Here is a 57,671-nt window from a genome sequence, read left to right as displayed (position 1 = left end):
CAGCGCCTGCGTCCGTCGCTGTCGGAAGGCTCGCACGTGACCTGCCCGCGCTGCTCGGGCACCGGCCACATCCGCGATACCGAATCGTCCGCCCTGCAGGTGCTGCGCATCATCCAGGAAGAGGCGATGAAGGAGAACTCGGCCACCATCCACGTCCAGGTGCCGGTCGACGTCGCCGCCTTCCTGCTGAACGAAAAGCGCGGCGAGATCCTGAAGATCGAGAACCGCCACCGCATCACCGTGATCCTGGTGCCGAACAAGCACCTGGAGACCCCGCACTACAAGCTCGAGCGCATCAAGCACGACGACCCGCGCCTGGAAGACGCCGCCGCCAGCTACACGCTGGCCGAGACGGCCGAGACCGACATGGCGTTCTCCAAGCGCCAGAAGGAAGAAGCCAAGCCGCGCCAGGAAGCCGTCGTCAAGACCATCACCCCGGCCCAGCCGGCCCCGATGGTCGACCGCAGCGAAGCGGCCAAGCCGCAAGCCGCCGCACCGGCGGCCGCGCCGGCCCCGGCCGCCCTGCCGCCGGCCGAGGAAGGTTTCTTCGCCAAGCTGCGCAACTTCTTCTTCGGCCGCCCGTCCGTCGCTCCGGCGCCGGCACCGGCCACGGCGCCGGCCGCACCGGCACCCGCCGAGCGCGGCGAGCGCAACGGCCGTGGCCAGCGTCCGCGTAACGGCCGCAATGCCGCCGGCGGCGCCAACGGGGGCGGCAACTCAGGCGGCAAAAACCGCGCCGAACGCGAGGACCGCGACCAGCTCGCCAAGGGCGTGACGACGGAGGACGGCGCCAAGCCGGCCGACCTCGACGCCAAGCCGGCGCGCCAGCCGCGCGAGAAGCGTCCGCCGCGCGAAGCCCGCGAGCCGCGCGAGCAGGCCGTCGAGGGCGCCGCACCGGCCGCCCGCGCGGAACGTGGCGAGCGCGCCGATCGTGCCGAGCGCCCGGAACGGGCCGAACGTCCGGAACGCGCACCGCGCCAGCCGCGCGAGCGCGGCGAACGCGCCGAGCGCACCGAACGCGCCCAGGTCGTGGAAGCCAAGGCCGAGGAACTGGACATCGTCCAGGCCACCTCCGCGACCACGATCACCGTGGCCGCCACCGGTCCGAATGGCGAGCAGGAAATCATCCGCGAGCAAATCGTGAAGTCGGTGACGGCGATCGGCGTGCCGGGCGAAGAGCTGGACGACGCCCAGGGCGACGAACCGCGCCGCCGCCGCCGTCGTGGCGGCCGCAACCGTAACCGCCGCGACCGCGACCAGGTCGAGGGCATGGAGCAGGACGGCATCGAGGGTGAAACGACCCCGGTGTTCAACCCGGTTGCCGACGAGGAAGCCGCCAAGGTGCAGGCCGAAGCCAAGGCCGCCCGCGCCAAGGCGGAAGGCAAGCCGGCCAAGGCTGCCGCCGACAAGGGTCCGTGGCCGTTCCCGACCGCCGCCTCGGTGAAGGCCGCCGCCGTCAAGGCCGCGGCCGAGCAAGCGGCCGCGGAACAGGCTGCCGCCGAGCAGGCCGCTGCTGCCAAGGCCAAGGCCGAGCAGGCCGCCAAGCCGGCTGCGGTTGCCACCCCGGCCGCCACCCCGGCACCGGCCGCCGCCAAGGGCCCGTGGCCGTTCCCGACGTCGCAATCGGTCGCCGCGGCGGTAGCGCATGCCAGCGCCGCCCAGGCGCCGGCCGAGGCTGCGCCGGTCGCTGAAACGGCCCTGGCTGTCGAAGCCGCACCGGTTGCCGAAGCCGCGCCGGTTGCAGCCCCGGCACCTGTCGCCAAGCCGGTCGAGACCGCTGCCCCCGCCCCGGTGGCCGCATCCGCCCCGGCGCCGGCCCCCGCCGCCGCGCCGGCCGACATGAGCGAAGTGCTGGCCGCCGCCGGCCTGCAACTGGCATCGACCGACCCGGAAAAGCTGCGCGCCGCCCAGGAAGCCGCCGCCGCCCAGGCGGAAGCGCCGGCCCGTCCGCGCCGCACCCGCAAGCCGGCCCCGCCGCCGGTGGACGAACCGCTGATCCAGGTGGATACGCGCCAGTAATCATGCGTTGACGACGCATCGATGCAAAAAGGGGAAGCCGCGGCTTCCCCTTTTTTATGGCACGTGCCGACCAGCTCAGGCGATACCGTCGAACACCAGCGAGCGGTGCGCCCCGATGCCGGCCAGCGCGCCGTCGCCGATGGCCAGCGACAGGCTCGCCATCATGCGCGCCGCATCGCCGCAGGCAAACACGCCCGGCACCGTCGTCATCTTGACCTCGTCGGTCTGGATGACGGGACCCATCGGTCCCTCGGACGTGGCGCAGCCTAGCTTGGCCACGAGCGGATCCTGTTCGATGCGGGTGGCCACGAACAGGCCGTCGAGCGCGACCGTGCGGCCGTCGCGCAGCCGCACCGAGGCCTTGTCACCGAACACTTCCGTCACCGCCGCCGCCTCCACCGTAACATTGCGCGCGGCCAGCTGCTCACGTTGCTGGCCAGTCAGGTCCAACATGCCATTCGTGAACAGTACCGTGCTGGACGCCCATTCCGGGACCAGCAAGGCATGGTGCAGCGACAATTCCCCCGCCGCCAGCACGCCCAAGCGCCCGCGTCCGAATTCGTAGCCGTGGCAGTAGGGGCAGGAGGCGACCGTATCGCCCCAGCGCTCGGCCAGGCCGGGGACGTCGGGCAAGCGATCGCTCACACCGGTGGCCAGGATCAGGCGCCACGCCTGCACGACGGCACCGTCGTCCAGGCGCACGGCGAAGCCGTCCCCCTCGCGCTCGGCCGCCGCGACCCGACCCTCGCGCCAGCTCAGGTCCGGGTAGTTGCTTAGTTGTGCTTTCGCATCGGCATGGATCGCATCCGGGCTGCGGCCGTCCTGGCCCAGCAGGCCGTGCGATGCTTTCGCGAAGCGGTTGCGGCGCCGGCCGGCGTCGACGACGAGCACCTTGCGGCGCGCGCGCACGAGTTGCAGGGCGGCGGCCATGCCGGCGTAGCTGCCGCCGGCGACGATGACATCGAACATGGTTTTCTCCTTGTAAAAGGACGAACGCCGCCCGCCGGCAGGCAGGCACCGGCCGGAAAACGCGTCGTCGGAATGCCGGCGCTGGCGCCGGCGTGTCAGTGCGGATTAGCCGGACACAGCGGCCGCTCCCGCAGACGGCGATGGAAATCGGCGCTCAGCCGGGCCAGCGTCACCTCGCCCAGGCGCGCCAGCAGCAGCGCCTCGGCGGCCCGGAACGCGTCGTCCATGGCGGCATTGACGGCTTCCTCCACCAGGCAGCCGGGCGCCTCGGTACGGTTGCCCAGCGCCAGGATCGTCGGGGCGCCCAGCGCCTCGTAGATGTCGCGCAGCGTCACGCGCGCCAGGTCGCACGACAATTGCCAGCCGCCGCCGTGGCCTTTTTCCGACTGCACCAGGCCCTGCTCGCGCAGGCCGGCCAGGATGCGGCGGATGACGACGGGATTGGTCTGCATCATGGCGGCCAGCGTGTCCGAGGTCATCGGGCCGGGGCTTTCCGCCATGTGCAGGAGGACGTGCAGGACGCCCGATAGTTTGCTGTCTCGTTTCATGTAACTTATCGTATTACATGAATCCGCCGAAAGCAAGCAGGCTGACAGGCGGCAATGCTGCGACTGTCCCTGGCCCCGCTTGGCATACTGGCCGCTTACCCAACGAGAATGGATGCGACGATGAATGGAAGGAAGAAGATCAGCCTCGGCCTGCAGGGCGGCGGCTCCTACGGGGCGTTCGCCTGGGGTGTGCTCGACCGCCTGCTGGAAGACGGCCGCCTGGACATCGCGGCCATCGGCGCTGCGAGCGCCGGCGCCATCAATGCGGTAGCGCTGGCCGACGGTTACGCGCTCGGCGGCGGCCTGGACGGCGCGCGGCGCAGCCTCGACACGTTCTGGACCACGCTGGGCCGCACCGCCCTGATGAGCCCCATGCGCCCGACGCCGCTCGATGCCTTGAAGGGAAACGGCAGCATCGAGAGCTCGCCCGGCTACCTGATGCTGCAACTGGCCAGCGCCACGCTGTCCCCGGGCGTGCTCAATCCCCTGAACATCAATCCGCTGGAAACGCTGCTGGCGAGCCTGGTCGATTTCGAGCGCGTGCGCGCCTGCGAACTGGACCTGTTCGTCTCCGCAACCAACCTGCGCACGGGCCGCGGCCGTATTTTCCGCCGCCAGGAGCTGACCGTGCGCCACGTCATGGCCTCGGCCTGCCTGCCGCAGGTGTTCGCTCCCGTGACGATCGACGGGGACGCCTACTGGGACGGCAGCTTCGTCGGCAATCCGCCGCTGCCTCCGCTGGTCGATGAAGTGACGGCACGCGACCTGCTGCTGATCATGAACAATCCGATCGCGCGCAGCGACCTGCCGCTCAGCATGGCCGACGTGCACAACCGCGTCAACGAGATCGCCTTCAATATCGCCCTCGTGCGCGAGGTCAGCGCGATCCAGCACATGGCCGCGGCCGTCGACGAGGAAACGGGAGCGCGCGTGCACATGGGCGGCGTGCGCCTGCACGCGATCAGCGCCATGGCGGTGCTGCGCGACCTGAGCATTTCGAGCAAGTTCAACGTGGACATGGGTTTCATCCTGCACCTGAAGGCGCTGGGACGGGACGCGGCCGAACGCTGGCTGCGCGAGGACATCGACGGCGTCGGCACCGCCTCCACCTTCGATCCGACCCATGTCTATGCACCGGAAATTTTGTAAGCCGGCCAAGGTCGCCCCCTCCATGGCGTGTTTGCGCGACAGAATCATCGCTACGCGGCGGCGGGAAGGGGCCGATCCCTGCGCCGAGTGCGCCCTTCTGCTATCGTAGCGGGATGTCCGAGAAAATCATCATGCTGGCCGATGCCCGTGCCCCGGCAATGGCCATTCCACCCACCCTCGAAGCGCCGAACGGCCTGCTCGCCGACGCGCTCGGGCGGCCGCTGCACGACCTGCGCATTTCCGTCACCGACCGGTGCAACTTCCGCTGCGTCTATTGCATGCCGAAGGAAGTGTTCGACAAGAATTACGCCTACCTGCCCCATTCCTCGCTCTTGAGCTTCGAGGAAATCACGCGGGTCGCCGCGCTGTTCGTCGCCCACGGCGTGGAAAAGATCCGCCTGACGGGCGGCGAGCCGCTGCTGCGCAAGGACCTGGAACGCCTCGTGGCCCAGCTGCGCGCGCTGGACACGCCGTCCGGCCGCCCGCTCGACCTGACCCTGACCACCAACGGCTCGCTGCTGGCGCGCAAGGCGCGCACGCTCAAGGACGCGGGCCTGGACCGCGTCACCGTCTCGCTCGACGCGATCGACGACACCGTGTTCCGGCGCATGAACGACGTCGACTTTTCCGTGGCCGACGTCCTGGACGGCATCGAGGCCGCCCATGCCGCGGGCCTGGGCCCGATCAAGGTCAACATGGTCGTCAAGGGCGGCATGAACGACGACCAGATCCTGCCGATGGCGCGCCACTTCAAGGGCTCGCCCTACATCCTGCGCTTCATCGAATACATGGACGTGGGCGCCTCGAACGGCTGGAACATGGACGAGGTGGTGCCGTCCGGCGAAGTGGTGCGGCGCATCTCGGCCGAGATGCCGCTGGAAGCCATCGACCCCAACTATACGGGCGAGACCGCGTCGCGCTGGCGCTACGTGGACGGCGGCGGCGAGGTCGGCATGATCTCCAGCGTTACCCAGGCGTTCTGCCAGGACTGCTCGCGCATCCGCCTGTCGACCGAGGGCAAGCTGTACACCTGCCTGTTCGCCACCCGCGGCCACGACCTGCGCGCCCTGCTGCGCGAGGGCCGCAGCGAAGCGGAGCTGTCGTCCGCCATCGCCCACATGTGGCGCGCGCGCGCCGACCGCTATTCCGAGACCCGCACCATCAATACCGAGGGGCTGGTCGCGGGACGCGAGGCGCGCAAGATCGAGATGTCCTATATTGGTGGATAAATAAGCGGCGGATAATAAGCGCTGGATAACAAGCAGCGGATAACAAGATGAACAAAGAATCGATCGGCGGCCTGGTCCTCGCGGGCGGCCGCGGCACGCGCATGGGCAACGTCGACAAGGGCCTGCAGGCGTTCGGCGGCTCCACCATGGCCGCGCAGGTGCTGGCGCGCCTGGCGCCGCAGGTGGCGCGCGCCGCCATCAATGCCAACCGCAACCTCGACGCCTACGCGGCGCTGGGCGTGCCGGTGTGGCCCGACGACACGCCGGGCTTCGCCGGCCCGCTGGCCGGCCTGCAGGCGGGCCTGCGCCGCTGCGGCACCGACTACCTGCTCACCGCCCCGTGCGACTCGCCCTTCCTGCCCCTCGACCTGGCCGCGCGCCTGGCCGCCGGCCTGGAAGCGGCGGGCGCCGACCTCGCCGTCGCCGTCACGCAAGAAGACGGCCAGCGCCAGGTGCACCCCGTGTTCGCGCTGATGAAGACGTCGCTGGAACCCGTGCTGAGCGCCTACCTGGACGGCGGCGGGCGGCGCATGGACGGCTGGTACCCACAGGTCAAGGTGGCCGAAGTCGTGTTCGAGGATGCCGCCGCCTTCCGCAACATCAATACCCGCGACGAACTGGACCGGCTCGACCCCGCGCGTCCGCCGACGCTGGCCGAGGTAGCCGGCTGCCTGTCCAGCTACGACCCCGATGCCCTGCCCGTGCGCGATGCCCAGCGCATCATCCGCGACTTCGTCACGCCGGTGCGCGCCGTCGAACACGTCGCGCTGCGCGCCGCGCTGGGCCGCGTGCTGGCCGAGGACGTCATCTCGCCGATCGACGTGCCGGCCCACGACAACTCGGCCATGGACGGCTACGCGCTGCGCGGCGCCGACCTGCTGGCGGACGCGCCCACCCGGCTGCGCGTGGTCGGCACCACCTATGCCGGCCGCGCCTTCGACGGCGTGCCGCAGGCGGGCGAATGCGTGCGCATCATGACGGGCGGCGTGATGCCGCAGGGCTGCGACAGCGTCGTGCCACAGGAATTCGCGACCGCCGAGGGCGACCGGATCGTGCTGGCCCCCGGCACGATCCGCGCCGGCGACAACCGCCGCCTGGCCGGCGAAGACCTCAAGCGCGGCAGCGCCGCGCTGGCGCGCGGTCGCATCGTGCGCCCGGCCGACCTGGGCCTGCTGGCCTCCCTCGGCGTGGCCGAGGTGCCGGTGCGGCGGCGCCTGCGCGTCGCCTTCTTCTCCACCGGCGACGAACTGCGCTCGATCGGCCAGCCGCTGGGCGAAGGCTGCGTCTACGACAGCAACCGCTACACCATCCACGGCATGCTGCGGCGCCTGGGCTGCGACCTGATCGACATGGGCGTCGTGCGCGACGACCCGCAGGCGCTGGAACAGGCCTTGCGCGACGCCTGCGAGAACGCCGACGCCATCATCACCTCGGGCGGCGTCTCGGTCGGCGCGGCCGACTACACGCGCGACATCATGGCGCGCCTGGGCGACGTCACGTTCTGGAAGATCGGCATGCGCCCGGGCCGCCCGCTGGCCTTCGGCCGCATCGGCTCGAACGGCCGCAGCGCCTTCCTGTTCGGCCTGCCCGGCAACCCGGTCGCCGTGATGGTCTCGTTCTACTTCTTCGCCCGCGACGCGCTGCTGCGCATGATGGGCGCCGAGGCCCCGCTGGTCCCGGTGAAAGCCCGCTCGACGGCCACGATTCGCAAGAAGCCCGGCCGCACCGAATACCAGCGCGGCATCCTCGCGCACGGCGCCGACGGCATGCCCGAAGTGCGCATCACGGGCGCGCAGGGGTCGGGCATCTTGCGGTCGATGTCGGAGGCGAATTGCATGGTGGTGCTGCATGACGAGCAGGGCAACGTGCAGGCCGGCGATCTCGTCGACGTCATCCTGTTCGACGGTCTTTTGTAGGGTGGACGGCTCGGCCGTCCACGCGTTCAACTACCATTTGACCCGCCACATCACCCCGTTATGGGACATCGCCATACTGCGCCGATGTCCCGCTTCCGCCGCGCCGAAACCGGCACCACCTTCTTCTTCACCGTCGTCGCCTACCGGCGCCGTCCGATCCTCTGCGACACGTTGATCCGCACCGCTCTGCGCGAAGCCATCCAGGCTGTTCGCCGAACGCACCCATTCTCGATCGACGGCTGGGTCCTGCTGCCCGATCACTTGCACTGCATCTGGACACTGCCTCCCGACGACATCGACTTCTCGCGACGCTGGTCGCAGATCAAGCACTGCGTCTCTCACGCATGCGGCCAGCGGTACCGCATTCGTGCCAGCGACGCGGCGACCGCGCGGGGCGAGTCGACCATCTGGCAGCGCCGCTTCTGGGAGCATCGCATCCGCGATGAGGTAGACATGCAGCGGCATATGGATTACATCCATTTCAATCCGGTCAAGCACGGGCATGCCGAGAACGCGGCAACCTGGCCGTATTCGACGTTCGGTAGATATGTGCGCAACGGTATGCATGCGCAGGATTGGGGCGGGTCGGCGGGGATCGAAAAACTGGATGTCGAGTGAAGGTGTGATAGAGGCGCGATCGTTCGCACGATGGTTGAACGCGTGGACGGCGGAGCCGTCCACCCTACGCTGGATCGTCGTTCCCTAACATTAACTGCGCCGCCTCGCTCGGCAAGGCCTCCACCGACTTCAGCTTGCGCGCCATCTGGCGGCTGCGCACCTCGGCGCTTTCGATGTTCTTGGCGGCCCGCTCCAGCGTCAGCTTGGTCTGGGCCAGCACGTCGCCGAACTTGCCGAACTCCGTCTTCACGGCGCCCAGCACCTGCCACACTTCCGACGAGCGCTTTTCCAGCGCCAGCGTGCGGAAGCCCATCTGCAGGCTGTTGAGCAGCGCGGCCAGCGTGGACGGGCCGGCGATCGTCACGCGCAGGGTGCGCTGCAGATCGTCGGCCAGGCCGGGGCGGCGCATGACCTCCGCGTACAGGCCCTCGGTCGGCAGGAACAGGATGGCGAAATCGGTCGTGGCCGGCGGCGCCAGGTATTTGTCGCAGATCGTCTTGGCTTCGCCGCGCACTGCGCGTTCCAGCTCGGCGCCGGCGCGCGCCACGCCGTCGGCGTCGCCCCCCTCGGCCGCTTCCAGCAGGCGCTCGTACTGCTCCTTCGGGAACTTGGCGTCGATCGGCAGCCACAAGGGCGGGCCGCCGTCGACGACGCCGGGCAGCTTGATCGCGAATTCGACGCGCGCGTTCGAGCCGCGCACGGTCTCGACGTTCTTGGCGTACTGGTCGACCGTGAGCACCTGCTCGAGCAGCATCTCCAGCTGCACCTCGCCCCAGGTGCCGCGCGTCTTCACGTTGACCAGCACGCGCTTCAGGTCGCCCACGCCCACGGCCAGCTGCTGCATCTCGCCCAGGCCCTGGTGCACCTTCTCGAGGCGGTCGGAGACCTGGCGGAACGATTCGCTCAAGCGCGTCTCCAGCGTCGCGTGCAGCTTCTCGTCGACGGTCTGGCGCATCTCCTCGAGGCGCTTGGCATTGTCGTTCTGCAGGTCGCGGATCTTGTGCTCGAGCGTGGCGCGCACTTCCAGCATGCGCTGGGCATTCGACTCGGTGAGGTTGGCCAGCGCGCCGTTCAGCGTATCGGAAAAGCGCTTCAGCGCGCGCGCCTGCTCCTCGCGCCCGCCTTGCGACGCGAGCTGGATCTGCTGGCGCATGTTCTCCAGCTGCTGGGCGACGGCGGCCTGGTTCTGCGCGAGGTGGGCGGCCAGTTCCTGGCGCGTGGACTGGGCGCTGGACTGCAGCTCCATGCGCAGCTCGCGCTCCAGGCGTTCGAAGGCATGGCGTTCGTCGCCGCGCTCAGCGCCTGCGCGGGCGTGCGTGAGCAGCACGAACTGCAGCGCGAGCACGGCCAGCAGCGCGAGGGCCAGCACGATGAATTCAAGCGTCGGCATGCTGATGCTCAGTGCGGCCTGTTGCGCATCCAGTCCGCCGTCTGGAAGAAGGCGTTCATCAGGCGCAGGCGCAGCTCGTAGTCGTAGCCCATGTCTTCCAGCGCCATCGCCATGCAGCGCAGCCACTGGTCGCGCTCGGAGGTGCCGATCGCGAACGGCAGGTGGCGCGCGCGCAGCATCGGGTGGCCGTAGCGTTCGATGAACAGGTTCGGGCCGCCCATCCAGCCGGACAGGAACATGAACAGCTTGTCGCGCGAGCCGTCGTTCGGCACCGGGTGCATCGCGTGGATGCCGGCGAAGTCGCCTTCCAGCTGCATCAGGTCGTAGAAGCGGTCGACCAGTTCGCGCAGGCGGGCTTCGCCGCCGATGAGTTCATACATCGTGCGGGAGTCGTGTTGCTCTTCCTGCACGTCGGTATCTTGGGTAGCTTGGGGTTCGGACATCCGTCCATGATAACGCACGGCGCGGGCGGTAGGGTGGGCGGCTTCGCCGTCCACGCGTCCACATCCGCATGAACCGGGGCGAGCGGGTCGTTCACGCAACGGTCGAACGCGTGGACGGCAGAGCCGTCCACCCTACCCGTCATACAGCCATTGCAATCACGTGGCTTCGCGCAAGGTCTGCAACGGCGGCTGGCGCAGCACGTTGCGCAATCCCAGCCAGCCGCCCACCAGCGCGCACGCGGCGCCCGCCACGAGGCCCGCGATCCATACCTGCGGCTCGACGTGCCAGGGGAACTTGAACTGGTACTCGGCCAGCGCCCAGCCCAGCGCCGCCGCGCCCGTCGCCGCCAGCAGGCCGGACAGGCCGCCGACCAGCGCGAATTCGATGCGCTGGGCTTGCGCCAATTGGCTGCGGGTGGCGCCCAGCGCGCGCAGCAGGCCCGCCTCGCGCGTGCGTTCGGCCTGGGATCCCATCAAGGCCGCGTACAGCACCAGCACGCCCGAGGCGAGCGTGAACAGGAACAGGAATTCGACGGCGACGACGACCTGGTCGAGCACGTCCTGCAGCTGGCGGATGATGCCGCTGACGTCGATCACGGTCAGGTTCGGGAACGCGCGCGTCAGGCTGTTGGCCAGGCCGATGCCGCGCGCCGGCAGGTGGAACGCCGTCATGTAGGTGGTGGGCGCGTCGCGCATGGCCGCCGGGTTGATGATGACGAAGAAGTTGGCGCGCATCGAGCCCCATTCGAGCTTGCGCAGGCTCGTGATCCTGGCCTCGACGATCTGGCCGCCCATGTCGAAGCGCATGGTGTCGCCCAGTTTCAGGCGCAGCGTGTTCGCCAGGCCCTGCTCGACGGAGGCTTCGGCCACGCCGGGCGCGTCGCGGTACCAGGTCCCGCCCGAGATCTCGTTACCGGCCGGCAGAGCGGCCGTGCTGGACAGGTTGAATTCGCGCTCGGCGAGGCCGCGCGCGCGGTCTTCCGTATAGGTGTCCTTGGTCACGGCCTCGCCGTTCACGGCGACCAGGCGCCCGCGGATCATCGGATACAGCACGGGATCGGCCACGCCGGCGGCGCGGATCTGCTTCGCCACGCCCTCGCGCTGGTCCGGCTGGATGTTGATGATGAAGCGGTTCGGCGCATCGGCCGGCGTGGCCACTCGCCACGCCGCCATCAGGTCGCCGCGCACGACGGTCAGCACCAGCAAGGCCATGAGGCCCAGCGACAGCGACACGATCTGCACGACGGTGGCGCCGGGACGGCGCTGCAGCGAGGTGATGGCGAAGCGCCAGGCCTGGTGCTTGAACAGGGTGCGCAGGCGCTTCAGGCCCAGCAGCGCCAGCCAGCCGACCAGGGCGAACACGGCGAAGCCGCCGAGGAAGCCGCCGGCCGTCAGCAGCGCCAGGCGCACGTCGCCGGCCTGCCACAGCAGCAGCCCGACGAAGACGGCCGTGCCCAGGCCGTAGGTGGCCAGCGCGGCGGGACGCGGGGCCGCCTGCTCGCGCCGGATGACGCGGTTGTGCGGCACGTTGCGCAGCTGCAGGACGGGCGCCAGCGCGAAACCGACCAGCAGCAGCATGCCGGTGCCGATGCCCTGCAGGGCCGGCAGCGGCGACACCGGCGGCAGTTCGGCCGGGATCAGGTTCTTCACCGCCTCCAGCAGCACGAAGTGGGCGCCGAAGCCGACCAGCACGCCCAGCACGCTGCCGGCCAGGCCCACGATGGCGAATTCGACGAGGAACAGGATGCCGACCTCGTTCTGCGTCATGCCCAGGCAGCGCAGCATGGCGACGGCGTCGAGGTGGCGCTGCATGAAGCGGCGCGCCGCCATCGCCACGGCGACAGCCGCCAGCATCGCCGACAACAGGCTCACGAGCGACAGGAAACGCTCGGCGCGGTCGATCGTGTTGCGCATTTCGGGCCGGCCGTTTTCCAGCGTTTCGATGCGCACGCCCTTGACGTTGTCGGCGGCGATGCGCGCGCGCAACCACGCTTCGTAGTCCTGCACGGGGCGCGGGTCGTTGGCCGAGGGCCCCGCCACCTGCATGCGGTAGGTCACGCGCGCATAGTTGTCGACCAGGCCGGTCGCCTTCAGGTCGGCCAGGTTCAGCATCACGCGCGGCGCGAAATTGGAGAACGAGGCGCCGCGGTCCGGCTCCGTCGCGATCAGGCGCGCGATCCTGAAGGTCTTGTCGCCCAGTCCGATGGTGCTGCCGACCTTCACCTTCAGGGGCGGCAGCAGGTTGACGTCGACCCAGACGGTGCCCGGCGCCGGCACGCCGTCGGCGAGGTCGCCCAGCGCTTCGCTGGCATCCTCGGGGCTCGTCGTCGTGCGCAGCTGGCCGCGCAGCGGGTAGCCGTTCGAGACGGCCTTCACCGACGCCAGCAGGGCCTGGGAATCGTCGCCCTGCCCGGCCTGCGCCATGCTGGGGAAGGCGACGGTATCGGCCAGCACCAGGCCGCGCCGCGCGGCTTCCTGGCGCCAGGGCGCGGGCAGCGGCTGGTCGGCATTGACCAGCAGGTCGGCGCCCAGCAGCTGGCGCGCATCGCGCGTCAATCCGCTGCGCATGCGGTCGACGAAGAAGCCGACGGCCGACAATGCCGCCACGGCCACCACCAGCGCCACCAGCAGGAAGCGCAGTTCGCCGGCGCGCCAGTCGCGCGCGGTCATTCGCAGGGATTGGATCAGCATCGCGGTGCGGCCTTTACCTTAATGATGGTTAGTGGTGCTGCTCGAAGAAGGCGTCGACGTCGGCCAGGAAGGCGCGCTTCTGCTCGGGCTCCAGGAAGGCGGCCTCGAAGCTGTTGCGCGCAAGCAGGCGGGCGTGGCCCGCGTCGAGCGGCAGCGCGTCGAAGGCGGCCAGGTAGTTGTCGTTGACGTAGCCGCCGAAGTAGGCGGGATCGTCCGAGTTGACGGTGACGGCCAGGCCGGCGTCGAGCAGGCGGCGCAGGTTGTGGCTGCCCATCACGTCGAACACGCGCAGCTTGATGTTCGACAGCGGGCACACGGTCAAGGCCATGCGCTCGCGCGCCAGGCGTTCGACCAGCGCGGGCGAATCCAGGCTGCGCACGCCGTGGTCGATGCGCTCGACGTCCAGCACGTCCAGCGCGCTCTCGATATAGGCCGGCGGCCCCTCTTCGCCCGCGTGCGCGACCAGGTGCAGGCCGAGCTGGCGGGCGCGCTCGAACACGCGCGCGAATTTTTCCGGCGGGTGGCCGACCTCGGACGAATCGAGGCCCACGCCGATGAACTTGTCGCGGAAGGGCAGCGATTCTTCCAGCGTGGCGATGGCTTCTTCCTCGGACAGGTGGCGCAGGAAGCACATGATCAGCGTGGCGCTGATCGGGCCCTCCTGGCAGGCGCGCCAGATGCCGTCGATGACCGTCTTGAACGGGACGCCGCGCGCCGTGTGGGTCTGCGGGTCGAAGAAGATTTCGGCATGGCGCACGTTGTCGGCCGCCGCGCGGGCAAGGTAGGCGGCCGTCATGTCGTAGAAATCCTGTTCGGTCAACAGGACGCTTGCGCCGGCATAATAAATATCCAGGAACGATTGCAGATCGGTGAAAGCGTACGCTTGGCGCAACGCTTCTACCGAGGGATACGGTAGAGATACTCGATTTCTTTGCGCAAGCTCAAAAATCAGCTCGGGCTCGAGGGAGCCTTCGATATGAATGTGCAATTCTGCCTTGGGCATCGCCTGCAACAGTTGGCGCAGCTGTTCGTTCAGCATGTTTTCTCCACGATGGACCGTGTGGTCTGGTTCACAAGGCAGCAGTGTAGCGCATGCGCGGATGCGACCGATCCCGCCCCGCCATTCCCGGCCCTGCCGCGACACGGCATGGATACGCGTGCGCCACTGCCCGGCAAGTTCGTGCACTATCTATTTGACTTTTGATAAATATGAATGCCTCCACGGGGCCAGAAGCCGCGCCTGGAGTACCACGCCTGACCCTGCCGATCGGTATGGCCAACGGCGCAAAAACGTACTGCCGAAATAGTTATTTTCTTATTCGTTTCAGAGACTTAGCAGTTTGCCACACAGGTGCGCTCCGCTGTTTTGACTTCGAGAACTAATAGGCACATAATAAATTTCATAAGCGTAATTAGACGCTCTCAGCGGGCGCTATCAAACCGGTCCATACCGGATGAGAACAAGAACATCGCCCTTCGTTTTGTGTCAGACCAAGATGGGGATTTCCCCGCACTCTGACCTCCAGACTCAAACGGCGACCCCGACAAGAACAGCGGAGCCTTCGCGGGCACATCCGCCAATACAGGGGCTTGGACGGCCAACCTCCGCGGCCGTCGGACAGTGATCAGTTGTTAGCTCATTAGAGGACATTCACATGACCATATTTGATAATTACGCAGCCCGCTACGAGCGTACCCGGGAAGAGGAATACTCGCTGTCGGAGTTTCTTCAGCTCTGCAAGAAAGATCCCCTGACTTACGCCAGCGCTCCAGAGCGCATGCTGGCCGCCATCGGCGAACCCACCCTGGTCGACACCCGCCTCGACCCGCGCCTGTCGCGCATCTTCGCCAACAAGGTCATCAAGACGTATCCCGCCTTCCGCGAGTTCTACGGCATGGAGGAAGCGATCGAGCAGGTCGTTTCCTATTTCCGCCACGCCGCGCAGGGCCTGGAAGAACGCAAGCAGATCCTGTACCTGCTGGGCCCGGTGGGCGGCGGCAAGTCGTCGATCGCCGAAAAGCTCAAGTCCCTGATGGAACAGGTCCCGTTCTACGCGATCAAGGGCTCGCCGGTGAACGAATCGCCGCTGGGCCTGTTCAGCGAGGACGAGGACGGCGCCATCCTCGAGGAAGACTACGGCATCCCGCGCCGCTACCTGCGCGCGATCCCCAGCCCGTGGGCCGTCAAGCGCCTGCACGAGTTCGGCGGCGACATCAACAAGTTCCGCGTGGTCAAGCGCTACCCGTCGATCCTGCGCCAGATCGCCATTGCCAAGACCGAGCCGGGCGACGAGAACAACCAGGACATCTCCTCCCTCGTGGGCAAGGTGGACATCCGCAAGCTCGAGGATTACTCGCAGGACGATCCGGACGCCTACAGCTATTCCGGCGGCCTGTGCCTGGCCAACCAGGGCCTGATGGAATTCGTCGAGATGTTCAAGGCGCCCATCAAGGTGCTGCACCCGCTGCTGACGGCCACGCAGGAAGGCAACTACAAGGGCACCGAGGGCTTCGGCGCGATTCCCTTCGAAGGCATCGTGCTGGCGCACTCGAACGAATCCGAGTGGAAGACCTTCCGCAACAACCGCAACAACGAGGCCTTCCTCGACCGTATCTATATCGTCAAGGTGCCGTATTGCCTGCGCGTGTCGGACGAGGTCAAGATCTACGACAAGCTGCTGCGCAACTCCTCGCTCGACAAGGCGCCCTGCGCCCCGGGCACGCTGCGCATGATGTCGCAGTTCGCCATCCTGTCGCGCCTGAAGGATCCGGAAAACTCCAGCATCTATTCGAAGATGCTGGTCTACGACGGCGAAAACCTGAAGGACACCGATCCCAAGGCCAAGTCGCTGCACGAGTACGTCGACTATGCCGGCGTGGACGAAGGCATGAACGGGCTGTCGACGCGCTTCGCCTTCAAGATCCTGTCGAAGGTCTTCAACTTCGACAATACCGAGGTGGCGGCCAACCCCGTGCACCTGCTGTACGTGCTCGAACAGCAGATCGAGCGCGAGCAGTTCCCGGCCGAGACCGAGCAGCGCTACCTCTCCTATATCAAGGAGCACCTGGCGCAGCGCTATGTCGACTTCATCGGCAAGGAAATCCAGACGGCCTACCTGGAAAGCTATTCGGAATACGGCCAGAACATCTTCGACCGCTACGTGACCTTTGCCGACTTCTGGATCCAGGACCAGGAATTCCGCGATCCGGACACGGGCGAAAGCTTCGACCGCGAATCGCTGAACGCCGAGCTGGAGAAGATCGAGAAGCCGGCCGGCATCTCGAATCCGAAGGATTTCCGCAACGAGATCGTCAACTTCGCACTGCGGGCCCGCGCCACCAACGGCGGCAAGAACCCGGCCTGGACCAGCTATGAAAAGTTCCGCACCGTGATCGAGAAGAAAATGTTCTCGAATACGGAGGAACTGTTGCCGGTCATTTCCTTCAATGCGAAGGCGAGCACCGAAGACGCCACCAAGCACGCCGACTTCGTCGCGCGCATGGTCGAGAAGGGGTACACCCCCAAACAAGTGCGTCTCTTGTGCGAGTGGTATCTCCGAGTCAGGAAGTCCTCGTAAGGAAGTTTGTATGCCCCGAGTTGGCTTTCCAGGGGCGTGAGAAACCGTAGCGAGCGGAAGCGCAAGTGGCCGAGAAGCGCAGCCGTACTTACGGTACGGCGAGCATCGCAGGCCACTTGCGCAACGCGCAGTAGGTTTATCACGCCCCCATCCAAAGCGGGGTAAGATAGGGCACCGGGAAAGAACATCCGGCCCGCCGCGAATTTCAGCAGGAGGCCTGTTTTGACTTACCTCATCGACCGTCGCTTGCAGGGCAAGAACAAGTCTGCGGTCAACCGCGAACGCTTCTTGCGACGCTACAAGACGCAAATCAAGGATGCGGTGGGTCGCGCGATCAAGGGTCGCTCGATCACCGATATCGAAAATGGCGAAAAGGTTTCGATTCCCGTCAAGGACGTGAACGAACCGCACTTCGGGCACGCCCATGGCGGTGTCTGGGAAACCGTCAACCCCGGCAATACCGAATACCAGAAAGGCGACCAGTTCAGCCGTCCGCGCGGTGGAGGCGGCGGCGCCGGCCGCGGCAAGGCGGGCAACAGCGATCAGACCACCGAAGACGATTTCATCTTCGAGCTCAGCCGCGAAGAATTCATGAACTACTTCTTCGAGGACCTCGAGCTGCCCAACCTCGTCAAGACGCAGCTCACCCAGGTCGTCGAATACAAGAACCAGCGCGCCGGCTACAACATCTCCGGCACGCCGTCGAACATCCACGTGCTGCGCTCGCTGCGCGGCGCGCTGGGACGGCGCATCGCCGTCGGGGGCACGTCGCGCAAGAACCTCTCCGCCCTCGAACACGAATTGCGCGACCTGCGCGAGGAAGGCGTGCCCGACGACGATCCGCGCGTCGTCGAACTCAAGCACAAGATCCACCACCTGCACACGCGGCTGCTGGCGATCCCGTTCATCGACCCGATCGACCTGCGCTACAGCAACCGGATCAAGATCCCCAAGCCGTCGACAGCGGCCGTGATGTTCTGCATCATGGACGTGTCCGGCTCGATGGACGAGAGCCGCAAGGACACGGCCAAGCGCTTCTTCATCCTGCTGTACCTGTTCCTGAAGCGCATGTACGAGAAGATCGACGTCGTCTTCATCCGCCACCACACGGCGGCGGCCGAGGTCGACGAAAACGAGTTCTTCCACTCGCGCGAATCGGGCGGCACCGTCGTCTCCTCGGCCCTGCACCTGCTGGGCAAGGTGATCGCCGAACGCTACAGCAACGGCGACTGGAACAGCTACGTCGCGCAAGCCTCGGACGGCGACAACTGGGACAACGACTCGCTGCTGTGCAAGCAGCTCCTGACCAGCACGATCATGCCCAAGGTGCAGTACTACACCTATGTCGAGATCACCGACGGCCCGCCCCAGAATTTGTGGGAGCAATATGCCGAGGTGGCGGCCACGCACCAGAATTTCGCGATGCAGAAGATCGTGACGCCGGCCGACATCTACCCGGTGTTCCGCGAGCTGTTCAAGAAGCAGCCCAAATAGACAGCACAAGCAACCACGCGAGGCCCGCTCATGCCACGAGATCCCAAGAACCCGCGCGCCCTGCCCGACCAGTCCGAATGGACCTTCGACCTGATCGAACAGGCGCACGACGAAATCGGCCGGGTTGCCAAGAAATTCGGCCTGGATACCTACCCGAACCAGCTCGAGATCATCACCGCCGAACAGATGATGGATGCCTATGCATCGGTCGGCATGCCGGTCTCGTACAGCCATTGGTCGTTCGGCAAGCATTTCCTGTCGACGGAAAAAAGCTACCGCCGCGGCCAGATGGGGCTGGCGTACGAGATCGTCATCAATTCGAATCCCTGCATCGCCTACCTGATGGAGGAAAACAGCCTGACGATGCAGGCATTGGTGATCGCCCACGCCGCCTACGGCCACAATTCCTTCTTCAAGGGGAATTACCTGTTCCGCACCTGGACCGATGCCGACGCCATCGTCGACTACATGGTCTTTGCCAAGAACTATATAGCCGAATGCGAGCAGCGGCACGGCATCGACGCCGTCGAGGAAGTGCTCGATTCCTGCCATGCGCTGCAGAACTACGGCGTCGACCGCTACAAGCGGCCGGCCAAGCTGTCCGTGGTGCAGGAGGCGGCGCGCCAGAAGGAACGCGAAGAGTACATCCAGACCCAGGTCAACGAGCTGTGGCGCACCTTGCCGCGGCGCGAGGAACAGGTACGCGACCAGGCGCCGATGCGCTTTCCGCCCGAGCCCGAGGAAAACCTGCTGTACTTCATCGAGAAGTACGCGCCGCTGCTGGAACCCTGGCAGCGCGAACTGGTGCGGATCACGCGCAAGATCTCCCAGTATTTCTACCCGCAGCGCCAGACCCAGGTCATGAACGAAGGCTGGGCCACGTTCTGGCACTACACGATTCTGCAGGAACTATATAAAGAGGGCATCGTCGGCGACGGCTTCATGCTCGAGTTCCTGCAAAGCCATACGAACGTCGTGTACCAGCCGGCCGCCACCAGTCCTTATTACAATGGCATCAACCCTTACGCCCTGGGTTTCGCCATGATGACCGACATCAAGCGCATCTGCGAGGACCCGACCGACGAAGACCGTGCCTGGTTCCCGGACATTGCCGGCAGCGACTGGCTCAAGACGCTCGACTTCGCGATGCGCAATTTCAAGGACGAGAGCTTCATCGCCCAGTACCTGTCGCCCAAGCTGATCCGCGATTTCCACTTCTTCGCCGTGCTGGACGACGACCGCAGCGACAAGCTGACGATCTCGGCCATCCACGACGAAGCGGGTTACCGCTACGTGCGCCAACAGCTGGCCGAGCAGTACAACCTGGGCAACCGCGAGCCCAATATCCAGGTCTGGCAAGTCAATACCCGCGACGACCGCGCGCTGACCCTGCGCCATACGCAGTTCCAGCGCCGGCCGCTGAACCAGCAGGCCCACGAGGTGCTCAAGCACGTGGCCCGGCTGTGGGGCTTCGACGTGCGCCTGGAGACGGTCGACCCGTCCGGCCGCGTCGTCAGCAGCCTCGAGTGCCGCCGCGAAAAACGCGCGCGCTATTGATCCTTTCGGCCTGCGCCGTCCGGCGCAGGCACTTTCCCGCCCTCTCCCAGTCCAACGACTGACCAGCTCGATGTAGTCGAACTACCATCGTCGTGCCGGGCAGCCAACGGGATGGCCGATCCCTGTGCAAGAAAGTCCTGTACCCGCTTTTCTTGTATAGGCATGTTCAATAGTACGCACAGGGCAATGAAACTTGGATATAGTTAGCATAAAGGCACCTTGCCGAACAAACGTTATTTGCCAGAAGATAAAACCAGCAGCGAAAATATGGCAAATCTACGGCTTCCCCTTATGTTCCACACATCATGAAAGGAAGAGACCCGACACCTTCAAGCACAGCTTTTCGACGGCCCCAGGCCGCCCGTCCCCACACCGTCCTGATGACCCGCTTTACTTGTTTTTACAGGCAGTTAGGGGCTCATTGGAGGTATAAAAATGTATGTGCAAAAAAGAATTCGTAGGTATAATTCTTCGATGTCCCGGATGCGGCCCTGAGGTTTCTGTCGTATTTAGTGGGTTTAGTAGCAACAAAAAGAGATGGTATTGGAGAAATATGGCATGAATTTTTCGCATGAGAAGAAACCCGGGAAGAATTTAACAGGCATAGCCATCGTCGTCGTGTTGCACGTTCTGGTTGCGTGGGCCATCGTCAATGGCCTGGGCACCCGGATCGTCAGCAAGGTGACTGAAGCTGTGGAGACCAAGCTGATCGAAGAAGTGAAACCGCCGCCGCCGCCGGAAACGCCGCCGCCGCCGCCGCCGCCGGAAATGAAGGCCCCGCCGCCTCCATTCATCCCGCCGGTCGAGGTGCAAGTGCAGCAGCCGCCGCCGCCGCAAAACACGATCGCCGCTGCAACCAATACGCCGCCGCCGCAACGCGACCTGGCACCGCCGGCACCGCCGGCACCGCCGGCTCCCGCAGCCAAGGCGCCGCCGGGACCGAGCCGCACCGATGCAGTGGCCGACTTCAATACCTGCTCGCGCCCGGAATATCCGAAGTCGTCGCTGCGTAACGAAGAAACGGGTACCACTACCCTTCAGTTCCTGATCGCTGTCGATGGCGCCGTGAAGGAATCGAAGCTGCAGAAGTCGAGTGGCTTCCGTGATTTGGACCGAGCCGCCCAATCGGCTCTGAGCAAATGCCGATTCAAGCCGGCCACCGAGAATGGTCAGCCGAAAGAGGCGTGGACAGCGGTGCAGTACGTCTGGACGCTGGAATAAACCGAGACGGAAGATCGTCTCACTCTGTGATTTTCGTTGCTAATTAGTTCAGCGAACTGTCTATTTTATAATTTTGGAGGAAGCATGTTTAAGAATACCCGTTTGTCCGCTATGCTGGCGGCAGTCCTGTTCTCGGTAACGGCGGCATCGGCGCTGGTCTCGGCTCCGGCCTTCGCCCAGGACCAGGCTGCTGCTCCGGCGGCAAGCGCACCGGCCGACGCCGCTGCACCGGCTCCGGCCGCAGACGCTGCAGCCGCTGCTCCGGCTGACGGCGCCGCCCCGGCAGCTCCGGCCGCCGCCGGCGCGAAGGAAGAAGTCCACAACCCGTACGGCATCGGCGCCATGTGGGCCGAAGGCGACTTCGTCAACAAGGGCACCATCATCATCCTGTCGCTGATGTCGATGGGTTCGTGGTACATCATCATCACCAAGCTGCTGGACCAGTCGAAAGTCATGCGCCAGTCGAAGGAAGCGACCCAGAAGTTCTGGAAAGCACCGTCGATCGCTGCAGGTTCGGCACAACTGAAGGACGGCTCGCCGTTCCGCTTCATCGCCGAAACCGGCACCAAGGCAACCCAGCACCACGACGGCGCCCTGCTCGAGCAGATCGACCTGTCGACCTGGGTGACCATGCAGATCCAGCGTTCGGTTGAGAAAGTTCAATCGCGCCTGCAGGATGGCCTGTCGTTCCTGGCAACCGTCGGTTCGACCTCGCCGTTCATCGGTCTGTTCGGTACCGTCTGGGGCATCTACAACGCACTGACCGCCATCGGCATGTCGGGTAACGCCTCGATCGACAAGGTCGCAGGTCCGGTGGGTGAAGCGCTGATCATGACCGCCTTCGGTCTGTTCGTCGCAGTTCCGGCAGTTCTGGGTTACAACTGGCTGGTTCGCCGCAACAAGGCAGCAATGGAAGACATCCGTTCGTTCAGCGCCGACGTGCACTCGGTCCTGATCTCGGGCGCCATGTCGACCTCGGAAGCTGCTCGCGCTGCTGCGGGCGCCAAGAAAGTGGGCTAAATTATGGCAATGAGTGTCGGCTCCGATTCCGGAGATGAAGATGCCGTGATGTCAGAGATCAACACGACGCCGCTCGTCGACATCATGTTGGTTCTCCTGATCATCTTTCTGATCACCAGCCCGGTGGTCCTGCAGCTGAAGAAGGTGGCGCTCCCGGCCGAAACGAACCAGGTTACCAAGACCAAGCCGGAAGACATCAACATCACTGTGACCTCGGAAGGCGAGATGTACTGGAACCAGACCCATATTGCGAACACGGATGAACTGTTCAAGTTCTTCGCCGAGCAGTCGGTCAAGGTGCCACAACCGGCAGTGAAAGTTCGTGGCGACCAGACTACCCGCTACGAAGCGATCGGCCGGGTGATCTACACGGCACAGCGTGCTGGGGTGCAGAAGGTCGGTTTCGTGATCGAACCGCCGGACAAGGGCTGATCGCCCTTCCGGGCCCATCCCTTCGGTAGCGCCGGGTTCGCCCGGCGCTACCGCGCTCCCCCAACATTTGAAAAGGAAACACCATGGGTATGAACGTAGGTTCAGGCTCCGCCAAGGGAGCCGATCCGGAACCGATGATGGAAATGAACATGACACCGCTGATCGACGTCCTGCTCGTTCTCATCATTATGATGATCATCACGATTCCGAAGCAAAACCACTCGGTCAATCTGAACATGCCGGTTGGCACCCCGCCGCCGCAGACGGAGAAGCCGCAAGTGGTGACGATCGACGTGGACTTCGACGGCACCATCCTCTGGGATGGCGAAACGATCCCGGATCGTCCGACCCTGGAAGCCAAGATGAACAGCATCGCCGCGATGCCCAACCAGCCGGAAGTGCACCTGCGCCCCAACAAGCTGGTCGAGTACAAGGTAGTAGCTGGCGTCATGGCGACGGCACAGCGTCTGGGCGTTACCAAGATCGGTATGGTCGGTAACGAACAGTTCCAGTAAGTCGCTTTGGCTATAATGCACACGGCAGGGTTTCCCTGCCGTGTCTATTTTTAAGAGAGATATTCGCTAATGTCCAAGTTCCGCCTCGCACACCTCGGCCTCGCACTGGCCGCACTCGGATTCACCGCTGCCGCCCCTGTCGTGGGCCTGGCCCCGGCATACGCGGCTGAAACCCTCCGCGCCGAAGTCGGCAAACCGCTGCAGCAAGCCCAGCAACAGATGAAAGCGGGCAAGAACAAGGAAGCCCTGGCAACGCTGCGTTCGCTCGACAAGGTCAGCGGAAAGACCCCCAACGAAACCTACCTGATCGAGCGCACCCGTGCCGGTGCCGCCTCGGCAGCGGGGGACTACGATACCGCGGCCAAGTCCTTCGAGTACCTGATCGACTCGGGCAAGCTGTCGGCCGCGGAAAAGAGCCAGTTCTCGGAAGGCCTGATCGGCATCTACATGCGTGCCGGCGACCTGAACAAGGCCAATGCCGCCATCCAGCGCCAGCTCAAGGAACGCAACGATCCGAAGCTGCGCGCCTACCTGATGCAGAACTACTACAAGCAGGGCAACGTCGCCGCGCTTGAAGCCGAACTGCGCAACGCCGAGAAGAGCGGCCGCCTGTCGGAAGACGAGCTCGGCATGCTGGCCAATATCCAGCTCAAGAAGGGCGACAAGGTCGGCTACGTCGGCACCATCGAGAAGCTGGCCGCCAACTATCCGAAGGCCCAGTACTGGACCGACCTGCTGAACCGCGTGCAGGGCAAGCCGGGCTTCGCCGGCCGCCTGCAGACCGACGTCTACCGCCTGAAGCTGGCCAACAACCTGCTCAAGAAGCCGAGCGAGTACATGGAAATGGCCCAGCTGGTGCTCCAGGCCAAGGCCCCGGCCGAAGCCGTCAAGGTCATCGACAAGGGCTACAAGGCGGGCGCGCTGGGTACCGGCCCCGAAGCCGAACGCCACAAGCGCCTGAAGGACCTGGCCGACAAGTCGCTGAGCGAGCAGACCACCAACGCCGCCGCCACCGAAGCCGAGCTGACCAAGCTGGGCGACAACGATGCCCTGGTGTCCCTGGGTTATGCGCTGGTACAGGCAGGCCAGACCGACAAGGGCCTGAAAATGATGGAAAATGCCATCAAGTCGGGCAAGCTGAAGTATCCGGAAGATGCCAAGCTGCACCTGGGCGAGGCCTATGCCGCCGCCGGCAAGAAGCAGCAAGCCATCAACACGTTCAAGACCGTGGGCGGCAAGGATGGCGCAGCCGACCTGGCCCGCTACTTCATCATGGCGATCAACAAGCCGGCAGCGTAATCGCACCAGCTTCAGCGTCACTCCGTCGTCCCTGCGCAGGCAGGGACCCAATGTTGCTGGCGTTTCTACGGCGCATGCACGACTTGGGTCCCCGCCTCCGCGGGGACGACATTTTTGTGGCCCGGACGTTTCCGCGCTGCCACACTTCTTGCATTTCCAGCATGTGGATATGCAATATCCCACTTGCCGTATAATCTGGTATTTCGCCAGAAGCACGAACATCGAATGAAGGTATTCCGCGGACTTCCCAACGACCGGGCGCGCGCGCCATGCGCACTCACGATCGGCAACTTCGACGGTGTCCATCGCGGACACCAGGCGCTGTTGGCCAACGTGACGGCGGCCGCACGCCGGCTCGGGCTGGAATCCGCCGTGATGACGTTCGAACCGCATCCGCGCGAGTATTTCGCCCGCCGCAGCGGCGACTTGTCGAAGGCGCCGGCGCGCATCGCCAACCTGCGCGACAAGCTCGAATCGCTGGACAATGCCGGCGTCGACCGCGTCATCGTCGAACACTTCAACGAACATTTTGCAGCGATGTCGCCGCAGGATTTCACGGAGCGCGTGCTGGTGGAAGGCCTGCACGTCAAATGGCTGATGGTGGGCGAGGACTTCTGCTATGGCGCCCGCCGGGCCGGCAACGTCGCCCTGCTGGCCGAAGCGGGCAAGCGCCACGGCTTCGAAGTGCACAGCTTGAGCACCGTGCTGCACGACGCGACCCGCATCTCGTCCTCGGCCGTGCGCGCCGCCCTGGCCGCCGCCGACTTCGACGCCACCCGCGCACTGCTGGGCCACCCGTATGCCATGTCCGGCCACGTGATCCACGGCGCCAAGCTGGGCCGCACGCTCGGTTTCCCCACGCTCAACCTGCGCGTGGCGCACCGCCCTGCCCTCGCCGGTATCTTCGTCGTGCAGGTGCACGGCCTGGCCGACGGGCCGCTGCCGGCCGTCGCCAGCCTGGGCGTGCGCCCGACCGTCGAGGACGCGGGCCGCATGCTGCTCGAAGTGCACATCTTCGACTGGAGCCAGTCCTGCTACGGCAAGCTGGTCCGCGTCGAATTCCTGGCCAAGCTGCGCGACGAGGAAAAATACGTCGACCTGCCCACGCTCACGGCCGCGATCGAGCAGGATGCGCGCCAGGCGCGCGCCTGGTTCGCCCGGCGCGACGGCGCCACCACCGCCACCGACCGAATTTGAACGTGGCCATCCCGGCCGCCCTATCGTGCGCGGCCGCCTATCCCGTCAAGAACAACAGCAGTCCACCTTAGAAGAACCATTATGTCCGATACGAAACCAGGCAAGCAGGGCAAGCAAGGCGCCCAGAAACCCGACAGCAAATACCCGGTCAACATGACCGACACCCCGTTCCCGATGCGCGGCGACCTCGCCAAGCGCGAACCGGGCTGGGTCAAGCAATGGCAGGACAAGAAGATCTACGAACGCGTGCGCAAGGCCGCCGCCGGGCGGCCGAAATTCATCCTGCACGACGGTCCGCCGTACGCCAACGGCGACATCCACCTGGGCCACGCCGTCAACAAGATCCTGAAGGACATGGTCGTCAAATCGCGCACAATGGCCGGCTTCGACGCCCCTTACGTGCCGGGCTGGGATTGCCACGGCATGCCGATCGAGATCCAGATCGAAAAGCAGTTCGGCAAGAACCTGCCGACCGCCGAAGTTCTGCAGAAAGCGCGCGCCTATGCGCTCGAGCAGATCGACCGCCAGCGCGCCGGCTTCATCCGCCTGGGCGTGCTGGGCGAATGGGACAACCCCTACATGACCATGGCCTACGGTAACGAAGCCGACGAGCTGCGCGCCCTCGGCACGCTGCTGGAAAAAGGTTACGTCTACCGCGGCCTGAAGCCCGTGAACTGGTGCTTCGACTGCGGTTCGGCGCTGGCCGAGGCGGAAGTGGAATACCAGGACAAGCGCGATCCGGCGATCGACGTCGGCTTCCCGTTCGCCGAACCGGACAAGCTGGCGCAGGCCTTCGGCCTGGCGCAGTTGCCGGACGGCGACGGCTTCATCGTGATCTGGACCACGACCCCGTGGACGATCCCGTCGAACCAGGCGCTGAACGTGCACCCGGAAGTGACCTACGCCCTCGTCAAGACCGAGAAGGACGGCAAGCCGCTGCTGCTGCTCGTCGCCAAGGACCTGGCCGAGAGCGTCCTGCAGCGCTACAAGCTGGAAGGCGGCGTCGTCGCCGAGACCGTCGGCGCGAAGCTGGAAGGCATCCGCTTCAAGCATCCGCTGCACCGGGCCGACGCCTTCTACGACCGCACCTCCCCCGTGTACACGGCCGACTACGTGACGACCGACAGCGGCACCGGCGTCGTCCACTCGGCCCCCGCCTACGGCCTGGAAGACTTCCAGTCGTGCAAGGCGCACGGCATGAAGGACGAGGACATCCTGAAGCCCGTGATGGGCGACGGCCGTTTCGCCTCGACGCTGCCCCTGTTCGGCGGCATGACGATCTGGGAAGCGAGCAAGCCGATCTGCGCCGCGCTGACCGACGCGGGCGCCCTGTTCGAGCTGAAGATGTTCGACCACAGCTATATGCACTGCTGGCGCCACAAGACCCCGATCGTCTACCGCGCCACCAGCCAGTGGTTCGCCGGCATGGACGTCACCCCGAAGGATGGCGGCGCCACGCTGCGCGAGACGGCGCTGGCCGGCATCGAACAGACCCGGTTCTTCCCGGACTGGGGCCAGGCGCGCCTGCACGGCATGATCGCCAATCGTCCGGACTGGACCCTGTCGCGCCAGCGCCAGTGGGGCGTGCCGATGGCCTTCTTCATCCACAAGGAGACGGGCGAGCTGCACCCGCGCACCCCGGAACTGCTGGAGCAGGTGGCCAAGCTGATCGAGGCGAACGGCATCGATGCGTGGCACAAGCTGGACGCGCGCGAGCTGCTGGGCGACGACGCCGACATCTATGAAAAGAACCGCGACACGCTGGACGTGTGGTTCGATTCCGGCACCACGCACCAGACCGTGCTGCGCGGCTCGCACAAGGAGCAGCTGGCGTTCCCGGCCGACCTGTACCTGGAAGGCTCGGACCAGCACCGCGGCTGGTTCCACTCCTCGCTGCTGACCTCCTCGATGCTGAACGGCCGCCCGCCGTATAAAGCGCTGCTGACGCACGGCTTCACCGTCGACGAGAACGGCAAGAAGATGTCGAAGTCGCTGGGCAACACGCTGGCGCCGCAGAAGATCTCGGACACGCTGGGCGCCGACATCCTGCGCCTGTGGGTGGCATCGACCGACTATACCGGCGAGCTGTCGATCGGCGAGGAGATCCTGAAACGCGTGACGGAGTCGTACCGCCGCATCCGCAACACGCTGCGCTTCCTGCTGGCGAACACCTCGGACTTCGATCCGGCCGTCAACGCCGTGCCGGTCGACGGGCTGTTCGAGATCGACCGCTATGCGCTGGCCGAGACGGCGCGCCTGCAGGCCGACGTGGCCGCGCACTTCGAGCGCTACGAGTTCCACCCGGTGGTGGCGCGCCTGCAGAACTTCTGCTCGGAAGACCTGGGCGGCTTCTACCTGGACATCCTGAAGGACCGCCTGTACACGACGGGCGTCGATTCCGTCGCGCGCCGCTCGGCCCAGACCGCGCTGTGGCACATCGCGCACAGCCTGCTGCGCGTGATGGCGCCGATCCTGTCCTTCACCGCCGAGGAAGCCTGGGCCGTGTTCGCCGGCGAGAAGGCGTTCGCCGCCAGCGACGAGACCATCTTCACGCAGACGCTGTGGGCGTTCCCCGAGATCGCCGACGGCGCCGCCCTGCTGGACAAGTATGCGCTGCTGCGCGCCGTGCGCGCCGACGTCACCAAGCAGCTCGAGGAAGTGCGCGCCTCCGGCGCGATCGGTTCCTCGCTGCAGGCCGAGCTGGCGCTGAAGGCGGCCGGCGCCAAGTACGACGCGCTGGCGAGCCTGGACGACGACCTGAAGTTCGTGTTCATCACCTCGGCCGCCAGCGTCGAGCAGGTGGCGGATGCGGAACAGGAAACCGTGGCGGTGACGCCGTCGGAAGCCGCCAAGTGCGAGCGCTGCTGGCACTACCGCCGCGACGTCGGCCATGACCACGCCCATCCGGGCCTGTGCGGCCGTTGCACGAGCAACCTGTTCGGCAGCGGGGAACCGCGCCGCTTCGCGTAAGCGCATACCAGGCCGGCCCGTGCGGATGCATTCCGGCGGGCCGTTTCTTTCATCATCCTCATCGCCATGGCCACCAAAAAGAAACCGACGTTCTCCGCCGTCTCATCGCGCCCCAGCCTGACGCCGTGGATCGGCATCGCCTTCATCGTGATCCTGCTGGACCAGATCAGCAAGCTCACCATCGTCCGCACCTTCGTGCTGGGCGAGGAAAAGACCATCACGGGCTTCTTCAACCTCGTGCTCGCCTACAACCGCGGCGCCGCCTTCAGCTTCCTGTCGAACCAGGGCGGCTGGCAGCGCTACTTCTTCACCGCCATCGCCATCGCGGCGGTCGTCTTCATCCTCTACCTGCTGCGCAAGCACGCGGGCCAGCGCATGTTCTGCTGGGCCCTGGCCCTGATCATGGGCGGCGCCCTGGGCAACCTGATCGACCGCCTGGCCTATGGCCACGTGATCGACTTCCTGGATTTCCACCTGTCCGGCGTCGGCCACTTCCCGGCCTTCAATATCGCCGACAGCGCCATCACCATCGGCGCGATTTTGTTCATCGTCGACGAACTGCGGCGGGTAAACAAACACTGAGCAAACACCGAGCAAACACCGAGCAAGCACTGAGCAAACACCGAACACTCGAATCGAGCAAGGAGGGAATCATGACCATGGACCTGAAGGGCAAGAAGATCGTCCTGGGCCTGTCCGGCGGCGTCGCCTGCTACAAGGCCGCGGAACTGTGCCGCGCCCTCGTCAAGGAAGGCGCGAGCGTGCAGGTCGTGATGACCGAGGCGGCCACCCACTTCATCGGCACCGTGACCATGCAGGCGCTGTCCGGCCGCAACGTCTACACGGACCAGTGGGATGGCCGCATTCCCAACAACATGGCCCACATCGACCTGACGCGCGATGCCGACGCCATCCTGGTCGCGCCCTGCTCCGCCGACTTCCTGTTCAAGCTGGCGCACGGCGCCACCGACGACCTGCTGTCCACGCTGTGCCTGGCCCGGCCGAACCACGTGCCGCTGCTGGTGGCGCCGGCGATGAACGTCGAGATGTGGGACAAGCCGGCCACCCAGCGCAACGTGGCGCAGTTGCGCGAGGATGGCATCTGGATCCTCGGCCCGGCCGCCGGCTCGCAAGCCTGCGGCGAGACGGGCATGGGCCGCATGCTCGAGCCGCACGAGGTGATGGAAGAGCTGATCGCCTCGTTCCAGCCGAAGCTGCTGGCGGGCAAGCGCGTGCTGATCACCGCCGGTCCGACCTACGAGGCCATCGATCCCGTGCGCGGCATCACCAACCGCTCGTCGGGCAAGATGGGCTATGCGGTGGCGCGCGCCGCGCGCGAAGCGGGCGCCGAGGTCACGCTGGTATCCGGCCCGACCGCACTCGACACGCCCCACGGCGTGCGCCGCATCGACGTCACCAGCGCCCAGCAGATGCTCGACGCCGTGATGGCCGCCGTGCCGGGCCAGCACGTGTTCATCGGCGTGGCCGCCGTGGCCGACTGGCGCGTCGAGAACGCGAGCGAGCACAAGATCAAGAAGGACGGCAGCGGCCATGCGCCGCAACTGTCGTTCGCCCAGAACCCGGACATCCTGGCCACCGTCGCCGGCACCACCTCGCTGAACGGCTGGCCGTATTGCGTCGGCTTTGCCGCGGAGTCGGACAACCTGATCGAATACGGCGCCGTCAAGCGCGAGAAAAAAGGCATTCCTCTCCTCGTCGGCAATATCGGCCCGCAGACGTTCGGGCAGGACGAGAATGCCATCGTGCTGTTCGACGAAAGCGGCCATACCGTGCTGCCGCAGGCGCCGAAACTGGAACTGGCACGCCAGCTCGTCTCCGAGATCGCCAAGCGCCTGGAGCAGCGCTCGCTGCTGGCCTAGCGCCGGCCTGGACGCGGATCTGGACGCGGATTTGGGCACGGATTTGGCACATGGATCGGCGCGGCAGCGCATTGTCGTCGGCACATGCCCGCCCTTCTAATGCCGCGCTGACTTAATCCAGTGCACTTGTCTCTGTACAAGGAAATGCAGGTAGACCGGTATTTTCCACAGCAGGTACCCGATGCCGAGGCACAAATCCCACAAGCTGACCTGCTGGCGTCCGAATTTCCACCAGCTGAGCAACAGCGTGCCCGCCATGATGCCCAGCAGCCCGGAGGCGGCGATGAACGGCAGCGCCGCTTCCTGCCACAGATACAATAATGCCGCCACGGCCCACACCGTCCCGAGGGCCAGCAGGAACAGCGTCAGCGGCGGCACCATCAGGTCCAGTGCCAGTGCTGCCAGCGCAAGATTGCGCATGCGAATGCCGCGCCACAGGGCCGACGGGGCAATCCTGAGCATCATCGCAAGATGGCCGTGTTCCCAGCGATAGCGCTGCGACTTGAGTCCTTCCCGCGATCCGGGGAAATAACTGGTCACCAGCGCATCGGGACAGAATTTGGCGGCGGCGCCGCGCTCGGCCAGCTCGATCCCCAGCATCATGTCCTCGACCAGGTGGCCGTGCGCGAGCGCGGCGGTACTGATCAGTCCCCAGGGGAACGCCATCCCCGTTCCCATGAGCTGGCAGGGCAATCCGAGCCGGCGCAACCCGAGCGGCCGCACGCGATTCTTGACGGCCCAGGCGAAGCTGGCGATCCGCGCCATGATCCCGGCCCCCAGGGGCGCATACATCATGTCGAGCGCCTGCGCCGGGCAACCTGTCGCGTTGGCCTGGCGCGCCAGCAGTTCGATGCTGCCCTCGGCCACATGGCAATCCGCGTCGATCACGATCACCACCTGGGGCGGACGGGAGCTCAGGAAGCGGATGCCGTGATCGAGCGCGTATCCCTTGCCCTGTTTATGCGCGTCGTTCCGGACGCACACGAGCGCCCCGCACGCCGTGGCGACCGCTGCCGTGGCATCCGTGCAATTGTCGGCGACGACCAGCAGCCGGTCGCCGTCCGCAAGCTGGGACTGGATCGACACGAGCGTATCCCTGATGCCCTCGGCTTCGTCGTGGGCGGGCACTAGCACGGCAATCGACGGCCGCGCCGTGCGGCTGTGCTTCTTCCTCGTTTCCTTGACGACGGCGGCCGTCGCCTGGACAAACAGCAGGCCCGTCATCGCTGCCATCGGCAAGAGCACCGCGAGCAGCACGGCTTCCAGGATCAGGTCCATGGTTCACCTTCCGATCGCGTGCGCACGCTCGCCCACGACCTGGAGAAAATGCCCCACCAATTTCCTGGTCTCGCTGGCGATGTCGTGGCGTTCGAGGACGGCCCGCCGGGCGGCGTCCCCCATCCTTTCGATGTCGGCGGGCGAGGCGCTCAGGCAGCTTTCCATGGCCGCCGCCAGCGCTTCCGTGGAGCCGGACGGCACCAGCCACCCGTTGACCCCCGTGGCCACCAGTTCGGGGATGCCGGCGATATACGTCGCCAGCACGGGACGGCGCAGCGCCATGGCCTCCATGATCGCCACCGGCAAGCCTTCGGCCAGGCTCGGCAATACCAATGCCGTCGCGTTCAGCAGCTCGTCGCGAATCGCTGCGCTGTCGAGCCACCCCGTTATCGTGACATGGTCGCGCAGGCCGCGCGCCGCGATCTCGCGCTCTATCTCGGCCCGCAGTTCGCCGTCGCCAGCCAGTACCAGCCGGAAGCTCACGCCGCGGCGAACGAGCATCTCGGCGGCGCGGATCAACAACAGCTGCCCCTTCTGTTCGCACAGGCGTCCGACGCACACGAGGCGTCTTTCGGCCGGCCGCAGCGGCGGCACATGCGCATGGAAAGCGGGCTCCAATCCGCAATGCACGACCTTCACCTTGTTCCAGTCGCCGGGGTCGATCCAACGATACAGCTGTCCGCGGCCGAACGAACTGACCGCCACCACGAAGGCGCTGCGCCTGACCTTCGTGACCAGCCCGATCGATCCGGCCTTGTCGAACTCCTCGGGACCGTGTGCGGTAAAACTGTAGGTCCGTCCGCTCAGGCAACATGCAAGCATGGCGACTTCCGCCGAATTCGTTCCGAAATGGGCATGCACATGATGCACGTCCCGCCGCTTCAGGACCTCTGCGACGGCGCAGGCTTCCAACAGATAGAAGCAATGCACGGCAAAGGCCCGGCTGGAGTGGCGCGCCATCTTCGCGACCAGCGCCGCGGCCCGCAGCATCCGTAACGGACTGGACAGGAAGGCCGCGAGACAGCGGACGCACAAGCGGAACAGGCCCAGTTTCTGGATGTAGAACGTCCTCTCCGATTCCCGCCGGTCCGCGTCGTCGACGATGGCCCCGGCCCACCCCAGCAAGGCAATGCGCACCACCTCCACCCCGGACCGTTCGAGCTCCAGGATTTCCCTTCGAATGAAGCTGTGACTAACGGCAGGATATTGATTTACAAGATAAGCAATACGCATCGACGCCATGTCCTTGTTCATCATGCCTCTCGGAAAGGAAAATGTTTTTGCAACATCTACTGCTGGACAGCTTTATGAAGATAAAGAGTGGCATAGGTCTATATCTTGTCTGACCTCAAATAATTTTTTTTCATGATGTCATCATTTTTTTCTTTTCATTATTCTTAATTTCTAATATTTATTAAAAATGTACATCATTGTTTCCGTGTTGCTTAATATTGTGAACAGGAAATTTCCCATATAGGTTCGATATTCCTATAGTCAATATTTATGCATATCGGATGGAAATAGTTAATTCCAATCAAATGAGCCCGAACTTTTTCTTTACGGCAGGACTCTTAGGTACTCCTTTTCATAAAGCAGTTTCCTTACGGAGTCCTCAGTGCTCAATCTCAATCACGGTTTTTCCCACGCAAGGCTCGCGGCCGTTTCTTGCTCTGCCGCGCTAGCTACCCTCCTCACGGCTTGTGGCGGTGGCGGCGATGCAGCCGATCCCGCACAAGCGGCCTCGATCCAGACCCAGCTGGCTGCCACGGTCACATCGTCGGCAACCGCCTCCTGGACCCAATGCGCCGTCGAAGACGGCCGGTGCAACCTCTCCGGCACCAACCAGGTGCGATATGGCCTGAATACGAAGTGGACGACCAAAACCGTCACGGGTCCGGTCGCCTGCAACAACGCCACCTTCGGCGACCCCTATCCGGGCGTCGACAAGGTCTGCCAATACATGCCGGCAACCACTACGCCGACTCCGGCGCCGACCACGACCACCTGGACGCGTTGCGCTACCGAAGGCGGTACCTGCACGGTGTCCGGCACGCGTGAGGTGCGCTACGGCCTGAACGGCAGGTACGCCACCAAGTCCGTCACCGGCTCCGTCGCCTGCACGAACGCCGTATTCGGCGATCCCTACCCGGGTGTCGACAAGGTGTGCGAATCCTCCTCCACGAGCACTTCGCCGACCCCTACCCCGACTCCGACGCCGACGCCGACCCCGACGCCTACGCCGACTCCGGCACCAGGTGCGTTGCCGACGGATTCGATCTTCTCGTCGAGCAGCTTCTGGTACAAACCGATCCCGTCGTCCGTCACGCTGCATGCGAATTCGGCCAACTACGTCAAGGAATTCCTGCGTCAGAAAGCCGCCTACTACGGCACGGTCACCATCAATACCTACTCGTACGCGAGCCCGTTGTACGTGGCGCCGGCGGGTACCGCGACCAAGACCGTCAAGGTCTGGGACTGCCAGGGCAAGGGCTATCTCGACGCCAACCTGGCATCCCAATGGACTGCCGTTCCCATTCCCGCCAATGCGCAGGCATCGACCGGTACCGACGGTGAAATGACCATTTACCAACCGTCGACGAACACCATGTGGGAATTCTGGCAAGCCAAGAATTCCGGTGGCCAGTGGCAAGCCTGCTGGGGTGGTCGACTGCAGAACACTGCGTCCAGCAGCGGTATCTGGCCGAGCCCGTACGGCACCACTGCAACCGGCCTGCCTTTCGTCGGTGGCCAGGTGACTGCCGAAGAACTGAAACGCGGCGAGATCCGACACGTCATCGGCATCGCGCTGGTCGATCTCGAACGATCGAGCGTCGTTTCGTGGCCAGCCAACCGTTCCGACGGCTACAACCCGAACAACGCCGCCAATCGCATCCCGGAAGGTACGCGTTTCCGCCTCGACCCGTCCGTGAACGTCGACTCCCTCAATATGTCTGCTGCCGGCAAGACCATCGCGAAAGCGGCACAGAAATACGGCTTCGTCGTATGGGATAAAGCTGGCGCCATTTCGATCCGTGCCCAGAACGCAGTCTCGTACACCGCTCAGGGTCAAGGCGACCCCTACCCGAGCCTGTACGGTGGCCGCGCCGAGTACTCGGTGCTGGACGGCTTCCCGTGGGATCGCCTGCAGTTCCTGCCGAAAGATTACGGCAGGCCGTAAGCGCCGGATCGTCGAATGGCGAGCCTGACTCGCCTTCCTCGCACACCCTTGCAAGCCATGGCTTGCAAGGGTGTTTCGTTTTATCTCCCACCCTTCGGGGCACCATTGCTGCCACTCGCGACGGTTTTCGAGGTGCCTTTCTTCGTGCCAGTATCTCCGGCAACACCCCATGGCGTCTTGACCGTCGCTTCTCAAGCCAGCAAGTACTCCACGCAGTTCGCCCTGAATACCTTTCTCATGTGTGAAGAAACCCCTTCGAATTTCAGTGTATGCCCTGTCTTGACCTGATGGCCGTATAACAGCAGGCAAAGCCCGAGAAATGCGGAATCAACGTAAGCGACATCATGGAAGCGCACAACGATGTCGCACGGCACAGCGACAGCTTCGGAGATCGCCTGTCTGACAGGAGCGAGATTGCCCTGGTTTCTCGGCCCGTCGAGGTCGATGCAGCACGTTCCGTCGCCGCTGCGAACAGAGACAGTCGCATTGCGAAACAAATGGCTTTGCGGCCGCGCCAACCGGTACACACAGCAGGGTATCGCGCGTGCGACCAATAATTTCGCCAAGGTCAGGCCATCGTCAAAGTAACGTCGCCACAGAGACGGTTCTTCCTTGATCCTCCACGCCCATTCGAAGCCTGCTTCCTGCACCCAGCGGGGTGCCCGCCTTATCGTCCCTGCAGCAAAGTTCACCACGGCGCCCAGATTGCTGATGACGGGCGCCTTTATCTTGTGCTGGTTATGCTGCAGCCAGGCCTGCCCCTTCTTCGCGGCCAGCGCAACGATCAGGAAGTCCGGTGCGCAACGGTTGATCTCGTCGATCATGTCCGACCGGCTCATTTCCTCTATCGACCCGAAGCCAGGGTAGGAAGACCCGACACAGTTGACGCCGCCGTTGCGGGCATTGACGAAGGCCGCAGCCAGGCCGCTTGCACCTTGTCCTCCTCCGAAGAAGTACACGGACATGCGCGTGGACGTTTCTGCGACGAGCCGCTCGAACAACGTTGATCCGGCAACTCTTTTGATATCGCTCACGCCAATCAATTTTCCCAACCAGACGAGCGGCACGCCGTCCGTCAAGGACAGGTCGCTGCACAGGACAGAATTGCGGAAATGGCTGTCGCGGTAACTGGCGACCAGATAATTCAGATTCGGCGTCGATAAAAAGCAACGGGTACGTCGCGCCGACGCCTCTCTTAATTCGAATAATGCCCGCTCTATGGGAATCACATCGATCGGAAGTCCAAAAACACAATGCACATCGCGATAAAAGTCCGTTCTGGGAAGGGACGAGCACTCAACGCCCTTCTTTTCGACCGGCGCGTCGTCGCTTTCATCCCGCATGCCTATTGCCAACTCGACCTCAGCCACTGTCATTCCTTTCCTTTAAAACGACAACGCTTTGCAAGCGCTATCGCTTCTCAGATCAAAAAAGGGAATCAGTAATTGGTGCACGCACTCACGCCAAAAGTCACCTCAATTCATTCCGCGCAGAAATATGAATATGCGTTGAATAAATGATAGAGAACTGCTGAGTAGCGTTTTATGTGGCAGATCAAGCAAGGAAGGGAACCGGATTCATGTTTGATTCAATACAAATCGAGAAAGAAGAGGAGATTCTCAAGCGAGGAGAACTATGCGTAAGATTGCAGGCATTGGATGCGATGCAGCATCCTAAAATAAAATTTCTTGGCGCTAATTTCCAATACAGAACCATTCTTTAAATAAATTTATCAAAGAAAATACATTTGAATCCCCATCGATCAGGACGTGGAAAAAATCTCTGGAGGCAATTCGGTCACCCATGAGCAGAATTCGGTAGATGATTAGGCACACCTTTGACATTCGTCTGCAAGAAGTGCCCCCGCAGATTCGCAAAAACGCTTAACAGGGAATATCACATGTCTGACTCGATGGATAAGAGCCCGGCCACGCTGGAGCTGGCATTACGCGTGGGCGATATCGTTCTATTGTGGCTGTCCGGCCATTTGGCTTATTACGCGCGCTTTCGCGAGGAAATAACGCAGACACTGTCTCCCTATGCCATCGCCTTGTATCTCGGCTGTCTGCTCGCCTATCTGATTCTGCCCAGCATGGGGATCTACAATGCCTGGCGCGGTCGCCGGCCGGCGGCAATCTTCGCGCGGCTGGGGCTGGCCTGGGGATTGGTCCTTTCCATCGGCGTGCTGGCCAGCTTTGCCTTCCACATTGCCCCGCAATTATCGCGACTGTGGCTGGCGTACTGGTATGTGTCCGGACTCGGATTGCTCGCCATTTCGCGGTTCGTTGCATTCAACATCATCCGGATGCTGAAAAACCGGGGACTGTATTGCAAACCCGTCGTCATCGTCGGATATGGACCGACCGGGAGGGAATTGCATCGACGTGCCCTGGAAAACGACTGGTATGGCTACGAGGTAAAGGCCGTCTATCTCGATCCGAACCAGGCCGCCTCGCCGATCCACCACGCCCGGCTGCAAGTCCTTCCCAGCCTCGAATCGATCGGCGATTATGTGGTCGCCAACCGTATCGCAGAGGTATGGCTGACCCTGCCCCTTACCGATTCGGCACACCTGCTGAAACTGCGCAATCTGCTCCGCAACACCCTGGTGGACGTGCGTCTCGTGCCCGACGTCGACAACGTCGAGATTCTCAGCAGCGATATCGTGAGATTCTTCGGTTTTCCGACAATCGATCTGAACCGCCCGCAGATCGCCGGGTCGCACGCCCTGCTCAAGGACTTGTTCGATCGGATCTTTTCCGCCATTGCGCTAGCCGGCCTCTCCCCCCTGTTGCTGGCAATTGCCTTGGCGGTGAAGTTGACGTCGCCCGGCCCGGTCCTTTTCCGGCAACGCCGGCTTGGCCTGAACGGAAGAATATTCTATCTGTACAAATTCCGGAGCATGCGCCATGAAACCGTGGAGAACGTCAGCCAGGCGACATCCAACGATCCGCGCATTACTCCCGTAGGCAGGTTTTTACGGCGCACCAGCCTGGATGAATTACCGCAGTTTTTCAATGTGCTGCTTGGCGACATGTCCATTGTCGGCCCTCGCCCGCACGCTCTCCAGCATAACGAGATCTATATGCGCAAGCTGGAGCTTTACATGCTGCGTCACCGCGTAAAACCCGGCATTACAGGATGGGCGCAAATCAATGGCTATCGCGGAGAAACCGATACCGACGACAAGATGGCCATGCGCGTCCAGTACGACATTCACTACATAAAAAACTGGTCGTTCTGGCTCGACGTGAAAATCATTCTGCTGACCGGCATCAAGGGCTGGTCGGGAGCGAATGCATACTGAGCCTGCCGAATTCCCGCGGCCCCAAAGAGAATTCCCGGTGGAATATCGCCTTCAGGAGCGCCGTATAGACCGTATTCGCTACAACGGCGAAATGCAATATATCTGCTCCACAGGAGAACATGATGTACAAGAGAACGCTTTTCACGCTGGTTGCCGTTTTCTCCAACTGGATATTCGCTGCAAATATCGCTTCGGCTGCCGCATTGCTGCAGGCCACAGGGGCAAATCCCGCTGCGGCGGCCACAAGCAATCCCATTGCCATTGAAAATGCCAAGCCGGGTACGTCGTCCTGGAAACTGAATAATCCGGCGCTGCAGCACCAGATCGAGGGATACGTCTCCGCGACCAGCTTCAATCGCGGAGAAACCGTTTCCGTCCATGTGAATACCGCTGCGTCCACATTCAACCTCGAAGTCTTCAGGATGGGATATTACGGCGGCGCAGGCGCGCGGCAGGTTTACTCGGCGGCGAATCTGAAAGGCGGCGCGCAGAAAATGCCGTGTCTGAACCCGGATGGCGTCATCGAATGCGATTGGGCCGTCAGCCATGCGTTTACGGTACCGGCGACCACCGATCCCACGCAGTGGAACTATTGGACGAGCGGCGTCTACCTGGCCAGGATTACGACCAACGATTCCGCCAGGAATGACAGCTACATGATCTTCGTCGTACGCGACGACGCCCGCAGTGCTTCCTTCGTGGCCCAATTACCGATTACCACGTACCAGGCCTATAACTATTGGGGCGGGAAGTCCTTGTATACCGGCTGTGTCAACCACACTGCTACCTGGGCCTGTCCGAACGGACAGCCGAACGCGACGGCCGTTTCCTTCAGCCGTCCGTACACGCCGAGTTCGAACCCGGCCGCGGCATATGGCGCCGGCGCCGGCGAATTCCTGACCAATGTGCAGACCGTGCAGGAGGGCTATCCGATCAGTAGTGCGGCTTTCGACTACAACATGGTGCGCTGGCTCGAAAGACAAGGGCTGGACGTCAAATACATTACCAACCTGGATCTGCATCGCGACCAGAATGTCATGCACGGTGCCAAGGCCTTTGTGTCATTCGGGCACGATGAATACTACTCGAGCTCGATGTGGAACAATCTCGTGGCCGCCCGGGATTCCGGCATCAACCTGGCATTTTTCTCGTCGAACCAGATTTACTGGCGCGTACGATTCGCGTCCGGAGCACGTGGCCAGCCGAATGGAATCATGCTGTGCTACAAATATGCGCAGGACCCCATCGCGTCGGGCGATTTACGTACCGGCCTGTTCCGCGATCTCGGCAAGCCGGAAGCGGCACTGATCGGTGGGCAGTACGTCACGGCCCCGGTGACCGGCGACATCACCGTTACCAATGCGAGCCATTGGCTGTTCTCCGGAAGCGGCGCCTCGAATACCACCGTCCTGCGCGGGCTGCTGGGATACGAGGTCAATGCGATCGCGCCGACCATCTCGCCCGCCAATGTGGAGTCGCTCGCACACACGACCGGAGACGGTTTCGAGAGCGACATCAGCTATTACGTGGCGCCCAGCTCCGCCCAGGTCTTCGCCACCGGATCGATGGCCTGGGCCTGGGGACTGGACGACTATGTTGCCAACGGATTGCGACAGACCTACTCCAGCCCCATTGCGCAGAAAGTCACGGCAAACGTATTCGATGCGCTCTCCGAGACGAACCTGGACACCTTCGTCAATGCGGCCAGCCGGCTTTTCCTGGCGACCCTGGAGGGGAACCTCAATCCGGCCCAGGTCATCCAGAACACCGCGCCGACCGGTTTATCCAAGACGAATAAATGGCGCATCCTCCCCACCACGCCCGGCAAAGTCCGATTGGTGTCGCGATCGACCGGCCTCTGCCTGGACGCCTATGGGACGGTCGCCGGCGCTGTCGTCGGCGTGTGGAATTGCACTGGAGGGCCCAATCAGGAGTGGGTGTCGAAGGAGATGGGGAACGGCTACGTGTCGCTCCAGGACCAGCGCTCCGGCCTGTGCCTCGAAACGCCCTCGTCGACTGCGGCCGGTACCGGCCTGGCCCTGGCAACGTGCGCGCAACGAAGCAATCAGCTCTGGTTCCGAACCGCCACGGGAGGCACCTTGCCCCCCATCCCGACGCCGCCGACCTCGGACATCAAGCCGGATGTGCCCATCACCTTGTCGGACGAGAACAATATCAACATGCTCAGTCTGGGTGATCTGCAGGCGGCGCCGCTCACCCAGCTCCCGACGGCTGCGCACCCGGAATACAGCCAGTGGCGGCCCACTGCGTCGACGGAGGCCAGTTATTTCAAGGTGATCTCGCTGGCGAACGGCTTGTGCCTCGACGGCTACGGCCTGGCGAGCGGCGCGGCAGTCGGTACCTGGGAATGCAATGGCGCCCAACAACAGAATTGGCGTTTTGTTCCGCTTGGCAATTCGGTCTATACGCTGGCCGACCAGCGCTCCGGATTGTGCGTCACGCGCGATGGCGCCAGCGGCATACAACTGACTGCCTGCCAGGCATTGGCAAGCCAGCGCTGGTTGAAGACCGAGCCTGCCGTCGCGGTGCCGACCATGCTGACATTTACCAATGCGGCGAGCCAGTATTTTCTCGCCGTACCGCCGAACACATCGACTTCGTCCCTCGTGGCGCAGGCGCCGACCTCATCCGGCTTTGCCAACCTCTGGCAAGCCACATCGCTGGATGACGGCTATCTCCGCCTGACCTCCACTGTCAATGGCCTATGCCTTGACGCTTACGGGACTGCCGAGGGCGCAAGTGTGGGAACGTGGGAATGTCATCAGGAAGACCAACAGCGATGGAAATTTATTGAAAGTAATACCGGCCTGAACGCCTTGTCCGACAAAAGATCGGGGAAATGCGTCGGCAATGGCGGCTCATCGGCGGACGGCGCATCGCTGATCCTGGAGTCCTGCAATAACAATCTCGGCCAACTGTGGGAGAAGCAGGTTCAGTAAGGCCTGCTCCATGCGCGATTCCCGCTCTCGAATCCGCATATGCAGAGAAGCTTGATATTTGCCGTATCTACTTCATTCCACTGCTGTATTACTCAAGTTTCATCCTTTCGATACGGATCGTACCGCTTACAGTCCGACGTTGATTAACCATGACCATGACGATATTCCACGGCTCAATGCTTCAATTGCTTCGGGTCATTTTCCTGACGTTACTGCTATCGGCATGCGCGGGCAGTACACGCAGACACGATGCGAACGATTCCACAGCTGACGTCTTGGCGAAAGCAGAATTGACCGTCATTACGCCCGCTATCGTGCAGCGCCAGACGCTCGCAAAAAATCAGCAATCGAATGGGGAAGTCGTTCAATTGTTCACGAAGCATGCCGACTCCTACAAGCTCGGCAATGGCGACATCCTGTCGATCGTGGTGTGGGGGCATGCGGAGCTGACCAGCGGCTCGGTCGGGGGTGACGACAACCGCCCCGTTTCCAATGCAGGGACGGACTTCAGCGGGCCTGCCGGATTCGTCATCGACGACCGGGGCATGATCACGTATCCCTTTGTCGGCGAAATCAAGCTCGAAGGCCTGACCGTCGAACAGGCCCGTGCCGCGCTCGCGGAAAAACTCACCAGGTACATCAGGAAGCCCAATATCGTCCTGCGGGTCAGGTCGTTCAGGAGCAAACGCATCTACGTCGACGGCGAACTCAAGACCCCGGGCCTGCTGACCATCGACGATATTCCCATGTCGCTGGTCGAAGCGATCAATCGCTCCGGAGGACTGTTGCCGACCGCGGACCAAAGCCAGATCAAGCTGACGCGCCAGGGCACCACCTATGTGATCGACCTTCCCGAGCTGATGAAAAAAGGGCTGAATCCGACGCAGCTCGTGCTGGCAAACGGCGATGTGCTGCGCGTGCCGTCCCGCGACGAAAGCCTGGTGTTCGTCTCCGGCGAGGTCAATTCGCCGCGCGCGATTCCCATGCATGACGGGCGCCTGTCCTTGAGCGAGGCCATCGGCGCCTCGGGCGGCATCAATCCCATCAGCGGCGATCCCGGGCAAGTGTATGTCATCCGAAAAGCGGAACCGAACGCCCAGGTCTATCTGCTCGATGCGCGCGATCCGAGCGCCTTCGCGATGGCCGAGCAGTTCATGCTCTCGCCCAAGGACGTCATTTTCGTGGCGGCCAGCCCGCTGACCAACTGGCACCGGACGATCAGCAACTTGCTGCCGGGTGCCCTTTCATCCGCCGTCGGGGCAGTAGGAACAAAGCCCTGAACGCCTTCCCCCTCGCAGCGGACCATATCGTTTGCTTTCCTATGGCTTGAGAACATGAGGATAAGATGAATTTGCTACGGTTGTCGCTCATCCTGAAAGCGCGTGCCCGCACCATCGTGCTCGTCACGATGCTGACCCTCGTCGGCGCCGCGGTCATCGCCGTCGTCGCGCCCAAGACCTACAAGGCGACAACCAGTCTCATCCTTAACTACAAGGGGTCCGATCCCGTGACAGGCAGCGGCACGCCCGCCCAGGCCTCGTCCGGCTATTTCTCGACCTACGTCGCCACCCAGATCGACATCATCAAGAGCCCGGCCCTGGGACAGCGGGTCGTGCGGCGCCTCGGCCTGACGAGCGAACCCTCCTATCGGAGCAAGTATGCGAGCGAGGTGAAGTCGGCGCAAGGCACGGACGGCCTGGCGCTGTGGATCGCGGAAAAGCTGTTGGCGAAAATCGAAGTCAAGCCCTCGCACGACAGCAGCGTGCTGACCATCATGTTCAGCGCGCCGGACGCCAGGTTTGCCGCCGCCGCCGCGAACGCGTTCGCCGACGAATACAGGAAGATGGTCATCGAGCTGGATGCGAAGCCGGCGATGCTGGCGTCCGATTACCTGTACCAGCAATTGAACGATGCCCGCGGCGCCATGGAAGCGTCGCTCGCCGAGATGGCGAATTTCCAGCAGGAGACCGGCATCATCGGTGCGGAAAGCACGTCGGACGTGGAGACTGCGCGCTTGAGCGAGCTCTCCACGCAACTGGTGGCCGTCCAGTCCAGCTTGATGGAAGCGAATTCGAAGAGCACGCAAGTCATGCATGGCGAAGCCACCGAAGCGCCGGACATCGCCAACAATGCCTTGATCCAGAGCCTGAAAAGCGACTTGAGCAAAGCGAGGATGAAATTGAGCTCCATCACCCAGATCGTCACGCCCGAGCACCCGAATGCCGTCGCAGCGAAAGCCGAAGTGGATTCGATCGAAAAAGAGCTGACCCGCCAGACATCCCTGTTGAGTGCGGCACTCCTGGCAAACACGTCGATCCTGTTGAAACGCGAAGCGGAATTGACGGACGCGTTCACCCAACAAAAAAACCGGGTGCTCGACCTCAACCGGAAACGGACCACCTTGACGCTGCTGGCGAAAGAAGTCGAGAACCGCAAGCGTGTCTATGACGCCTTGTCGCAGCGCCTGGCGCAAACGAGCATCCAGGGACAGTCGCATCAATCCGACGTCGCCGTCCTGACCGCCGCATCCGTCCCTGCCCTCCCGAGCAACCCGCGCAAGCTCGTCATCGCCGCCCTTGCCGGACTGGCCGGACTGCTGCTCGGCGTGTGCGCTGCATTCCTGCAAGAATTCCTGGACCGCAGAATTCGTTCCATCGACGACCTCGCATCCATTACGCACACATCAATCATGGTCGAGCTTGGGCCAGTAAACTCGTCCACGCTGGTGGACGCCGAGTCGCTGGCGCTTTTACCGAATGGTCATTCCTGAGAGGCTGATGATGGAAAGTCTCGGCAACGTGCCTGTCAACCGCGAGGAACATTACGTCCCTCCGGAAGTACGAATGTATTCCGCCATTGGCGCCTACTTCAAGGAACAAGGATTACTCAACAAGGAGCAGGTCGAAAAGGTACTCCGTTCCCAGCAACAAAGCGGCCTGCGGTTCGGCGAAGAGGCGGTGCGACTGGGTTTGCTGACCCAAGGGCAGATCGACCTGATATTGCGCCGCCAGTTCGACGTGAGCACGCTGGCCCTCGGCGAAAGCGCGATCAGTACCGAGGTCGTCGCGGCGTACAACCCCGATTGCCCCAGCATCGGCCCCCTGCGCTCCCTGCGGACGGTCCTGATGTCCCGGCACACGAAAAGAGGCAGCAGAGGCCATACCCTGGCGATCACGAGCATGCATGCCAAGGATGGACGAAGCCTCGTGGCGGCGAACCTGGCGGTGCTGTTTTCACAGATCGGCATGCGTTCGATCATTGTCGATGCCGACCTGCGCAATCCTCGGCAGCACCAGCTTTTCGGCATCGCCGCCAAGCATGGCTTGTCCATCGCGCTGGCACGCCATTCGCTGCAAAGCATGGTCGAGAAGGTCAACGGCCTGGGACCGCTGTCCCTGCTGCCCGCGGGCGCGTTGCCGCCCAGCCCCGAACAACTGCTGAACCGGCCCGTGTTCGCCCTGCTGCTCGGCGAACTGCAGAAGGAATTCGACATCGTGATCCTCGACACCCCTGCCGGAACGCGGCATATCGAGGCACTGCTCGTCGCCGAACAAGCGAGCCATACGATCGTCATCGCCCGCAAGGACAGGACCCGGTGCGAGGAACTGTCCCGCTTCATGTCCAGCCTCGATGCGGTAAAGGCCAATGTGGTGGCGACGATACTCCGCATCGGTTGATCGCCGCACGCCTCCCAGGAACTCCAGACAAGGATGCATGAATGAGTTTCAAACACCATCCATCGATCTCCGTGGTCGTTCCCGCTTTTAATGTAGAGCGCTATATCGAGGAAGCCGTGGATTCCCTGTTGGCGCAAACGGAAAAGTTCCATGAAATTATCGTCGTGAACGACGGCAGCACCGACGGGACCGCGGAGCGCCTGGCCCGGTACGTCGATGTCGATGCGGTGCATATCGTTCACACGGCCAATCAAGGGCTCGGTCCTGCCCGCAACGAAGGACTGAAGCATGCGAGCGGCGACTTCGTCTATTTCATGGACTCCGACGATTTCATCCTGCCTCACTTCGTCACGACGATCAGCACGATCATCCGGAAAAACCCCAGCATCGACCTCATCTTCTATTCCGGGGAAATCTTCTTCGATCCGGATTACCCCGCCGAAGGCCGCGCGGACGTCAGGCGCGACGAATTCCGGCGCCGGGTCAGCGGCCTGTATCCCAGCGGCCTGGAAGCGGCCGCGGCCTTGCTGGCGACCCGGCTGTTCTCGCCCAGCGCCTGCCTGTATGTGTCGCGCCGCTCCTTGTGGAACAGCGAACTCCGATTCAAGCCGATCGTCCACGAAGACGACGACATCATCACGCGCCTCTGCGCGCGGGCACGGGTCAGCTGCATTACCAGGAGCGCACTCTATATGCGCAGGATCCGGGCGGGCTCCATCATGCACGCCAGGACCAGCAGGCGCAACGCGGCCGGCTATTTCTGCGCCCTGACATCCACCTGGCAGGTCTATGCGGACACCCTGCACGCCCGGCACCGACCCGTCCTGCTGCGGCAGTTCCACGCGCAGGCCTGGCAATACCTGCACGCATGCAGGCGTGCCGGGATCGTGCCGACATTCCACGAACTCCTGTTCCTGCTGCGCCGTCTTCGGCACATCCCCAGGGCAGAGCTATTGCGCACCTTGCTGCCGCTCACGCTCAGGCAATGGATCCGCCAAGGAAAACGGCTGCTTGCCTGATCCGCGCTCGCAAGCACATACCTCATCGCCACCAGGACGCGCACAGGAAGGAAGTGCCTCATGAGTCTCGTCTCCAGCATCAGGTGGGCAGCGGTTTCCCAAGCCGGCAGGATCGCTTCCCAGCTCGTCAGCGTCACGGTCCTGTCGCGCATCATGCCGCAACAGGCCTACGGCATACTGGCGATGGCGATGACGATCACCAACCTGGCCTTCCTGTTCCGCGACCTGGGCATGTCGGCCATCATCATCCAGCGCCAGGAATTGACGCAGGAGCTGAAATCGGCCGTCCATTCCGTGAACGTCTTCACCGGCTTCGCGACGATGGCCGTCCTGCTGGCCCTCAGCCTTCCCGCCGCGCACGTCTTTCGCGTCGACGAACTGGCCCTGGTCATCGCCGCCTTGTCCCTCATTTTTCCGATCTCCGGATTCGGCCTGCTGGCCCAGGCGCTGATCGAGCGCGAGTCGGGATTTCGCCGGCTCGCCCGGATCGAGGTCGCCAGCATGACGAGCGGGCTCGTCACCAGCATTGCGCTGGCCCTCAACGGCGCCGGCGTCTGGAGCCTCGTGGGCCAGATGCTGGTGTCGACGCTCGTGACCAATGTCCAGCTCCGGCTCGCGGTCGACGACAGGACCCGGCTGTCGACCGCGTGGCGGGACATCCTTCCCGTGCTCCGGCTCGGCCGCAACGTGTCGCTGTTTCGCGTCCTGCTCTATGTCGAGCAGAACGCGGACGGCATGATCATCGGCCGCGCCCTCGGGGTGATTCCGCTGGCGATCTATTCCATGTCCTCGAAGATTACCTTGTTCCCCCTGCAAAACATCACCGGCCCCATATCGCGCGCGCTGTTCCCCGCATTCAGCCGCAACCAGAACAGCCGCGCGGCGATGGCGGCGACCTATCTGCGCTCCGTCGCCGCGATCTGCATCGTCGCCGCGCCGATCATGGCGGCGGTGTGCATGCTGCGCGCGGATCTCGCCTTGCTGCTGTTCGGCCCGAAGTGGGACGGCATTCCGGCGGTATTGCAATGGCTCGCTCCCGTCGGCTTCCTGCAGGCCCTCACGGCGACGACGGGCGTCGTCTTCCTCTCGCTCGACCGCACCGGACTGATGCTCAAACTCGGCATCGTCGGCTGCGTGCTGCAGCTGACGTCCTACCTCGTCGGCGTGCGCTGGGGCGTACAAGGGGTCGCGGCAAGCTTCTTCGTGGCGAACCTGATCAATATGGTGCCATGCATGGCATGCGTCATGCGGTGTCTCGAGATCGGTCCGAAGCGCATTCTCGACACGGTGGCGCGGCCCTTGATTGCCTGCCTCGTCATGGCGCTCGTCCTGGCCCTGATGGACCGCCTGCCGCAGCTGTCGGCGCTGCCGCCGATGCTCGCCTTTCCCATCAAGGCGGCGGGCGCGGCGCTGACCTATTTCCTGGTGCTCGGGATGGTGTTGAAACAGGACTTGTCGGGCATTGTCGCCCTCGTACGGCCGTCGTAACGCGCGGCCCCGCACATGGCATGGAATCGTCAAAACAGAGGTGATCGATGAATACGGATGTCAGCGTCATTATCCCGGTGTTCAACGGCGAGGCGTTCGTCGGCAGAGCGATCGACAGCGTGCTGCGCCAAACGCATCCGGCAACGGAAATCATCGTCGTCGACGATGGATCGACCGACGGCACGGCGCAAGCGCTGGCCCGTTTCGGCGACAGGATCCGCGTCCTCCACACACCGAACCGCGGGGTATCCAGCGCGCGGAACTCGGGGTTCGCCGCCTCGACCGGCAGCCTGGTCGCCTTCCTCGACGCGGACGACGAATGGTACGACGACAAGCTGGCGCGCCAGCTGGAAGTCCTGGCGCGGCATCCGCGCTCGGCCCTTTGCTGCTGCGATTACGTGGTGCAAAACGGCACGGCGGACGACCCGCAGCCGCAGCCGCACCCGCAATCGCATTTCGCGCTCGTCGCGGCACGGACGGGCACACGCCCGGACGACTGGATGCGCGATCCGCTCGCCGCCCTGGTGCAGGGGAATGTCATCGGCACGACGTCGACCGTCCTCGTCAAGCGCGCCTTGTTGAACACGGTCGGGCTGTTCCATTCCCGCTACAAGCAGGCGGAAGACTACGACTTGTGGATACGGTGCGCCCTCGTGACCGAATTCGTCGTCATGGACGAGGTCTTGCTGAAAAAAATAGGCCATGACGGCAACCTGACCAACGACCAGATCGAAACCTTCCTGTACCACGAGACGGTGCTCGGCGCCCATCTCGCCGGCAGGACCTTCGCCGCCCACGGGGCGCTGCAGTCCGCGGCCCGGCTGGCCCTTGCGCAAACGCGCTACCAGCTGGCCAACCTGTTTTACGAGGCGCGCCGGTATGCCGAGAGCGGCCGCTACTACCTGAAGGCACTGCGCACGCAGGCGTCGCCAAGGAACGTGGGCTTGTTCCTGCATTACACGTCGCGAAAACTGGTGCGCACCCTGTCGTTGGGCGCCATCCGGGCAAAGGCGGCGTGAGCGCCGGCGCCTTCGACACATTTGCATCGTCAACAGGAGCAAGCATGGCGACCTTCGACGTCCTGATGCCCGTAAAAAATGGCCTGCCTTACCTGCGCGAGGCCATCGACAGCATCCGTCGTCAAACCTGGACGGACTGGCGCATGTTCCTCGTCGACCATGGGTCCACGGACGGCAGCCTTGACGTCGCATTCCGCGCTGCCGAGGCCGACAAGCGCATCGTCGTGGTCCAGTGCCCGGCGGGGCACGGCTTTTCCCGGCTGCTGAACGACGGCCTCGCGCGCTGCGATGCCAGGTATGTGCTCCGCCAGGATGCCGACGACGTGTCGCTGCCCCATCGCATGCAGGTACTGGCGGCGGCCTTCGAGGCCGATCCCGGCATCGTTCTGCTGGGTTCGCAAGGGCATGTGATCGACGGCGCCGGGCGCGACACCGGCCGCTTCGGCATGCCGCTGGCCCCGGAACGCATCGCCGCCCTCTCCTTCTTCCGCATTCCCGTCCTGCACCCGGCTGCCGCCATGCGGCTCGACCGGCTCGTCCATCTGGGCGCCACGTATGGCCACGATTTCGTCAAGGCCGTGCCCGACGCGGAGCGGCTCGAGGTGTCCGGCCTGGCGGAAGATTATTTCCTGTTCGGCCAGCTGGCACTGGTCGCCCGCTGCCGCAACGTCAGGGAGCGCCTGCTGCAGTTCAGGTGGCACGACAATAACATCAGCAGCAGGAAGCACGTCGAGCAGACGCGGGTCGCCATCGCGATCTCGCGCTATCTCGCCAGGACGTTTGCGCTCCTCAAGGACGTTCCCGCCTTCGATCCCGCGCCGATGTGCAACCACGGGTACAGGCTCGTGGACATCCGCGGCCGCGATCGTTTCGACCGCGAATTCGACACGCTGCGCGACAGCCTGTCGCGGGGGCTGGGCGCTTCCGCGGCGCTGGATGCCGAACTGGATTTCCGCCGCTGTTTCGTGCGCCGCCAATCCGCCGCCATGATGGGACGCTACCTCCGCCACGCGGCACGCCGCGGCACCGACCGCTCGGAGTGGTACACGGTCAAGTCCTGGCTGCTGCACCGGTCGGGCGTCGCCGGGCGGGCCTCCGGCGCGCCAGCGCTGGTGGCGATCGACTAGCGCATGGGCGATGCCATGACATTCCATGCCCTTGCACCCGTACGGTCCTCCGTCGTCCATGGCCGCGCCATGACCGTGGCGATCGCGCTGTGCGCCATTGCCATGGGGGCCGGCATTCCCGCTTACCTGGCGGTCGTGGGCGACGGCGCGGCGGCGGTGCTCGCGCTGCCCTTGACCGTGGCGCTCGCCGCCCTGTTCTTCGCGCGGAAAAAGACCTTCTTCTTCCTCGTGCTCGCCGCGAGGTCGGCCTGCGATCTCGTCTTCGAATCCATCCGCCTGTCGGTCGCGGGAGGAGGACCGGGCATCGGCGGCTTCGTCAATGCCAGCATCATCGGGCTCGCCCTCCTCGTGATATCGAAGGACGACGTGCTGCGCAGGAAGCCCTTCCTGGCGGCGTGGGCGTGGTTCTTCTGCACCACGGCATACGGCTTCCTGCTCGCGCCATCCAAGGGAGAAAGCCTGCGCTTCATCCTTGCCTGGGTATCGAACTTCGCGGTGTTCTACTGCGCTGCGTCCTTCGTCACTTCCATGAAGGACTTCCGCACCGTGCTCCGGGTGATCGTCGCGTCCTCCATCATCCCGGTCGCCTACGGCATGGTCCAGGTCGCCGCGGCCGGGCTCGGGGCGCTGTCGAGCAGCCGCGTCCAGGGCACCTTTACCCACCCGAACATCTTCGCGTTCTACCTTGCCTTCGTCATCTGCATCGTGTTCTACCAGCTGAAGTCGCCGCTGCAGGGCGGCGGCATGTTCGGGAAAGCGGCCCTCGTCGCCTGGATGGCCGTGTTGTCCGGCATGCTGGTCTGTACCCAGACCCGCAGCGCCTGGCTCGTCTGCATGGCGATGTTCCTGGCCTTCGGCGTCTTGTTCGAGCGCCGCTATCTGCTCTACCTGCTGGCCGGCTGTTGCCTTGCCCTGCTGGTGGAACCGATCCGCGACCGCATCATCGACCTGAGTGCGCCCGAAGTGGTGACGAGCCAGACCAAGCTCGATTCCTTCCGCTGGCGGGTCGAATTGTGGACGGCGGCGCTCGAATGGATGGAGATCAAGCGCGCCCTGTTCGGCTACGGCATCGGCGCCTTTTCCGAGAACGCGCCCGTGTTCTTCGCGCGCGGCGACGGCATCCACTGGGATGCGCACAATGTGTACGTGCAGTGGCTGTTCGACGTCGGCCTGCTCGGGCTGGCCGCCTATGTCTGGATCCACGGCCGGCTGCTGTATCTGCTGCGGCGGCTGTCCCAGGTCGACCGCCTGCTGCGCTTCATCGTCATGGTCACCGTGATCAGCTACCTGACGGTGTCCTTCTCCGACAACATGATGTTCTATCTCGCATTCAACTGGTACTACTGGCTGTTCCTGGGCGCGGCCTCGTCCCTGCTGGCCGTGCCGGCCGAGGCGGCGCGGCAGGCACGGCCGGAACCGGCGTCCGGACGCGCGTTCGTCGTCTGGCGGTAGCGCGGCGCCATGCGATCGACATGCCGGCATATCGGCACATCGGCAAAACGGGAGATAAACATGTCCAGGAATCGTCGAGGAAGGCATGCCGCGTGGGGCGTGCTGCTGGCCCTCGTGTCGGTGACGCTGTTCACCCACGCCGAGCGCAAGCCGCCCCCGCGCACGGAGGGCAAGGGAGGCCAGGCGCGCCAATGGGGCAGCTTCGATACGCCCTTCGCGGCCGATTCGCCGTGGAACAGCCGTCCCGTCGATCCCGTGTTTTCCGATGCGTCGGTCCCGGCGGCAAAATATGCCCCGGCGATCGAATCGGGAAAATGGTCGACGGGCGTGTTCCACGCCCTGCCCGGCAAGGGAGGGCCGGTCACCGTCCATGGCCCGCCGGACAAGCCCGGCCCGTGGCGGGCCGACGACCGGACTTTCGGGAACATCGTGCTGCCCCGCTGGCCGGAGGACGTCAAGCCGGCGTCCGGCAGCGACGGCCACGCCGAGATCGTCGATACGGCGACGGGCATCGTCCACTCGTTCTGGAAGCTCAGGGCCGAGCAGGGAAAATGGATCGCGGACCAGTACGCCTGGACCAGCCTGGGCGGCTCGGGCTGGGGCGATCCCGCGCACACGATCCAGGGCGCCCGGGCCGCGGGCGTATCGGCCATCGGCGGCCTGATCCGCACGCAGGAGGTGAACGACGCCCAGGCGCTGTACCGCCACGCCTTGAGCATGTCGCTACCGACCACGGCCCTGGCGCCGGCGCCCGCCTACGTCTACCCGGCGACGTCGGCCGACAAGGAAGCCAAGGCGGTCAACACGGGCCGGATTCCCGAGGGCGCGTTGCTGATGCTGCCGGCCGCCTTCGATACGGCGACCATCGACGATGCGAGGATCAGGAAGATCGCGGAAACCCTCAAGGTGTATGGCGCCTATGTCGTCGACCGCAACGGATCGACGGGCTTCGTCATCTACAGCGAAATCGATAGCGGACTCGAGCTGCACGGACGCGTCTGGAATGCGCAGGCGGTGGCCGACCTGGAAAAGATCCGCGTCGCCTTGCGCCAGGTGACGGGTGCCAGGCAATGGGTCGACGGTGACGGCAAGGTCGTGAAGCGCAAACCGCGCGCCAACCTGCTGTCCATGCGCGGACCGTGGACGGCGACGGCAGGCCAGGCCAAAGCCTCCTTCGACTCGTGGTCGCAAAGCCTGGTGCTCGAAGGGGCAAGCGGCGGCGCCGTCGTGACGAAGACCTTTGCCGACGATGTGACCGAAGTCAGCTGGGCCAAGCCGGCGCCGGGCGACCGCTACCGGATCGAATGCCGCGCCACGGGCGGCGCGACGTGCCGGCTGCAGATGCGGAAAGCCGATGCCGGAGACAACGTCGTCGACAGCGGCGACCTGGCCGACAAGGAGACCGCGCAATTCGCCTGGCCGGCCGGCAAGGTATCGGTGTCGCTGACCGCACGCGCAAGCAGCCCCAGCGCGACCGTACGCATGCTGCTGACGCGCCAATAGGCGGCACCGTCGTCGGCAACGTACGGCTCCGTCTCTTCCATCACGATCTCATCAAGAAAGAAGCGCCGGTCCCCCGGCGCTTTCCCTTTTCAACGCGGCGTGAGCAGGAAGGCGCGCTGCCGCTCGCTGCCATCGATACCGGTCCCGATGATCTGGCCCGCATTGTTGACGGCCTTGACGTACTGCAGCCGCCAGCCCGCGTCCCTGACGCCGGCGACGGTATTGAGGTCCACCAGGATGCCGGTGCTGGCCTGCCAGAAGAAGACGGTACTGCCGCCGCCGGCCTGCATGGTTCCCACGATGTCGCCATCGTCGTTGATGCCGGCCAGCGCCGTCACGTCGCCGGCGATCACCGTGGCGATGTCGGCCACCGCGCCCTGGCGATAGCGGAACGGCCGGCCGTAGCCGCTGAAGCCGACCAGCTCTGCCGCGGTATTGAAATCGACGGGCTCCATGTAGTACGGGAAGGCGGGGCCGCCGGGAATGGAAGAGATCGTCACGGTGGACGCGTCGTGCAGGTTGTAGAGCAGGGTCGATTCGCGCGAGTTGCCGGAAAACGCCATGATCACGCCGCTATTATTGATTTTCAGTCCCCTGGAAATCTTCGCTTGCAGGTCGATGGGCGCGCCCGTCTTCCTGGCAATGTAATTGCAGCTCGCGATGGGGCTCATGCAGTCGCCTTGGCGCGTGCCGCGGTAATGGATCAGGATGTCGCCCGCATCGTTGATGTCCTGGACCTGCTTGACTGCGGTGAACGGCAAGACGATTTCGCTCAGGCTGCCGCCGTCGGACGAGAACATGCGCGCGCTCGCGATGTCGCCGCCGGTCGAGCTGCTACCCACGATCTGGCCCAGGTTATTGATCGCCACGGCCGCGCTGCCGTCGTTCCCCGCCAGCACGCCCAGGTTGCGCATCTGGCCGTTGCGGTAGAGGAAGGCGCGCTGCGCGCCGTCGGCCAGCCGGCTCCAACCGACGACGCTGCCGGCATCGTTGAGGGCGGCAACGCTGGTTTCGTCGCCGCCGAGCGTGCCGAGGTCGGCGATCGTCCAGTCGCCGGCGGGCTGGGCGAGCGAGGACGAATAACTGCAGGATTTGTCGACGCCGGGAAGCGGATCGTCGAACACGGCATTGCCGCAGCGGACCGAGCCCGTCACGCTGCGATAGACGAAGCTGCCGTCGGCGCCATAGCGCACGAGGCGCTTGCCCGTCACCGTGCACGTCGCGTCTTCGGCCGCGCACGGGGTCCAGGCGGTGTGCAGCGGCGTCTCCAGCGCCAGGCTGCAGAACTTGTCGGCGCCCGGGGCGGGGTCGCCGAAGGTGGCGTTGACGCACTGCGCGGGGCCAGTCACCGCCTTGACCACATAGGTCCCGTTCGCCCCGTAGCGCACGTCGCGCTTGCCCGCGAAGTCGCAGGCCTGGTCTTCCAGCGCGCACTGGACCCACGCGATGCCGGTCGCCGCCTCCGTTTGTGCCGACAGCTTGCTGGCCGTAGCTGCTTTCCCGGCACCATCCGCCCCACTGCCGCATGCCGCCAACGCCATGCCGCACAAGACGGACACCACTGCGGACACACCCCATCGCCTCCATTTCCTCATGATTTCCCCCACCGCGATCGCTCGCATTGTTAAAAGTATTGCAACACGAGGCATTGTCACTTGGGCGATGAAGAAAAACCCTGATTCATTACAAGCGCTCCACGAATCCCAATCAATATGATCGAGGTAGTTGATTGTTAGAAATGGTGGCAATGAAATACCGAGCAATACCAGCCATGCATGCGCGACGCTTCGCTCTGGCCCGGCCGCTGGCGGCGTCCATAATGCTGAGCGCCATCATCGGCTGGGTTCATCGTATGATGTAGGCTCAGCAAGCCCGCGGCCCGTTGCCGCGTGTACCATTTTTGTGAGAATTTATGTACCGTCGTATCGAAGCACGCATCGTCAACCCCCTGCTCGGCACTGAAATCCCGGCGCCCCGTTATGAAACGAGCGGATCGGCCGCCATGGACCTGCGCGCATGCATCCCTTCCCCGCTGTCCATTCCCGCGGGCGGCCGCGCGCTGGTCCAGACCGGGCTGGCGCTGAACATGATGGATCCGGGCCTGGTCGCGGTGGTCGCCTCGCGCTCCGGCCTGTCGCTCAAGCATGGCGTGCGCGTCGCGCAGGGCATCGGCGTGATCGACTCGGACTACCACGGGGAAATCGGCGTGATCCTGGCGAACGACGGCAGCGAGGACTACGTCGTGCAGCCGGGCGACCGCGTCGCCCAGCTGATGTTCCAGCCCGTCGTCCAGGTGGCGCTGCAATTCGTCGACCACTTCGCCATCGCCACGGAACGCGGCGAGGGCGGCTTCGGCAGCACCGGCAAACAATAAGACAAAAGGAGCAGCATGACCCTTACCCGCCTTCTTCGCCCTGGAGCATCCCTCATCGCCGCGGCCCTGCTGCTGTCGGCCTGCGCCACGCAGGCGCCCCGCCAATCCCCGGGCATCCCCGGCGTCGCCGAGCGCCCCGCGGAGGCGCCCGGATTGACGCCGCAGATGGCCGCCGCCGCCGACACCCTGACGAAGATGGCGGACCTGCAGGACCGCCTGTACAAGGTCGCGGCGCCCCTGCTGATCCAGAACGCGGAACTGTGCAAGGGCCAGGCCCGCAACCTGCTCGGCTTCACCGCCAAGAACCGCTGGTCGTATCCGGGCGAGTACAACGAAGCCGCCCACGTCGCTTTCGGCATGGACGAACACCTGCAGGTGACGGGCGTGCTGGCCGGCAGCGGCGCGGCGCGCGCGGGCCTGCAGGTCGGCGACGTGCTGCTCTCCGCCGGCGGCAAGCCGCTCCCGGTCGGCAAGAACGCGCTGGGCGAAGCGGGCACCATCTTCGCCAGGATCATCGCCACCCAGGCCAGCCTGCCGATGAGCATCGAGCGCCGCCGCGTCGAACGCGACATCGCGATCCCCGTCACGCGCGCCTGCTCCTTCGCCATCGAGCTGGGCAACGCCGACAACATCAACGCCTACGGCGACGGCAACCGCGTGCTCGTCACGCGCGGCATGATCGGCTTTACCCGCAACGACGACGAGCTGGCCTTCGTGCTGGCGCGCACGATGGCGCACAACCTGCTGAACCACCCGGCCACGCAGCGCAACCAGGCCACGCTGGCCAGCGTCATCGACAACCTGCGCAGCATCACGCCCGACACGTCCCTCTTGATCGGCAGCGGCGGCATCAAGGCCATGCCGGCCGACGCCGACGCCGCGGCCGACCGCCTGGCCACCTACCTGGCCGTGCGCGCCGGTTACGACGCCACCCGCGCCCCCGCGTTCTGGCGCCGCCTGGCCGACACCTATCCGCCCACGGTGCTGAACGGCTACAGCGCCAACCACCCGGCGCTGGCGCAACGCCTGGCGGCGATCGACAAGGCGAACGGCGAGATCAAGGCCAAGCGCGCCGCGAAGAAACCGCTGGTGCCGTAACGATCCGCTTACCCCGTCGCCCCTGCGGAGGCAGGGGCCCAAGCTTCGAGCAGCTTGCAGGCATTGGGCCCCTGCCTGCGCAGGGGCGACGGTATGTTGCAGGGATATCTGCGGCAAGCCCCGCCTCCTTGTATCATTGTCGATCCCGCGCCGGACCACGATAACGATAACGACAATGAACACCGCCAACCTGCTGCGCCTCTTTTCCCTTGCCGCCATCTGGGGCGGCTCCTTCCTCTTCATGCGCATCGCCGCGCCGGTGCTGGGGCCCGCCGTGCTGATCGAGTTCCGCGTGCTGCTGGCGGCGCTGTTCCTGGCGCTGGTGGGCCTGGTGCTGAAGAAGCGCCTGCAATTGGGCGCGCACTGGAAGCATTACTTCATCCTCGGTTTCTTCAATTCGGCGCTGCCCTTCCTGCTGTTCGCGTTCGCCGCGCGCACGCTGTCGGCGTCCGTCCTGTCCGTGCTGAACGCCACCGCGCCCATGTGGAGCGCGCTGCTCGGCGCCGCCTGGACGCGCCAGGCCATCGCTCCGCGCACCCTGCTCGGCCTCGTGCTGGGCACGGTGGGCGTGGCCCTGCTGGTCGGCTTCGACCACGTGGCCAGCCGCGACGGCGCCGGCATCGCGATCGGCGCCGCGCTGGCGGCGGCGCTGAGCTACGGCGTGGCCAGCCTGTATGCGCGCTCGGCGCCGAGCGTGGATGCCTTCGCCAATGCGCACGGCACCATGTGGACCTCGGCCATCATGGTGCTGTCCGTGCTGCCGTTCTTCCCGGCCAGCGGCAGCCCGACGCTCGGCATCGGCGCCGCCGTGCTGGCGCTGGGGGTGCTGTGCAGCGGCATCGCCTACCTGCTGTACTTCCGCCTGATCGAGGAAGTCGGCACGACCTCGGCGCTCACGGTGACCTTCCTGAATCCGCTGTTCGGCATCCTGTGGGGCACGCTGTTCCTCGGCGAGATCATCGGCTGGTACACGGTCGCGGGTTCGGCCATCGTGCTGGTCGGCACCGCCCTCGTGACGGGATTCAGCCCGCGCTGGGACCGCGCGGCGGCGGGCGCTGCGGCGAAGTGAACACCAGTGGACACCAAATGAGCACCAAGTGAGCACCAGGTGAGCACCCGCTTCGCCATCGCCCTGCCGGCCGGCTACGTCGCCGCCCACGCCCTCGCCTTCCACGGGCGCGATGCGAACGGGCCCGCGGAACGCGTCGACGGCATGCGCATCCGCAAGGCCATCCTGCTGGACGGCGTGCCGACGCTGCTCGACCTGACCCTGCACGCGGAGCACGCCGACTGCGCCGTCGATGCCGATGGCCCCGTCGGCGCACGGGCACGCGCGGCGCTCGTCAACATGCTGGGCCTGGCTATCGACCCGGCGCCGTTCACGGCGATGGTCGCCGGCGACGCGCTGTTCGCCCCGCTCGTGCGCCGCCATCCGGGCCTGCGCGTGATCCAGGCGGCCACGGTGTTCGAGGCCCTGACCTGGGCCGTCATCGGCCAGCAGATCAATCTCGCCTTCGCGATCGCGCTGCGGCGCAGCTTCATCGAACTGGCGGGCCGCCCGCATGCGAGCGGGATGTGGTGCTATCCGGAAGCGGCCGACGTGGCGCGCCTGGAAGCCGACCAGCTGGGCAGCCGCAAGTTCTCGCGCGCGAAAGCGGAAACGCTGCTGCGCCTGGCGCGGCTGGCGGCCGACGGCGACCTGGACCTGGAGCGCCTGCTGGACGAACAGGGCGCGGCCGGCGCCGCCGAGCGCCTGCTGGCGATAAAGGGCATCGGCCCCTGGACCGTCAATTACGCGCTGCTGCGCGGCTATGGGTATCCGGATTGCTCGCTGCATGGCGACGTGGCCGTGCGCAACGCGATCGGGCGCCTGCTGGGCGGCGCGGACGCACCGCGCCCGGACCTGCGCGAAGCGGAAGCCTTCCTGCAGGCGTACCGCCCGCAGCGCACGATGGCCGCCGCATATTGCTGGGCCAGCCTGGGCGACCCCATCGACTGAACGGTGCCGGGCCCATGGTAGATACCGTCTTGCCTGTCAAGCTGCGAAAGCGTAATT

General features: G+C 64.5%; 44 protein-coding genes (1 of these 44 running past the window's edge). 34 read left to right on the top strand and 10 right to left on the bottom strand.

Features of this window, described 5'->3' with window-relative positions:
* Positions 1-2,019, top strand: the 3' portion of a protein-coding gene (locus tag QPK32_RS05890; protein WP_290411852.1) for an Rne/Rng family ribonuclease. The gene continues 1,161 nt to the left of window position 1, outside the view; 2,019 of the gene's 3,180 nt are visible here — the last part of the coding sequence; its start codon lies off the left edge, out of view; its stop codon occupies positions 2,017-2,019.
* A gap of 75 nt (positions 2,020-2,094) precedes the next feature.
* Here QPK32_RS05890 and QPK32_RS05885 read toward each other — a convergent pair whose 3' ends face one another.
* Together QPK32_RS05885 and QPK32_RS05880 are read right to left on the bottom strand one after the other, a co-directional pair.
* Positions 2,095-2,988 carry an NAD(P)/FAD-dependent oxidoreductase gene (locus QPK32_RS05885; RefSeq protein ID WP_290411851.1) on the bottom strand — a complete coding sequence of 298 codons (894 nt, stop codon included), beginning with the start codon at positions 2,986-2,988 and terminating at the stop codon, positions 2,095-2,097.
* Between the two features lie 95 nt (positions 2,989-3,083).
* Complete coding sequence (locus QPK32_RS05880; RefSeq protein ID WP_290411850.1) at positions 3,084-3,536, bottom strand: Rrf2 family transcriptional regulator; 453 nt, start codon at positions 3,534-3,536, stop codon at positions 3,084-3,086.
* Between the two features lie 120 nt (positions 3,537-3,656).
* Between QPK32_RS05880 and QPK32_RS05875 the strand changes: the two genes are divergently transcribed.
* The 4 genes from QPK32_RS05875 (at position 3,657) to QPK32_RS05860 (ending at position 8,448) form a co-directional block, all read left to right on the top strand.
* Positions 3,657-4,685, top strand: coding sequence for a patatin-like phospholipase family protein (locus QPK32_RS05875; protein ID WP_290411849.1), 1,029 nt, complete (start codon positions 3,657-3,659; stop codon positions 4,683-4,685).
* A 113-nt stretch (positions 4,686-4,798) separates the two neighbouring features.
* Positions 4,799-5,914 carry a GTP 3',8-cyclase MoaA gene (gene moaA / locus QPK32_RS05870; protein WP_290411848.1) on the top strand — a complete coding sequence of 372 codons (1,116 nt, stop codon included), beginning with the start codon at positions 4,799-4,801 and terminating at the stop codon, positions 5,912-5,914.
* Between the two features lie 47 nt (positions 5,915-5,961).
* Positions 5,962-7,830: a gephyrin-like molybdotransferase Glp gene (glp, locus tag QPK32_RS05865; protein WP_290411847.1), complete on the top strand. Its 1,869-nt coding sequence runs from the start codon at positions 5,962-5,964 to the stop codon at positions 7,828-7,830.
* Between the two features lie 84 nt (positions 7,831-7,914).
* Positions 7,915-8,448: a transposase gene (locus QPK32_RS05860; RefSeq protein ID WP_290411846.1), complete on the top strand. Its 534-nt coding sequence runs from the start codon at positions 7,915-7,917 to the stop codon at positions 8,446-8,448.
* Between the two features lie 64 nt (positions 8,449-8,512).
* Here QPK32_RS05860 and rmuC read toward each other — a convergent pair whose 3' ends face one another.
* From rmuC to QPK32_RS05840, 4 genes are all read right to left on the bottom strand, one after another.
* The gene (gene rmuC, locus QPK32_RS05855; RefSeq protein ID WP_290411845.1) at positions 8,513-9,838 is read right to left on the bottom strand and encodes a DNA recombination protein RmuC; all 1,326 of its coding nucleotides are present in this window, start codon (positions 9,836-9,838) and stop codon (positions 8,513-8,515) included.
* Between the two features lie 8 nt (positions 9,839-9,846).
* Positions 9,847-10,218, bottom strand: a complete 372-nt coding sequence (locus QPK32_RS05850) for a group II truncated hemoglobin (RefSeq protein ID WP_290411844.1) — start codon at positions 10,216-10,218, stop codon at positions 9,847-9,849.
* 219 nt (positions 10,219-10,437) lie between these two features.
* Positions 10,438-12,972, bottom strand: a complete 2,535-nt coding sequence (locus QPK32_RS05845; protein WP_290411843.1) for an ABC transporter permease — start codon at positions 12,970-12,972, stop codon at positions 10,438-10,440.
* A gap of 28 nt (positions 12,973-13,000) precedes the next feature.
* Positions 13,001-14,011 carry an adenosine deaminase gene (locus tag QPK32_RS05840; protein ID WP_290411842.1) on the bottom strand — a complete coding sequence of 337 codons (1,011 nt, stop codon included), beginning with the start codon at positions 14,009-14,011 and terminating at the stop codon, positions 13,001-13,003.
* On the opposite strand from QPK32_RS05840, the gene QPK32_RS05835 reads away from it, so the two are divergent.
* From QPK32_RS05835 to coaBC, 13 genes are all read left to right on the top strand, one after another.
* Positions 13,904-14,176 carry a hypothetical protein gene (locus QPK32_RS05835; RefSeq protein ID WP_290412195.1) on the top strand — a complete coding sequence of 91 codons (273 nt, stop codon included), beginning with the start codon at positions 13,904-13,906 and terminating at the stop codon, positions 14,174-14,176. The genes QPK32_RS05840 and QPK32_RS05835 overlap by 108 nt on opposite strands.
* A 451-nt stretch (positions 14,177-14,627) precedes the next feature.
* A complete protein-coding gene (locus tag QPK32_RS05830) occupies positions 14,628-16,550 on the top strand; it encodes a PrkA family serine protein kinase (protein ID WP_290411841.1) in 1,923 nt (640 codons plus the stop codon).
* Between the two features lie 222 nt (positions 16,551-16,772).
* Positions 16,773-18,044, top strand: coding sequence for a YeaH/YhbH family protein (locus QPK32_RS05825; protein ID WP_290411840.1), 1,272 nt, complete (start codon positions 16,773-16,775; stop codon positions 18,042-18,044).
* Between the two features lie 30 nt (positions 18,045-18,074).
* Positions 18,075-19,601 (top strand): SpoVR family protein, encoded by a 1,527-nt coding sequence (locus QPK32_RS05820; RefSeq protein ID WP_290411839.1) that lies wholly within the window; start codon positions 18,075-18,077, stop codon positions 19,599-19,601.
* A 558-nt stretch (positions 19,602-20,159) separates the two neighbouring features.
* Positions 20,160-20,822, top strand: a complete 663-nt coding sequence (locus QPK32_RS05815) for an energy transducer TonB (RefSeq protein WP_290411838.1) — start codon at positions 20,160-20,162, stop codon at positions 20,820-20,822.
* 84 nt (positions 20,823-20,906) lie between these two features.
* On the top strand, positions 20,907-21,842 hold the full coding sequence (locus QPK32_RS05810) for a MotA/TolQ/ExbB proton channel family protein (RefSeq protein ID WP_290411837.1): 936 nt from the start codon (positions 20,907-20,909) through the stop codon (positions 21,840-21,842).
* 3 nt (positions 21,843-21,845) lie between these two features.
* Positions 21,846-22,274, top strand: a complete 429-nt coding sequence (locus QPK32_RS05805) for a biopolymer transporter ExbD (protein ID WP_290411836.1) — start codon at positions 21,846-21,848, stop codon at positions 22,272-22,274.
* 83 nt (positions 22,275-22,357) lie between these two features.
* Positions 22,358-22,789, top strand: a complete 432-nt coding sequence (locus QPK32_RS05800) for a biopolymer transporter ExbD (protein WP_290411835.1) — start codon at positions 22,358-22,360, stop codon at positions 22,787-22,789.
* Between the two features lie 69 nt (positions 22,790-22,858).
* Entirely contained in the window at positions 22,859-24,088 is a 1,230-nt protein-coding gene (locus QPK32_RS05795) for a tetratricopeptide repeat protein (RefSeq protein ID WP_290411834.1), read from the top strand.
* A 225-nt stretch (positions 24,089-24,313) separates the two neighbouring features.
* Positions 24,314-25,285, top strand: coding sequence for a bifunctional riboflavin kinase/FAD synthetase (locus QPK32_RS05790; RefSeq protein WP_290411833.1), 972 nt, complete (start codon positions 24,314-24,316; stop codon positions 25,283-25,285).
* A gap of 81 nt (positions 25,286-25,366) precedes the next feature.
* Positions 25,367-28,255: an isoleucine--tRNA ligase gene (ileS, locus tag QPK32_RS05785; protein WP_290411832.1), complete on the top strand. Its 2,889-nt coding sequence runs from the start codon at positions 25,367-25,369 to the stop codon at positions 28,253-28,255.
* 66 nt (positions 28,256-28,321) lie between these two features.
* Positions 28,322-28,837, top strand: coding sequence for a signal peptidase II (lspA, locus tag QPK32_RS05780; protein ID WP_290411831.1), 516 nt, complete (start codon positions 28,322-28,324; stop codon positions 28,835-28,837).
* Between the two features lie 77 nt (positions 28,838-28,914).
* Positions 28,915-30,135, top strand: coding sequence for a bifunctional phosphopantothenoylcysteine decarboxylase/phosphopantothenate--cysteine ligase CoaBC (coaBC, locus tag QPK32_RS05775; protein WP_290412179.1), 1,221 nt, complete (start codon positions 28,915-28,917; stop codon positions 30,133-30,135).
* A gap of 96 nt (positions 30,136-30,231) precedes the next feature.
* On the opposite strand, the gene QPK32_RS05770 is transcribed toward coaBC, so the two are convergent.
* The gene (locus QPK32_RS05770) at positions 30,232-31,413 is read right to left on the bottom strand and encodes a glycosyltransferase family 2 protein (RefSeq protein WP_290411830.1); all 1,182 of its coding nucleotides are present in this window, start codon (positions 31,411-31,413) and stop codon (positions 30,232-30,234) included.
* 3 nt (positions 31,414-31,416) lie between these two features.
* Positions 31,417-32,670 carry a glycosyltransferase gene (locus tag QPK32_RS05765; RefSeq protein WP_290411829.1) on the bottom strand — a complete coding sequence of 418 codons (1,254 nt, stop codon included), beginning with the start codon at positions 32,668-32,670 and terminating at the stop codon, positions 31,417-31,419.
* A 358-nt stretch (positions 32,671-33,028) separates the two neighbouring features.
* Here QPK32_RS05765 and QPK32_RS05760 point away from each other — a divergent pair, with 358 nt between their 5' ends.
* Positions 33,029-34,591 carry a hypothetical protein gene (locus QPK32_RS05760; protein WP_290411828.1) on the top strand — a complete coding sequence of 521 codons (1,563 nt, stop codon included), beginning with the start codon at positions 33,029-33,031 and terminating at the stop codon, positions 34,589-34,591.
* Between the two features lie 191 nt (positions 34,592-34,782).
* Here the strand turns inward: QPK32_RS05760 and QPK32_RS05755 are convergent, their stop codons facing one another.
* Positions 34,783-35,967, bottom strand: a complete 1,185-nt coding sequence (locus tag QPK32_RS05755; RefSeq protein ID WP_290411827.1) for a WecB/TagA/CpsF family glycosyltransferase — start codon at positions 35,965-35,967, stop codon at positions 34,783-34,785.
* Positions 35,968-36,491: 524 nt separating this feature from the next.
* Here QPK32_RS05755 and QPK32_RS05750 point away from each other — a divergent pair.
* The 11 genes from QPK32_RS05750 (at position 36,492) to QPK32_RS05700 (ending at position 52,143) form a co-directional block, all read left to right on the top strand.
* Complete coding sequence (locus QPK32_RS05750; protein ID WP_290411826.1) at positions 36,492-37,898, top strand: undecaprenyl-phosphate glucose phosphotransferase; 1,407 nt, start codon at positions 36,492-36,494, stop codon at positions 37,896-37,898.
* 119 nt (positions 37,899-38,017) lie between these two features.
* On the top strand, positions 38,018-40,858 hold the full coding sequence (locus QPK32_RS05745) for a N,N-dimethylformamidase beta subunit family domain-containing protein (RefSeq protein WP_290411825.1): 2,841 nt from the start codon (positions 38,018-38,020) through the stop codon (positions 40,856-40,858).
* 149 nt (positions 40,859-41,007) lie between these two features.
* Positions 41,008-42,138 (top strand): polysaccharide biosynthesis/export family protein, encoded by a 1,131-nt coding sequence (locus QPK32_RS05740; RefSeq protein WP_290411824.1) that lies wholly within the window; start codon positions 41,008-41,010, stop codon positions 42,136-42,138.
* Positions 42,139-42,203: 65 nt separating this feature from the next.
* A complete protein-coding gene (locus QPK32_RS05735; RefSeq protein WP_290411823.1) occupies positions 42,204-43,628 on the top strand; it encodes a GNVR domain-containing protein in 1,425 nt (474 codons plus the stop codon).
* Positions 43,629-43,635: 7 nt separating this feature from the next.
* Positions 43,636-44,535 carry a chain length determinant protein tyrosine kinase EpsG gene (locus QPK32_RS05730; protein ID WP_290411822.1) on the top strand — a complete coding sequence of 300 codons (900 nt, stop codon included), beginning with the start codon at positions 43,636-43,638 and terminating at the stop codon, positions 44,533-44,535.
* Positions 44,536-44,576: 41 nt separating this feature from the next.
* Positions 44,577-45,554: a glycosyltransferase family A protein gene (locus QPK32_RS05725; protein WP_290411821.1), complete on the top strand. Its 978-nt coding sequence runs from the start codon at positions 44,577-44,579 to the stop codon at positions 45,552-45,554.
* Between the two features lie 60 nt (positions 45,555-45,614).
* A complete protein-coding gene (locus QPK32_RS05720) occupies positions 45,615-47,042 on the top strand; it encodes a lipopolysaccharide biosynthesis protein (protein WP_290411820.1) in 1,428 nt (475 codons plus the stop codon).
* 47 nt (positions 47,043-47,089) lie between these two features.
* Positions 47,090-48,061 (top strand): glycosyltransferase, encoded by a 972-nt coding sequence (locus QPK32_RS05715; protein ID WP_290411819.1) that lies wholly within the window; start codon positions 47,090-47,092, stop codon positions 48,059-48,061.
* Positions 48,062-48,105: 44 nt separating this feature from the next.
* A complete protein-coding gene (locus tag QPK32_RS05710) occupies positions 48,106-49,188 on the top strand; it encodes a glycosyltransferase (RefSeq protein ID WP_290411818.1) in 1,083 nt (360 codons plus the stop codon).
* Positions 49,189-49,203: 15 nt separating this feature from the next.
* Positions 49,204-50,640: an O-antigen ligase gene (locus QPK32_RS05705; RefSeq protein WP_290411817.1), complete on the top strand. Its 1,437-nt coding sequence runs from the start codon at positions 49,204-49,206 to the stop codon at positions 50,638-50,640.
* 60 nt (positions 50,641-50,700) lie between these two features.
* Positions 50,701-52,143: an Atrophin-1 multi-domain protein gene (locus QPK32_RS05700; RefSeq protein WP_290411816.1), complete on the top strand. Its 1,443-nt coding sequence runs from the start codon at positions 50,701-50,703 to the stop codon at positions 52,141-52,143.
* An 89-nt stretch (positions 52,144-52,232) separates the two neighbouring features.
* Here the strand turns inward: QPK32_RS05700 and QPK32_RS05695 are convergent, their stop codons facing one another.
* On the bottom strand, positions 52,233-53,714 hold the full coding sequence (locus tag QPK32_RS05695; protein WP_290411815.1) for a hypothetical protein: 1,482 nt from the start codon (positions 53,712-53,714) through the stop codon (positions 52,233-52,235).
* Between the two features lie 341 nt (positions 53,715-54,055).
* Here QPK32_RS05695 and dut point away from each other — a divergent pair, with 341 nt between their 5' ends.
* From dut to QPK32_RS05675, 4 genes are all read left to right on the top strand, one after another.
* Complete coding sequence (gene dut / locus QPK32_RS05690) at positions 54,056-54,517, top strand: dUTP diphosphatase (protein WP_290411814.1); 462 nt, start codon at positions 54,056-54,058, stop codon at positions 54,515-54,517.
* A gap of 15 nt (positions 54,518-54,532) precedes the next feature.
* The gene (locus QPK32_RS05685; protein ID WP_290411813.1) at positions 54,533-55,615 is read left to right on the top strand and encodes a M48 family metallopeptidase; all 1,083 of its coding nucleotides are present in this window, start codon (positions 54,533-54,535) and stop codon (positions 55,613-55,615) included.
* A 175-nt stretch (positions 55,616-55,790) separates the two neighbouring features.
* Complete coding sequence (locus QPK32_RS05680; RefSeq protein WP_290411812.1) at positions 55,791-56,684, top strand: DMT family transporter; 894 nt, start codon at positions 55,791-55,793, stop codon at positions 56,682-56,684.
* Positions 56,685-56,723: 39 nt separating this feature from the next.
* Entirely contained in the window at positions 56,724-57,614 is an 891-nt protein-coding gene (locus QPK32_RS05675) for a DNA-3-methyladenine glycosylase 2 (protein ID WP_290411811.1), read from the top strand.
* The last annotated feature ends 57 nt before the right edge of the window (positions 57,615-57,671 follow it).

Source organism: Massilia sp. YIM B02763 (assembly GCF_030412015.1).
Classification (GTDB): Bacteria; Pseudomonadota; Gammaproteobacteria; order Burkholderiales; family Burkholderiaceae_D; genus Telluria.
This window is presented reverse-complemented; position numbering and strand designations above follow the sequence as displayed.

Coding starts and splice junctions, on each gene's coding strand:
- QPK32_RS05885 (WP_290411851.1), bottom strand. CDS start 2,988: ATGTTCGATGTCATCGTCGCCGGCGGCAGCTACGCCGGCATGGCCGCC.
- QPK32_RS05880 (WP_290411850.1), bottom strand. CDS start 3,536: ATGAAACGAGACAGCAAACTATCGGGCGTCCTGCACGTCCTCCTGCAC.
- QPK32_RS05875 (WP_290411849.1), top strand. CDS start 3,657: ATGAATGGAAGGAAGAAGATCAGCCTCGGCCTGCAGGGCGGCGGCTCC.
- moaA (WP_290411848.1), top strand. CDS start 4,799: ATGTCCGAGAAAATCATCATGCTGGCCGATGCCCGTGCCCCGGCAATG.
- glp (WP_290411847.1), top strand. CDS start 5,962: ATGAACAAAGAATCGATCGGCGGCCTGGTCCTCGCGGGCGGCCGCGGC.
- QPK32_RS05860 (WP_290411846.1), top strand. CDS start 7,915: ATGTCCCGCTTCCGCCGCGCCGAAACCGGCACCACCTTCTTCTTCACC.
- rmuC (WP_290411845.1), bottom strand. CDS start 9,838: ATGCCGACGCTTGAATTCATCGTGCTGGCCCTCGCGCTGCTGGCCGTG.
- QPK32_RS05850 (WP_290411844.1), bottom strand. CDS start 10,218: ATGTATGAACTCATCGGCGGCGAAGCCCGCCTGCGCGAACTGGTCGAC.
- QPK32_RS05845 (WP_290411843.1), bottom strand. CDS start 12,972: ATGCTGATCCAATCCCTGCGAATGACCGCGCGCGACTGGCGCGCCGGC.
- QPK32_RS05840 (WP_290411842.1), bottom strand. CDS start 14,011: ATGCTGAACGAACAGCTGCGCCAACTGTTGCAGGCGATGCCCAAGGCA.
- QPK32_RS05830 (WP_290411841.1), top strand. CDS start 14,628: ATGACCATATTTGATAATTACGCAGCCCGCTACGAGCGTACCCGGGAA.
- QPK32_RS05820 (WP_290411839.1), top strand. CDS start 18,075: ATGCCACGAGATCCCAAGAACCCGCGCGCCCTGCCCGACCAGTCCGAA.
- QPK32_RS05815 (WP_290411838.1), top strand. CDS start 20,160: ATGAATTTTTCGCATGAGAAGAAACCCGGGAAGAATTTAACAGGCATA.
- QPK32_RS05810 (WP_290411837.1), top strand. CDS start 20,907: ATGTTTAAGAATACCCGTTTGTCCGCTATGCTGGCGGCAGTCCTGTTC.
- QPK32_RS05805 (WP_290411836.1), top strand. CDS start 21,846: ATGGCAATGAGTGTCGGCTCCGATTCCGGAGATGAAGATGCCGTGATG.
- QPK32_RS05800 (WP_290411835.1), top strand. CDS start 22,358: ATGGGTATGAACGTAGGTTCAGGCTCCGCCAAGGGAGCCGATCCGGAA.
- QPK32_RS05795 (WP_290411834.1), top strand. CDS start 22,859: ATGTCCAAGTTCCGCCTCGCACACCTCGGCCTCGCACTGGCCGCACTC.
- QPK32_RS05790 (WP_290411833.1), top strand. CDS start 24,314: ATGAAGGTATTCCGCGGACTTCCCAACGACCGGGCGCGCGCGCCATGC.
- ileS (WP_290411832.1), top strand. CDS start 25,367: ATGTCCGATACGAAACCAGGCAAGCAGGGCAAGCAAGGCGCCCAGAAA.
- lspA (WP_290411831.1), top strand. CDS start 28,322: ATGGCCACCAAAAAGAAACCGACGTTCTCCGCCGTCTCATCGCGCCCC.
- coaBC (WP_290412179.1), top strand. CDS start 28,915: ATGGACCTGAAGGGCAAGAAGATCGTCCTGGGCCTGTCCGGCGGCGTC.
- QPK32_RS05770 (WP_290411830.1), bottom strand. CDS start 31,413: ATGGACCTGATCCTGGAAGCCGTGCTGCTCGCGGTGCTCTTGCCGATG.
- QPK32_RS05765 (WP_290411829.1), bottom strand. CDS start 32,670: ATGATGAACAAGGACATGGCGTCGATGCGTATTGCTTATCTTGTAAAT.
- QPK32_RS05755 (WP_290411827.1), bottom strand. CDS start 35,967: ATGACAGTGGCTGAGGTCGAGTTGGCAATAGGCATGCGGGATGAAAGC.
- QPK32_RS05750 (WP_290411826.1), top strand. CDS start 36,492: ATGTCTGACTCGATGGATAAGAGCCCGGCCACGCTGGAGCTGGCATTA.
- QPK32_RS05745 (WP_290411825.1), top strand. CDS start 38,018: ATGATGTACAAGAGAACGCTTTTCACGCTGGTTGCCGTTTTCTCCAAC.
- QPK32_RS05740 (WP_290411824.1), top strand. CDS start 41,008: ATGACCATGACGATATTCCACGGCTCAATGCTTCAATTGCTTCGGGTC.
- QPK32_RS05735 (WP_290411823.1), top strand. CDS start 42,204: ATGAATTTGCTACGGTTGTCGCTCATCCTGAAAGCGCGTGCCCGCACC.
- QPK32_RS05730 (WP_290411822.1), top strand. CDS start 43,636: ATGATGGAAAGTCTCGGCAACGTGCCTGTCAACCGCGAGGAACATTAC.
- QPK32_RS05725 (WP_290411821.1), top strand. CDS start 44,577: ATGAGTTTCAAACACCATCCATCGATCTCCGTGGTCGTTCCCGCTTTT.
- QPK32_RS05720 (WP_290411820.1), top strand. CDS start 45,615: ATGAGTCTCGTCTCCAGCATCAGGTGGGCAGCGGTTTCCCAAGCCGGC.
- QPK32_RS05715 (WP_290411819.1), top strand. CDS start 47,090: ATGAATACGGATGTCAGCGTCATTATCCCGGTGTTCAACGGCGAGGCG.
- QPK32_RS05710 (WP_290411818.1), top strand. CDS start 48,106: ATGGCGACCTTCGACGTCCTGATGCCCGTAAAAAATGGCCTGCCTTAC.
- QPK32_RS05705 (WP_290411817.1), top strand. CDS start 49,204: ATGACATTCCATGCCCTTGCACCCGTACGGTCCTCCGTCGTCCATGGC.
- QPK32_RS05700 (WP_290411816.1), top strand. CDS start 50,701: ATGTCCAGGAATCGTCGAGGAAGGCATGCCGCGTGGGGCGTGCTGCTG.
- dut (WP_290411814.1), top strand. CDS start 54,056: ATGTACCGTCGTATCGAAGCACGCATCGTCAACCCCCTGCTCGGCACT.
- QPK32_RS05685 (WP_290411813.1), top strand. CDS start 54,533: ATGACCCTTACCCGCCTTCTTCGCCCTGGAGCATCCCTCATCGCCGCG.
- QPK32_RS05680 (WP_290411812.1), top strand. CDS start 55,791: ATGAACACCGCCAACCTGCTGCGCCTCTTTTCCCTTGCCGCCATCTGG.